General features: G+C 41.0%; 53 protein-coding genes and 3 tRNA genes (2 of these 56 cut by a window edge). 25 read left to right on the top strand and 31 right to left on the bottom strand.

The window, feature by feature from the left end:
* The 3 genes from V7L01_RS14545 to V7L01_RS14535 all read left to right on the top strand — a co-directional run.
* Positions 1 to 141, top strand: the 3' end of a protein-coding gene (locus V7L01_RS14545; RefSeq protein WP_335035829.1) for a ribonuclease Z. 819 nt of this gene lie to the left of the window's left edge; the window shows 141 of its 960 coding nt (coding positions 820-960); its start codon lies beyond the left edge, outside the window; it ends in the stop codon at positions 139 to 141.
* A gap of 651 nt (positions 142 to 792) precedes the next feature.
* Positions 793 to 3,006, top strand: a complete 2,214-nt coding sequence (locus tag V7L01_RS14540; protein ID WP_335035827.1) for a GumC family protein — start codon at positions 793 to 795, stop codon at positions 3,004 to 3,006.
* 214 nt (positions 3,007 to 3,220) lie between these two features.
* The gene (locus V7L01_RS14535) at positions 3,221 to 4,366 is read left to right on the top strand and encodes a SpoIID/LytB domain-containing protein (RefSeq protein WP_335035825.1); all 1,146 of its coding nucleotides are present in this window, start codon (positions 3,221 to 3,223) and stop codon (positions 4,364 to 4,366) included.
* A gap of 58 nt (positions 4,367 to 4,424) precedes the next feature.
* On the opposite strand, the gene V7L01_RS14530 is transcribed toward V7L01_RS14535, so the two are convergent.
* The gene (locus V7L01_RS14530; protein ID WP_335035823.1) at positions 4,425 to 5,723 is read right to left on the bottom strand and encodes a hypothetical protein; all 1,299 of its coding nucleotides are present in this window, start codon (positions 5,721 to 5,723) and stop codon (positions 4,425 to 4,427) included.
* Between the two features lie 35 nt (positions 5,724 to 5,758).
* A complete protein-coding gene (locus V7L01_RS14525; RefSeq protein ID WP_335035821.1) occupies positions 5,759 to 6,106 on the bottom strand; it encodes a hypothetical protein in 348 nt (115 codons plus the stop codon).
* 15 nt (positions 6,107 to 6,121) lie between these two features.
* Between V7L01_RS14525 and V7L01_RS14520 the strand changes: the two genes are divergently transcribed.
* Positions 6,122 to 6,601 (top strand): hypothetical protein, encoded by a 480-nt coding sequence (locus tag V7L01_RS14520; protein WP_335035819.1) that lies wholly within the window; start codon positions 6,122 to 6,124, stop codon positions 6,599 to 6,601.
* Positions 6,602 to 6,690: 89 nt separating this feature from the next.
* On the opposite strand, the gene V7L01_RS14515 is transcribed toward V7L01_RS14520, so the two are convergent.
* From V7L01_RS14515 to murA, 11 genes are all read right to left on the bottom strand, one after another.
* Positions 6,691 to 6,762, bottom strand: a tRNA-Gln gene (locus V7L01_RS14515).
* A gap of 308 nt (positions 6,763 to 7,070) precedes the next feature.
* Entirely contained in the window at positions 7,071 to 8,258 is a 1,188-nt protein-coding gene (locus tag V7L01_RS14510; RefSeq protein ID WP_335035817.1) for a glycosyltransferase family 4 protein, read from the bottom strand.
* Between the two features lie 364 nt (positions 8,259 to 8,622).
* Positions 8,623 to 9,888: a glycosyltransferase family 4 protein gene (locus V7L01_RS14505; protein WP_335035815.1), complete on the bottom strand. Its 1,266-nt coding sequence runs from the start codon at positions 9,886 to 9,888 to the stop codon at positions 8,623 to 8,625.
* A gap of 292 nt (positions 9,889 to 10,180) precedes the next feature.
* Positions 10,181 to 10,978, bottom strand: a complete 798-nt coding sequence (locus V7L01_RS14500) for a WecB/TagA/CpsF family glycosyltransferase (RefSeq protein WP_335035813.1) — start codon at positions 10,976 to 10,978, stop codon at positions 10,181 to 10,183.
* Positions 10,950 to 11,084 carry a hypothetical protein gene (locus V7L01_RS14495; protein WP_335035811.1) on the bottom strand — a complete coding sequence of 45 codons (135 nt, stop codon included), beginning with the start codon at positions 11,082 to 11,084 and terminating at the stop codon, positions 10,950 to 10,952. The genes V7L01_RS14500 and V7L01_RS14495 overlap by 29 nt, the downstream gene beginning before the upstream one ends.
* Positions 11,085 to 11,467: 383 nt before the next feature.
* The gene (locus V7L01_RS14490) at positions 11,468 to 11,728 is read right to left on the bottom strand and encodes a hypothetical protein (RefSeq protein ID WP_335035809.1); all 261 of its coding nucleotides are present in this window, start codon (positions 11,726 to 11,728) and stop codon (positions 11,468 to 11,470) included.
* Positions 11,729 to 11,758: 30 nt separating this feature from the next.
* Positions 11,759 to 11,842: transfer RNA gene (locus V7L01_RS14485), tRNA-Leu, on the bottom strand.
* A gap of 106 nt (positions 11,843 to 11,948) precedes the next feature.
* Positions 11,949 to 13,070, bottom strand: coding sequence for an alpha-hydroxy acid oxidase (locus tag V7L01_RS14480; RefSeq protein WP_335035808.1), 1,122 nt, complete (start codon positions 13,068 to 13,070; stop codon positions 11,949 to 11,951).
* Positions 13,071 to 13,162: 92 nt separating this feature from the next.
* The gene (locus V7L01_RS14475; RefSeq protein ID WP_335035806.1) at positions 13,163 to 14,095 is read right to left on the bottom strand and encodes a hypothetical protein; all 933 of its coding nucleotides are present in this window, start codon (positions 14,093 to 14,095) and stop codon (positions 13,163 to 13,165) included.
* Positions 14,096 to 14,273: 178 nt separating this feature from the next.
* Entirely contained in the window at positions 14,274 to 15,152 is an 879-nt protein-coding gene (locus V7L01_RS14470; RefSeq protein ID WP_335035804.1) for a M48 family metallopeptidase, read from the bottom strand.
* A gap of 180 nt (positions 15,153 to 15,332) precedes the next feature.
* Positions 15,333 to 16,697 (bottom strand): UDP-N-acetylglucosamine 1-carboxyvinyltransferase, encoded by a 1,365-nt coding sequence (murA, locus tag V7L01_RS14465; RefSeq protein WP_335035913.1) that lies wholly within the window; start codon positions 16,695 to 16,697, stop codon positions 15,333 to 15,335.
* 407 nt (positions 16,698 to 17,104) lie between these two features.
* Here murA and V7L01_RS14460 point away from each other — a divergent pair.
* Positions 17,105 to 17,186: transfer RNA gene (locus V7L01_RS14460), tRNA-Leu, on the top strand.
* Between the two features lie 93 nt (positions 17,187 to 17,279).
* Complete coding sequence (locus tag V7L01_RS14455; RefSeq protein ID WP_335035802.1) at positions 17,280 to 18,056, top strand: TrmH family RNA methyltransferase; 777 nt, start codon at positions 17,280 to 17,282, stop codon at positions 18,054 to 18,056.
* A gap of 40 nt (positions 18,057 to 18,096) precedes the next feature.
* Here the strand turns inward: V7L01_RS14455 and V7L01_RS14450 are convergent, their stop codons facing one another.
* The 3 genes from V7L01_RS14450 to V7L01_RS14440 form a co-directional block, all read right to left on the bottom strand.
* The gene (locus V7L01_RS14450; RefSeq protein ID WP_335035800.1) at positions 18,097 to 18,336 is read right to left on the bottom strand and encodes a hypothetical protein; all 240 of its coding nucleotides are present in this window, start codon (positions 18,334 to 18,336) and stop codon (positions 18,097 to 18,099) included.
* A 149-nt stretch (positions 18,337 to 18,485) separates the two neighbouring features.
* The gene (locus V7L01_RS14445) at positions 18,486 to 18,911 is read right to left on the bottom strand and encodes an acyl-CoA thioesterase (RefSeq protein ID WP_335035798.1); all 426 of its coding nucleotides are present in this window, start codon (positions 18,909 to 18,911) and stop codon (positions 18,486 to 18,488) included.
* Positions 18,912 to 19,428: 517 nt separating this feature from the next.
* Positions 19,429 to 19,668, bottom strand: a complete 240-nt coding sequence (locus tag V7L01_RS14440) for a hypothetical protein (RefSeq protein ID WP_335035796.1) — start codon at positions 19,666 to 19,668, stop codon at positions 19,429 to 19,431.
* A gap of 647 nt (positions 19,669 to 20,315) precedes the next feature.
* Between V7L01_RS14440 and V7L01_RS14435 the strand changes: the two genes are divergently transcribed.
* Positions 20,316 to 20,630: an S-layer protein gene (locus V7L01_RS14435; protein ID WP_335035794.1), complete on the top strand. Its 315-nt coding sequence runs from the start codon at positions 20,316 to 20,318 to the stop codon at positions 20,628 to 20,630.
* A gap of 104 nt (positions 20,631 to 20,734) precedes the next feature.
* Here V7L01_RS14435 and V7L01_RS14430 read toward each other — a convergent pair whose 3' ends face one another.
* Both V7L01_RS14430 and aroB read right to left on the bottom strand, forming a co-directional pair.
* The gene (locus V7L01_RS14430; protein ID WP_335035792.1) at positions 20,735 to 21,397 is read right to left on the bottom strand and encodes a Uma2 family endonuclease; all 663 of its coding nucleotides are present in this window, start codon (positions 21,395 to 21,397) and stop codon (positions 20,735 to 20,737) included.
* Between the two features lie 85 nt (positions 21,398 to 21,482).
* On the bottom strand, positions 21,483 to 22,604 hold the full coding sequence (gene aroB, locus V7L01_RS14425; protein ID WP_335035790.1) for a 3-dehydroquinate synthase: 1,122 nt from the start codon (positions 22,602 to 22,604) through the stop codon (positions 21,483 to 21,485).
* A gap of 200 nt (positions 22,605 to 22,804) precedes the next feature.
* Between aroB and petL the strand changes: the two genes are divergently transcribed.
* Complete coding sequence (petL, locus tag V7L01_RS14420; protein ID WP_109007553.1) at positions 22,805 to 22,900, top strand: cytochrome b6-f complex subunit PetL; 96 nt, start codon at positions 22,805 to 22,807, stop codon at positions 22,898 to 22,900.
* An 82-nt stretch (positions 22,901 to 22,982) separates the two neighbouring features.
* Here the strand turns inward: petL and bioB are convergent, their stop codons facing one another.
* On the bottom strand, positions 22,983 to 23,990 hold the full coding sequence (gene bioB / locus V7L01_RS14415; RefSeq protein WP_335035788.1) for a biotin synthase BioB: 1,008 nt from the start codon (positions 23,988 to 23,990) through the stop codon (positions 22,983 to 22,985).
* Between the two features lie 395 nt (positions 23,991 to 24,385).
* Here bioB and V7L01_RS14410 point away from each other — a divergent pair, with 395 nt between their 5' ends.
* Both V7L01_RS14410 and V7L01_RS14405 read left to right on the top strand, forming a co-directional pair.
* Positions 24,386 to 24,961: a GNAT family N-acetyltransferase gene (locus V7L01_RS14410; RefSeq protein WP_335035786.1), complete on the top strand. Its 576-nt coding sequence runs from the start codon at positions 24,386 to 24,388 to the stop codon at positions 24,959 to 24,961.
* 238 nt (positions 24,962 to 25,199) lie between these two features.
* Positions 25,200 to 25,655: a hypothetical protein gene (locus tag V7L01_RS14405; protein WP_335035784.1), complete on the top strand. Its 456-nt coding sequence runs from the start codon at positions 25,200 to 25,202 to the stop codon at positions 25,653 to 25,655.
* 25 nt (positions 25,656 to 25,680) lie between these two features.
* On the opposite strand, the gene V7L01_RS14400 is transcribed toward V7L01_RS14405, so the two are convergent.
* On the bottom strand, positions 25,681 to 26,358 hold the full coding sequence (locus V7L01_RS14400) for an SMI1/KNR4 family protein (protein ID WP_335035782.1): 678 nt from the start codon (positions 26,356 to 26,358) through the stop codon (positions 25,681 to 25,683).
* A 128-nt stretch (positions 26,359 to 26,486) separates the two neighbouring features.
* Here V7L01_RS14400 and V7L01_RS14395 point away from each other — a divergent pair, with 128 nt between their 5' ends.
* Entirely contained in the window at positions 26,487 to 27,944 is a 1,458-nt protein-coding gene (locus tag V7L01_RS14395; RefSeq protein ID WP_335035781.1) for a protein adenylyltransferase SelO, read from the top strand.
* A 206-nt stretch (positions 27,945 to 28,150) separates the two neighbouring features.
* Here the strand turns inward: V7L01_RS14395 and V7L01_RS14390 are convergent, their stop codons facing one another.
* Entirely contained in the window at positions 28,151 to 29,875 is a 1,725-nt protein-coding gene (locus tag V7L01_RS14390; protein ID WP_335035780.1) for an ABC transporter ATP-binding protein, read from the bottom strand.
* A 289-nt stretch (positions 29,876 to 30,164) separates the two neighbouring features.
* Here V7L01_RS14390 and V7L01_RS14385 point away from each other — a divergent pair, with 289 nt between their 5' ends.
* Together V7L01_RS14385 and V7L01_RS14380 are read left to right on the top strand one after the other, a co-directional pair.
* Positions 30,165 to 30,401 (top strand): type II toxin-antitoxin system Phd/YefM family antitoxin, encoded by a 237-nt coding sequence (locus V7L01_RS14385; protein WP_334809626.1) that lies wholly within the window; start codon positions 30,165 to 30,167, stop codon positions 30,399 to 30,401.
* Positions 30,398 to 30,808 carry a type II toxin-antitoxin system VapC family toxin gene (locus tag V7L01_RS14380; protein ID WP_335035779.1) on the top strand — a complete coding sequence of 137 codons (411 nt, stop codon included), beginning with the start codon at positions 30,398 to 30,400 and terminating at the stop codon, positions 30,806 to 30,808. The genes V7L01_RS14385 and V7L01_RS14380 overlap by 4 nt, the downstream gene beginning before the upstream one ends.
* A gap of 92 nt (positions 30,809 to 30,900) precedes the next feature.
* Here V7L01_RS14380 and V7L01_RS14375 read toward each other — a convergent pair whose 3' ends face one another.
* Together V7L01_RS14375 and smc are read right to left on the bottom strand one after the other, a co-directional pair.
* Positions 30,901 to 31,899, bottom strand: coding sequence for a PRC-barrel domain-containing protein (locus V7L01_RS14375; RefSeq protein ID WP_335035777.1), 999 nt, complete (start codon positions 31,897 to 31,899; stop codon positions 30,901 to 30,903).
* 199 nt (positions 31,900 to 32,098) lie between these two features.
* Complete coding sequence (gene smc / locus V7L01_RS14370; protein WP_335035775.1) at positions 32,099 to 35,743, bottom strand: chromosome segregation protein SMC; 3,645 nt, start codon at positions 35,741 to 35,743, stop codon at positions 32,099 to 32,101.
* Between the two features lie 241 nt (positions 35,744 to 35,984).
* Here smc and V7L01_RS14365 point away from each other — a divergent pair, with 241 nt between their 5' ends.
* On the top strand, positions 35,985 to 37,004 hold the full coding sequence (locus V7L01_RS14365; RefSeq protein ID WP_335035773.1) for an Npun_R2821/Npun_R2822 family protein: 1,020 nt from the start codon (positions 35,985 to 35,987) through the stop codon (positions 37,002 to 37,004).
* Between the two features lie 94 nt (positions 37,005 to 37,098).
* Here the strand turns inward: V7L01_RS14365 and V7L01_RS14360 are convergent, their stop codons facing one another.
* The gene (locus tag V7L01_RS14360; protein ID WP_335035771.1) at positions 37,099 to 37,572 is read right to left on the bottom strand and encodes a BON domain-containing protein; all 474 of its coding nucleotides are present in this window, start codon (positions 37,570 to 37,572) and stop codon (positions 37,099 to 37,101) included.
* Positions 37,573 to 38,039: 467 nt separating this feature from the next.
* Between V7L01_RS14360 and V7L01_RS14355 the strand changes: the two genes are divergently transcribed.
* Both V7L01_RS14355 and V7L01_RS14350 read left to right on the top strand, forming a co-directional pair.
* The gene (locus V7L01_RS14355) at positions 38,040 to 38,960 is read left to right on the top strand and encodes a ribonuclease D (RefSeq protein ID WP_335035769.1); all 921 of its coding nucleotides are present in this window, start codon (positions 38,040 to 38,042) and stop codon (positions 38,958 to 38,960) included.
* 367 nt (positions 38,961 to 39,327) lie between these two features.
* Positions 39,328 to 40,170: a tetratricopeptide repeat protein gene (locus V7L01_RS14350; protein WP_335035768.1), complete on the top strand. Its 843-nt coding sequence runs from the start codon at positions 39,328 to 39,330 to the stop codon at positions 40,168 to 40,170.
* A 177-nt stretch (positions 40,171 to 40,347) separates the two neighbouring features.
* Here V7L01_RS14350 and V7L01_RS14345 read toward each other — a convergent pair whose 3' ends face one another.
* Entirely contained in the window at positions 40,348 to 41,919 is a 1,572-nt protein-coding gene (locus V7L01_RS14345; protein WP_335035766.1) for a sodium:solute symporter family transporter, read from the bottom strand.
* 54 nt (positions 41,920 to 41,973) lie between these two features.
* Positions 41,974 to 42,249 (bottom strand): DUF485 domain-containing protein, encoded by a 276-nt coding sequence (locus V7L01_RS14340; RefSeq protein ID WP_322673478.1) that lies wholly within the window; start codon positions 42,247 to 42,249, stop codon positions 41,974 to 41,976.
* A gap of 529 nt (positions 42,250 to 42,778) precedes the next feature.
* On the opposite strand from V7L01_RS14340, the gene V7L01_RS14335 reads away from it, so the two are divergent.
* Positions 42,779 to 43,402: a site-2 protease family protein gene (locus tag V7L01_RS14335; protein ID WP_335035764.1), complete on the top strand. Its 624-nt coding sequence runs from the start codon at positions 42,779 to 42,781 to the stop codon at positions 43,400 to 43,402.
* A gap of 96 nt (positions 43,403 to 43,498) precedes the next feature.
* Here the strand turns inward: V7L01_RS14335 and V7L01_RS14330 are convergent, their stop codons facing one another.
* The 4 genes from V7L01_RS14330 to V7L01_RS14315 form a co-directional block, all read right to left on the bottom strand.
* Positions 43,499 to 44,890, bottom strand: coding sequence for a hypothetical protein (locus V7L01_RS14330; protein ID WP_335035763.1), 1,392 nt, complete (start codon positions 44,888 to 44,890; stop codon positions 43,499 to 43,501).
* A 473-nt stretch (positions 44,891 to 45,363) separates the two neighbouring features.
* Positions 45,364 to 47,034, bottom strand: coding sequence for a phosphatidylglycerol lysyltransferase domain-containing protein (locus V7L01_RS14325; RefSeq protein WP_335035761.1), 1,671 nt, complete (start codon positions 47,032 to 47,034; stop codon positions 45,364 to 45,366).
* 223 nt (positions 47,035 to 47,257) lie between these two features.
* On the bottom strand, positions 47,258 to 48,166 hold the full coding sequence (locus V7L01_RS14320; RefSeq protein ID WP_335035759.1) for an alpha/beta hydrolase: 909 nt from the start codon (positions 48,164 to 48,166) through the stop codon (positions 47,258 to 47,260).
* A gap of 137 nt (positions 48,167 to 48,303) precedes the next feature.
* Positions 48,304 to 49,281, bottom strand: coding sequence for an alpha/beta hydrolase (locus tag V7L01_RS14315; protein ID WP_335035758.1), 978 nt, complete (start codon positions 49,279 to 49,281; stop codon positions 48,304 to 48,306).
* Between the two features lie 142 nt (positions 49,282 to 49,423).
* Between V7L01_RS14315 and V7L01_RS14310 the strand changes: the two genes are divergently transcribed.
* The 4 genes from V7L01_RS14310 (at position 49,424) to V7L01_RS14295 (ending at position 52,446) form a co-directional block, all read left to right on the top strand.
* Positions 49,424 to 50,377, top strand: coding sequence for a lysylphosphatidylglycerol synthase domain-containing protein (locus V7L01_RS14310; RefSeq protein WP_335035757.1), 954 nt, complete (start codon positions 49,424 to 49,426; stop codon positions 50,375 to 50,377).
* A 265-nt stretch (positions 50,378 to 50,642) separates the two neighbouring features.
* The gene (locus V7L01_RS14305; RefSeq protein ID WP_335035755.1) at positions 50,643 to 51,032 is read left to right on the top strand and encodes an agenet domain-containing protein; all 390 of its coding nucleotides are present in this window, start codon (positions 50,643 to 50,645) and stop codon (positions 51,030 to 51,032) included.
* A 282-nt stretch (positions 51,033 to 51,314) separates the two neighbouring features.
* Positions 51,315 to 51,470 carry a hypothetical protein gene (locus tag V7L01_RS14300; protein ID WP_335035753.1) on the top strand — a complete coding sequence of 52 codons (156 nt, stop codon included), beginning with the start codon at positions 51,315 to 51,317 and terminating at the stop codon, positions 51,468 to 51,470.
* A gap of 508 nt (positions 51,471 to 51,978) precedes the next feature.
* Positions 51,979 to 52,446 (top strand): tellurite resistance TerB family protein, encoded by a 468-nt coding sequence (locus V7L01_RS14295; RefSeq protein WP_335035752.1) that lies wholly within the window; start codon positions 51,979 to 51,981, stop codon positions 52,444 to 52,446.
* Positions 52,447 to 52,603: 157 nt separating this feature from the next.
* On the opposite strand, the gene V7L01_RS14290 is transcribed toward V7L01_RS14295, so the two are convergent.
* Complete coding sequence (locus tag V7L01_RS14290; RefSeq protein ID WP_335035911.1) at positions 52,604 to 53,203, bottom strand: hypothetical protein; 600 nt, start codon at positions 53,201 to 53,203, stop codon at positions 52,604 to 52,606.
* 234 nt (positions 53,204 to 53,437) lie between these two features.
* Here V7L01_RS14290 and dacB point away from each other — a divergent pair, with 234 nt between their 5' ends.
* The 4 genes from dacB to V7L01_RS14270 all read left to right on the top strand — a co-directional run.
* A complete protein-coding gene (dacB, locus tag V7L01_RS14285) occupies positions 53,438 to 54,907 on the top strand; it encodes a D-alanyl-D-alanine carboxypeptidase/D-alanyl-D-alanine endopeptidase (RefSeq protein WP_335035750.1) in 1,470 nt (489 codons plus the stop codon).
* A 599-nt stretch (positions 54,908 to 55,506) separates the two neighbouring features.
* Positions 55,507 to 56,109 (top strand): TerD family protein, encoded by a 603-nt coding sequence (locus V7L01_RS14280; RefSeq protein WP_335035749.1) that lies wholly within the window; start codon positions 55,507 to 55,509, stop codon positions 56,107 to 56,109.
* A gap of 69 nt (positions 56,110 to 56,178) precedes the next feature.
* Positions 56,179 to 56,751: a TerD family protein gene (locus tag V7L01_RS14275; protein WP_335035747.1), complete on the top strand. Its 573-nt coding sequence runs from the start codon at positions 56,179 to 56,181 to the stop codon at positions 56,749 to 56,751.
* 92 nt (positions 56,752 to 56,843) lie between these two features.
* On the top strand, positions 56,844 to 57,671 hold the 5' portion of the coding sequence (locus V7L01_RS14270; protein WP_335035746.1) for a TerD family protein. Its footprint extends 522 nt past the window's final position; the window shows 828 of its 1,350 coding nt (coding positions 1-828); its start codon is at positions 56,844 to 56,846; its stop codon lies beyond the right edge, outside the window.

Raw genomic sequence — 57,671 nt, 5'->3', positions numbered from 1 at the left:
GCTCCTGGCAATACCTTGGAATTGAAGGATCTCCTTCAGGAAGCCCGTGCTATTTTTCCCCGTACTGATATGGCTTACGATTTTATGATTCATGAAGTACCCAGACGACGGGAAGTAGAGTTAACCAAGGTAGGCGTTTAAATTTTGGATTTTGGGGAAAGTCTGAAGGTCGGTTTCCGACGCTCCCAGACTCGTTGGCGCAGCCCGCCGCAGGCATCAGAACTTTCCAAGCCAGATTTTAGATTTCCTATTGAACTCTTCTAATCTAAAATCTAAAATTAATCAGTCTCTATTTTGGAGTTTAGTGGTCCAACTCATAACGTCGAGCAAATAGACAGCAGTTTAGTTTTACCAGTAAGTCAATTAGTTAACCAATAGTTTACGGTTGACTGAGTGTATCAAAAATATACAAATAGTACGGTTTAAATATTTTTTTGAATGTGTATTTTAAATTACAAGTTATCAAAAGAACTTTAACATATAGTAATGTTGTGGATCGGAAAATTTTTTTACTTAAATACTTAGGAAAAATAATTAATTTTTCGTCAAGATTTTTCTTCCTTAAATAAAATATTTATTAAAAATTTATTCTTCCAACACTGATTAAGAATTTATATGCATGAATTGATGAACATGAAAGCGCCAGTTGGCATAATATTGTGCCAATTAAGCTTGTCGTTGTTGGAAGAATATTTAAGTATGCTATTGCGGCTATAGGTGTAAAAAAACATTTCCCATTTCTCAGAAATCTTCCAAATAAATATAGTGTTTCGATATTAGAGGAGTTTGATAGTGGTTAAGACTAGTCTGAATCAAGAGCAACAAGTTACTACTTCAGCACAAGGCGCAGTTGACATCAGACAACTATCTACTATTTTGCTTCGCCGACGCTTTTTGATCTTGGGGGTTTCCTGTGTAGTTATGTCGGCTGCTAGCCTGTTGGCTGTCATTGCCAAACCCACTTACCAGAGCAATATGCAGATATTGGTGAGTTCCAATTTATCTGAAGGGGCACAGTCAAATAATATCCCAGTAGAGGCAGGTACTCAGGTTACTGATTCCAATTCTCAAGTAGTTGATTCCACTACTCAGATGAAACTAATGCTGAGTTCTAAACTGCTTCAGAAAGCTGTAGATTCACTTCATTCTGATTATCCTGATATTACCTTACAAGATATCAATGGTCAAAGAGAACAGAACAAAAAAGCATCTCTAAAAGTGACTCCAGAAGAGGGAGGCATAGGAGCTAACAAAGTTTTTAGTCAAGTATTTAAAGTTTCTTTCAATGATGACGATCCAGTCAAAGCACAAAGAGTACTTCAATCTCTACAGAAAGTCTATCAAAACTACAACAAAGACCAACAAAAAGAACGTCTTAATCATGGACTGGCTTTTGTAAATGCTCGCTTACCTGAGATAAAAAAAGAGGTGAGTAAAGCTGAGAAAAATTTGGAACAGTTTCGCAAGAAACATAAATTACTCGATCCCGAAGTCCAAAGTAAAATCCTGCTCGAATCTCTAGCCGATATTCAACAACAGTTACAAACCTCTCGTGCCAACCTTCAAGATGTAAATGCTCGCTACGATAACTTAGAGCAACAAATAGCGTCTTCATCCCAGCAGAATGAACTAATTTCTTCTCGTTTAAATCAGTCAAGCCGCTACCAAGCACTATTGAGTGAAATTCAAAAGACTGAACTAGCGTTGGCTAAAGAACGGCTCCGCTATACAGATGATTACCCATCGGTACAAAAACTAAAGCAGCAACGCCAAAGTCAACTGTCGCTATTACGACAAGAAGTGAAAGCGATTACTACTAGCAGTAAGGGAGAACCACTCTTAAAAGGGCAAATGGTAGGGATCGATCCAACGCTAGTAGACGAGTTTATTCTGGTGCAGACAACTGTCTTAGGACTAACTGCCAATGAAAAGAATCTAGCCGAGTCAGAACAGCGACTGCGCTCTGAGCTAAACAAATACCCAAGCTTAATAGCAGAGTATAACCATCTGCTGCCAAAGGTAGAAACTAGTCGCAAAACCCTTGAACAACTTCTCCAGACGCAACAGTCCTTGGGACTGAAAATTTCTCAGGAAGGATATAACTGGCAAGTTTTGGCAGAACCTTCTCCGGGTACTTATATGGGGAACGACAGATTATTACTTTTGGTTGGAGGAGCGGTAATTGGCCCGATTTTAGGTATCTTAGCAGCCCTGATTTTGGAAAAGTTTAATGACGCTATTTATTGTGCGGGAGATTTAAAGAAACTGACGAACCTACGCGTACTGGGGTCAGTACCAAAACTACCATCGGGTGGTGTCAAAAAGTGGCGGTTGGGACTGCCTTGGAATACCCGACGAAACTCAGATTCCTCTGTAATAGAATCCAGTAGTAGATTGCCCGTTCATGAAACGCTGGACATGATCTACCAAAATATTCAAATATTAAAATATCCCTTACCCTTTAAGTCGCTGATGTTTACTTCAGCACTACCAGGAGAAGGGAAGACAACCTTGGTATTAGGGCTTGTGGCTAGCGCTACCCGGATGCATCGACGGGTATTAGTTATTGATGCTAACCTGCATAATCCTAGCCTGCACAAAATCCTAGAATTATCTAATGACTGGGGACTATCTCTGTTATTAGTTGATGAGACAACTACTCATTTTCAAGATTACATCCAACCCATTCACCCCGCCATTGATATTTTGACTGCTGGGCCGGAACCGGAAGACACGGTGAAGTTGCTCAGTTCTCAACGGATGAAAGAACTAATAGAGTTGTTTGAGCAAAGTTATGACCTAGTACTGATAGATGCTCCGCCTATTTTGGGCACAGTTGATGCCAGGATTGTGGCATCTTTTTGCAATGGGATCGTAATGGTAGAGCGTATGGGTAAAGTGACCCGAACTGAACTGACTCAAGCTATAGAAATTTTGAGTAAGTTGAATTTAATTGGAATTATCGCTAATGAAGCGAGCAATTCTCAAAAGGTATTAGCATCGTAGGCTGATAGAAGTAGGGGAGCATTGGGCATTGGAAAAGGCAAAGTAGGAGATTCTCCCCCTACCTCCTTCAGCTGATTTCTACCTTATAGCTTAAGCAAAATGCATAATTAGTAGGAGGTGGCAACCTTCTGCGTTAGAGAAGTGTCTCATCTGAAAGTAGTAGACGCCATAATGCAGAGCGTCAATTAGATAGTAGTGTGATTAAACGATCGGTATGAAATTCCAACTTTATTTAGGCTCTTTATTTTCCCAGATTAAAGTACGTCATTGGTGGGTAAGTATCTTTTTGTGGATAGCTTTAGTTGCCCCAGCCCAAGCGTCTGTAATCCTGCGCGTGGCAATTGAGAGGGGAGTTAATCAGGTAAGAGTCGGCAGTTCCACCACTGGGGTCGTTAAGGATAGTACTGGCCGGACTCTTGGACAATTACCAGCGATGAGTGCATATTATGCCCAAGCCGTTCCTGGTGGAGTTGCTTTAGATAAGTGGCAGTCTGGTTTGTTTTGGATTGAGCCAACTGGTAAAGGATTCGTTTATATTGGCGATCGCTGGTATCGGGGCAGAACTCTGGTTGTTCCCACAGAAAAAGGCTTAACCGCAATTAATTGGGTTGATGACCAAGAATATCTCTACAGCGTTCTTGGTGGCGAAATGGATGCTAGCTGGCCCCAAGAAGCACTAAAAGCCCAGGCGATCGCAGCCCGCACTTATGCCCTCTACGAACGAGAAAAACAACGGAATAATCCCGTTTACGATTTAGGCAATACCCCAGATCGCTGGCAAATTTACAAAGGTGTCATCAGTGAATCTCCTGCTACTTACGCGGCAGTGGATTCCACATTAGGGCAGGTACTAACTTACAAAAACCGGATTATTCTCTCAGTTTTCCACGCTTGTTCTGGGGGACACACCGAAAACGTCGAAGATGTTTGGGGAAATACCCTCCCTTACCTGCGTGCTGTCCAAGACTACGATCAAAATGTCCGCGAGTGTAATTGGGTGAAAACCTTCTCGCCCAGTGAAATTAGCGCTAAATTTCCTGAAGTGGGCAGTGTGACGGCGATGATTCCAGAGACATACTCACCTTTCCGCAGTGTTAAAGTCTTGAAAATTGTCGGTAACAGAGGCACGAAGGTGCTACAGGGCGAGGAAGTGCGAACAGCCCTGAAGTTAAAAAGTACTAAATTTAGCGTCACCAAGGGGGCTGATGGTAGTTTTATACTGCAAGGGCTTGGCTATGGTCATGCTTTAGGTATGAGTCAGTGGGGAGCGTACAATCTTGCTCGGCAAGGAGTGAACCACTTACAAATTTTGGGACATTATTATCAAGGTGTAGCCCTAACACCAATTCAGGCGAAGTAATTGGGGATTGGGGCATTGATTATTTCCCTTGCCCCCTTCTCCCCTTGTCCTCTGCTTCCTATTCTCCACTCCCCCGTTCCAAGCGTTTTTTCCATTCAGCGTCAATTTTTGCGGAACGCTCAACTTCTTGGTCGAGTAAATCAGTTTCGCTAGAATACACTAAATCTTCATTGCCTATGACTTTTTCTGCTGCAAATTGTTGGGCATAGTCGATTTTTTGTTGCAAAGGTGCATCAGGACTTGCCACTAGCCTCGATCTGGAAAGGCGATCGCGGTTGCGATCGGCAATTTTGCGATTACGCCAGCGAATCCAAAAATAACGCAATAACGGGATGCCTAAGAAACCTGCTCCGTAAAGCAATAGCAACCAATAAATTCCTTGCACAAAGGCTACTAGTCCACCTAATTGGGCGGCAGCTGTGCCATCTCTCAACAAACTTCCCAGTACTAAAGCACCAACAAAATTTAGTACACCCAACCCAGCACTTAGCATAATTTGCCCGGAACTTGCGGCACTAAAACGCCAGGGAAATTCCTCTAAGCGATCTGATATTGCATGACGACGCTTTTTAGTTGCACTCACCTGCAACTCTGGGAAGTAATAAACAATTTGCCCTTCTGGACTTACCTCCGGTTGCCCATTAAATCGCGTCAGAACGGGCAGCATATAATCTTCGTACTCTCTTGTGTATCCCTCGCCAATGTCATCCAAATATGGAGCAATTTGTTCTGCTACCACTGCGCCACGGTTAATCTGAATCACCGTAGCAATTTCTTGCCAGCGACGTTCTTCTAAGTTGGCGTTAGGATTACCATCGCCAAACAAAAACGAAAACACAGCTTCAAAGAAATTCAGATTGCTTTCTTCTCCGCTTTCACGTCGCCGTTCCTGGTAGTGGGTGTCATAATTTGGGCTAAGATACCAAAATAAATTTGGAAAATAGAAGAACCCTCCACCTCCAGAGTTACTGCCTCGATTATCGCCGTCACGGTCTGAATTGAGAGAGGTAATGATAATGAAGATGGTAACAGTTATCAGGGCGATGGAAACAGTTAAGAAAATTCCAAAAGAAATGCGAATCAGGTAAAACAGAACACTCCAGACCTTTTTCCACCATTCCTGCAATCGTAGCCGAAAGTATTTATTACGTAAATTTGCTCGAAAGTTTTGTGGAAAAAGGAAAACTATATCACCTGAATCCGCTACTTGCAAATGTCCCCCAGCATCAGATGCCAGGGCTAACAAGCTTTGATTAGCTTCAGCGACGTTCAATCCTGCCTGAGTTGCCACATCACCAACGGTGACACGGTAACCCAGTTGTTCCACAGCTTGCATGATGGTGGGACTGGGAGCCATTGCTCTCCCCTCCTGTTGAAACTTATTCCCTTTTCTTAAGTATAAAGTTTTATTTTGAGCAACATTGGCAAGGGCAGGATTAAAAAAGGGGCAAGGGAGCAGGGAGCAAGGGGGATACAGAAAGAGGATTCGACCCCGCCTGCGCCACCTTCCCGCAGGGTAAGAGAACCACGCTTTTGAAGTGGACGAAAACCCATGTTCCCCTTCATTCCACGGTGGAGGAATGGGTCATTTTCCCCCTGCTCCCTGCCTCTTCGTTGAAGCATGAAATCATTAAATATATAAATCACATCAATTTGGCAAACTGACACAGTTGATAAATCAACAAATTGCCTGACACACAACGTGTTATAATCATTTGCCTCAGTTTGGTTAACCAGCAAATTTTCTGCTCAAATATGGTTCAGTACACTCTCGCTCAAAGCCCAGAAATTATCCTTACTGTTTCTGGAAAAGATTCAACCAAAGCCCGTGACAAAGCAATGGATCAGCTGATGGAACTGATGGATGCAGGTAAGCTACCCACGGAACTGGAAGAAGGATTTGGCCCTCAACAATTAATTGAGGTTAAAGAGTCAACTATTGATAGTGCTAGCGGTGAGGATACGATTACACAAGCTGTCCAGGTGCTGAGTAACCTGGCCACGCTCAAGCTGAAAGTTCAGGAGTCGCGATCTGAAGCGTTAGAAATTCGCAAAGCGGTTGATGTTTTGTTCACCGACGAGTCAGTGACAGAAGAGGAAATTACTCGACTCAAGGAAGGTTTTAAAGTTCTCAAGAATTTTGCCCAAGCTAATGTGCGTTACCAGGAAGCGCGATCTAAAGCAGAACAGGCTCGGCAGACTCTGGATCAAGCTCTTAAATCGCCTGACAAGTAAGATTTACACAATTAGATGCATTGAGACACATTTTAAAAATGTAATTAAATACCTAAAAGACAGGCTGCAATTGCCTGTCTTTTGATTTACTGGGGCGCTAGGATTCGAACCTAGGGATGGCGGGACCAAAACCCGCTGCCTTACCACTTGGCTACGCCCCAACGACTTTACTCTAGTTAATATAGCAGTTAATCCTGGGTTAATGTCAAGTACTTTAATATTGATTTCAGATAATCGGTTTTTACACCAGGACATTGATTGCTTGAAACCCTTGCACTTAGCCTTTTTCATCACTTTGGGGTGAATCCTTGAATCAACGTTTGGCTGTATCGTCGAACTCGCGTTAATTTATCCGATAGTGATGAAAGAGGGTTAAGGGACAAAATTTTGCGATCGCAATTCCTTTGCATCTAAAATCTGCTTCACTCGATCGTGAACGCCTTGTCTGTTCCTCCTCACTAAGGACACACTATTTCTTCTTATTGATGACTTGTTGGTAAATCGCCATCAACTGCTGATAATTAGCTTCAGGAGCATACTTAGTCTCATAAACCTGGCGAGCATTTTTGCCCATAGTTCTCATAGTTTCAGGATGAGTGGTTGCCCATTCTATTTTGGCCGCCATATCCGTATGGTTGCCTGGTTCAAAATGTAAACCAGTTACTCCATCCTCTACAATTTCTACCATGCTACCTAATTTGGACACCAGTACAGGTAGACCGCAGGCAAAAGCTTCAGCAATAGTTAAGGGAAAACCTTCGTACCAAATAGAAGGAAATATTAAAAACCGTGCATTCTGCATTAGTGCTAACACTGTTGGCTTATCCTGAAACCCTAAAAATTCGATGAAATTTTCGCAACTTGTATTTTTAATCTGTTGCTGCAACTGTTGACGCCAAGGGCCATCACCCACAATTTTTAGGGGAGTGCATAAATTTTTCTGTAAATAGGCATCAATTAAAACAGAAACTCCCTTTTCTTCAGACAATCTACCAACAAAAAGTAAGTAGTCTTTGTGTTCACCATTTTGCTTTCGAGAGTCTGGAGCAAAAACAAAATTAGGTTTGATGTAAAACTTTTCTGCTGGCAGTCCAGCCTGTAACATTTTGTCTTTTTGAAATTGGGTAAAGACAATATAAGCATCTACCTGTTGGTGCCAAGTACCTCGCAACCGATGCCAGCTGTTCATTGCTGCTATAACCGAGCTTTGTATGCGGGAGTTGCGGTAGCAGCCATGTACAACACTAGACCACGGTACCCTCTGTCCAAAGCAATCTACACAAACCTTTGCATCTCGAAAAGGTATTGCTTTGGGACAAGCAAGCCGATAGTTATGAAGAGTTTGGACAATACTTAGACCATGCTCTCGACAAGCATCATATATGGAAGGAGAGAGTAGGGGAAAGAAGTTATGTACATGGACGACATCAGGGCGGAGTTGGGAAATTTTGATGCGAACTTGTTGTTTTGCTGAATATGAGTAAATTGCACTCATCGCAGTTGCAACTTTATCCCAGGTATTTTTAATTTCATGATTACTAACTTCTAGTAAAGATACCTGATGACCATTTGCTTTCAATAAGGATTGTTCAGCTTTTACTACTCCATCCTCTCCGCCTGCAAGTCGATAACGGTTATGTATCAACAGCACTTTCATGCAGTTAACTCTCTGAATCGTGAAAGTAAACAACCAACTAGTAGATCGTGCAAAGTAATTACATCCTGATTTACAGTAGTTTTACCGTTCTATAACCAGCTTTTCTAAAATCTCTAATCCGACAAATTTTTGAACGTCTGCTACCACTTCTAAAGGAAGCTCCTAGTAGTATCGCTAAAGGAGCTACTGAGAAGATATATACCAAGTAAGTTGGTGCAAAAATTGACCTACGTCACCAAATACCAAGCTAACGAATACCTAAAAAATAGGTTACTCCACAGTTTTTACAAAACTAAACATACCTCGGTTTTCTGGTGCCGGCTTACTTATTACGTTATCACTAATTATCGCTAGAGCCATAGCTCTAACTCAACTTCAAGCAAGATTTATTCAAAGTTGAAATTTCTTCGTAGAGTTGAATTAACTGCTTCCCCTTACTTTCCCAACTGAAAGTCTCTCTCACCCTCTTTTGCCCGGCTTGACCCATCAATAATCTTAGCTCTGGGTTACTAGCCAAATACGTCATAGCCTTAGCAATATCACTTACTACTTGATCGGGTGTATTTGCCTTGATTTTCAAACCAGTTTCCTCTGTAACCTGAACACCTGGGCCTCCTAAATCTAGACAAATCACTGGTCGCCCTGCTGCCATTGCCTCTAAACACACGAATCCTCCAGATTCATGCAAGCTGGGATGAACTAACACATGGCAGTTCTGTATTTTACTCCATGTATATTCGCGAGATAGATGGCCTAAAAACTTGACTTGTTTAGTAATATTCAGATATTGAGTTAATATTTCTAACTGTTTGCGTTCAGTACCTTCTCCTACAATCCAATACTCAGCATTAGGTAAGTTTGCTTGGGCAAATGCTGCTAATCCCAAATGAAACCCTTTCCAGTGCAAAAGTCTACCTACGCTAATAAATCGAATTGCAGAATTATCGAGAATTACAGAATCTGAAAGATTTGCTATTTCATTTTCAGATAAGCCTAATGGAGAATAAATTTGAACATTTTTTGTGCCCACTTGGCGCAAGCGTTTAGCTGTATCTTCTGTGGTAGCGCGGGCTAAGACACTTTGTTGTGCAGTGAGGCGAACTAAGGGATCGCATTCTCCTATCCAGCGAACCAAATTTCGCAAAACCTCATATATCTTGCCACGGAAACTAAAATCTTTCCAAAAACTTTTGGGAGATGATTCCCCGCCACCAACTGGCCCCCAGATGAAAGGAACTGGTAGCAGTGAAATTAAACTAGGGCTTGAATACTTCACATAAGTTACATGATGTAGGATATCAAAGCCAATCTGCTTGTGGAGCGAGCGACTGATAAAATATGCCCAAATTTGCCAAAGGTAATAATGGACATAAACCCCCCATTGTTTTCCCATCCTCTGATGGCTCCAGTCTATAATCCAGCCTAGAGGATCTAAGTAAACAACGTGCAGGTTGGGCAGAGGGTTATGTGCTAGTTCAGTTTCAAGACCTTGACGGTGACAGTTTGATGTGAGTACCCAGATTTGATGATACTTGCTTACCTCCCTAACAACATTCCAGCCTACTCCTGGTTCAGAACCCTTTTCGGGTTCACAAGCATATGCACAGATGAGAATTTTTAACTGTTTCATTCCCGACATTTCCTTAATGCTGTATACAGGCTATGTCTACGACGGGTTACGCCTACGCATAAAATAATATCAACTGCTGGTCTATGGTTCTAATGATTAGAAGCGATCGCTAAAATTCCTAAAAACTTGTTAACTTTTAAACATGAGGAAGCTTATACTTTCTTCTGATTTTGATACTGTGTACCAAGTTAAGTAGCCGCCTGAAAAGCTTTGGCGATATTACTGAGAAAGTAAAAATATAAATTTAATATTCAAAGTTAGGGGTAGCTAGATTATTTCTTTTCCTTTTTCCTTAATCCCCAGTCTCGTGAATGAAAACCGCTGCAATCCGACTTGATGAGAGTAGTTGCTTCATAGCCAGCCATATAAATAGTGGAATGGTCTTAGCATAGCGACCACAAAGTCGGCGCGGTTCTTGAACCCATCGATACAGCCATTCAAGTCCTAAGTCTCGAACTATACGGGGTGCCCGCTTGTGAATTCCTGCATAAACTGGGAAAACTCCACCCAGCCCAATCATTACAGCTTGTACCTTACCCTTATGTTGAGCAATCCAATTTTCTTGCTTAGGACATCCCAGAGAAACTAAGACGGCGCTAGCACCACTAGAGTTAATCTTTTGAACCAAAGCTTCGTCTTCAGTTTCAGTCAGAGGACGAAAAGGTAGAGGTTCCATCGCCGCAATCTTCATCTGCGGAAATTCCTGCTCTAACCTTTTTTGCATTTTAGAAAGAATTTCTGTTTGAGAACCTACAAAGAAAATACTAAGATTTTGTGTTTGAGTTAGCTGACACAATGCTAGGAAAATATCCATCCCTGCCACACGGTCTTGGTAAAGCGCTCCCATTTTTCGCATCATCCATACAAGAGGCATACCATCAGGAGTAACTATATCTGCATTTTGTAATATGGTGGCAAACTCTGGATTTGAATGAGCTTCAATGAGCATGTGTACATTGGCTACATATACAGTTTTACTCTCACGCCTACTCGCCCACTTACATATTGTTTGTACCTGCTCGTCAAACCGTAAAGCAGTAATAGGAAAATCAAGCACTTTTTTAGTAGGTAGAAGCACTCTCGCCACCATCAATAACTCCTGTGTCCAAGAAAAAAATCCATAGATTACCTAGACCGTTCCGAATATTGAAGAATTCAGATTGGATGACTCCTGACTTTTTGTAGGTTTGTGTCATCGTTGGAAGTTAACACATGGAGGTGCAATTGCCTTCTTAGTATATTTTTAGCTTAATCGGTAATACTAGAATTATTTGTTGTTGTGTCCTAGCTTACTGTTTTAAGCTAGGGCTTTTAGACGCTATTTGGTAAAATTCATACTTCCTTCATAATTAATTTTTGATTTGTTCATGCAAGCATTACAATTGCGATAAATTCCTATGGATATAGATTTATTTAAGTAATATTTGCTACATTAAATTGGACAGAAAAGTAGTATACCAGATACTCAATATGCTGATTTTGATACGTAAATATGCGCTTAAGAGCTTCAATTCAAATTAGTATATTTTAAAGAATGGCTAATAAATTTTTCTTATAAATTTCCAACTTTATTACAGATTTAATTTAGTCGATCTATTGATACTATTGATAAATCCCTAAAATTTATTTTGTTCTGAAATAAAAGCCCAAAAAATAAGGGGAAGATAAACTTATCTTCCCCTGCTTTAGTGTTTTTGTTATTGTCTGGTTTGTTACTTTCCTTGAGTCTTTGGCGTAACATTTGCCTTTGCTTTTTGAGTTGCCGTTTCCTCGCAGAACCGCCTCTACCTTTGTCATTCCTGCCTTCTTTACGGGGAGATTCCCATCTTTTCAGGCGCATAATTTAACCTCTCTAACACTTGTTTGGTAGTGGGCAGGAGGAGAATCGAACTCCTATGACCGCAAGGCCGCCACATTTTGAGTGTGGTGCGTCTACCAATTTCGCCACCCGCCCTTATGTCCAATCTTAACTATTATACTCTAATTAAGTGATTTTGTAACAAGTCTGAAAATTAATTCTCAAAGTTTTGCTGGAATAATAGCTCTAAGAACCATTCGGCTTAAAGGCGTGGCAGGGTCAATAAACTAGAGTCAATATCCTGTAGTTTAGCGCAGCCGCTAAGTGCCATTCCCAAATTTAACTCATCTTGTAGGAGTGAGATGACATGAGATACACCAGCTTGTCCTGCTACTGCTAGTCCCCATAGAATGGGTCGTCCGATCAGTACCGCTTTTGCTCCTAATGCCAGAGCTTTGAGAATGTCTGTGCCCCTACGAATGCCTCCATCTAACAGTACTTCTACTTTACCATCCACTGCTGTTACTATTTCAACTAGGGCGTCTAAAGAAGCGATCGCCCCATCGAGTTGTCTGCCACCATGATTGGAAACAACAATTGCTTTGGCTCCATATTCTACAGCCCGTATAGCATCATCTGGGCGTAAAATGCCTTTGATGACTAAAGGTAGTGGAGATAAAGACTGCAACCATTCCAAATCATCCCAAGTGACTGCTGGGTTTAGCTGTTGGGCAAAATAGGTAAATAATCCAGATTCGCCTATTTCATGGGAAATATCTAGCCCTGAGATGGTGGCGAGATTAGCCAGATGTAAGTCTAAGGGTAAGGAAAACTCGTTACGTCTATCTCTCTCTCGCTGTCCGAGAACAGGTGCATCTACAGTTAGACAAAGTGCTTTATAGCCTGCTTTATAGGCTTTTTCTACCAAGGCACGAGTTAATCCCCGATCTTTATGGATGTAAAGCTGGAACCATCGCAAAGAATCTGGAAATCGATCGCACGCAGTTGCCACTTCTTCAATGCTCTTTGTGGCCATTGTACTTAACACCATGCCCACACCAGCTGATGCCGCAGCTAGGGCTGTGGCAACTTCTCCATCTGGATGGGCTAGACATTGAAAAGCCATCGGTGCAATTAACAAAGGTAGTTGCAGGGGTTGTCCTAAAATGGAGGTAGTTAGATTGCGATCGCTTACATCGACTAATACACGAGGTCGCAGCTTGACTCGCTCAAAGGCAGCACAATTATCCCGTAATGTTATTTCATCCCAAGCACCACTGCTATAGTAATCAAGCGTCATTTGAGAGAGATGCTCTTTTGCTAGCTTTTCGTACTCAAACAGATTTATGGGTTGAAAGCGATGGTCGTTGGGTACAACTGTCATGGTAGAGGCTGTGGGTTAAGCAATGGGATATTTTTTAATCCGATTGTTCGGGTAATTATCGATTTATTAGTAGTATCTCAGACTGAGTTCTTCTAAAGGAACCTATTTAATAATTCTTCTCTGGATAGTTGCAGTAATAAAGGAGTAAATTCCTCTGGAGATAATGCCAATAAAGCTTCAGTGATTCCTCTTAGCTCTGCATCTAAAGAACCAAAGCGAACTCGCAATAAATTCTCTATAACATTACGACGTTCGGCTTGAATTCCGGCTTGAATTCCTTCTTGAATTCCTTCTTGGATTCCTTCTTGGATTCCTTCTTGTTTAACTTCTGCTAATTTTTGTTCGTAAATAGGTGATAAACGCATAATTAAATCTCTATCCTCCTCGTCTATATTCTGATTGAATTCTAAGGTAGTCTTTAAATTTAAAAATAAATCAATTGCTTTGGAACGTAAGGGATTATTTTGGGGAAGCGCTTCTAGTTCGTCTATCGCTTGTTGCTGAACTCTTCCCTTACCTAAAATTCTCAACCATAGCGTTTCTTCTGTACGCGGTAATTGATGAATTACCACAATTGCTGTTCTAAACAAATCGCCTAAAAAATGTACTCCTATTCCCCAATACTCTTCATCTAAATTAGTTCTAAAACCATCCAATATAGATTCAGAAGCCGTGGGTGACAAAATCCACAAACGTGGTAATTCTGATTCTGCAAGCCGAGTTTTATCACCTTTAGCTTGACGTTTTAGTTCAGCAAAGATATCAAACAACTTATTTAGAAAACTGCGGATCTCCGCAATTGTAGCTGCATTTCTAAATGGTTCAACTAATGCAGGTTCAGCCGCAAATTTTCCTAACAGCCCTAATTCTATTGTATTCCTTGTGGATTGGGGTGGAGGTACAAAATAAACATCAATCTCTCGGATTTGAGACGGAACTTTCCGACTTGTTTCCACTTCTCCCAATGGTTGTAACAATTCTTTAAGATAGTCTTTAGCGAACTGGTCGTGAGGAAACCTGGTCATTAGCTGATTTTTGGGCTGTACCAGTATTTTACATCACAGTGAATCGCCCACAGCTTACCCGAAAAACTCTAGCAAATGCGATGTCTACGACGGGCTGCGCCAACGCATGGGCGAATCATCTGAATTATTCTGAGCTAAAACACATCTAAATTTACATAACCTAATTTAATTAGTAGCTCTACCAGTTTCGCCATCCGCCTTTGGGTGCAACTTCACTACTTGTAGACTTCAATCCATGAGTTTGGATTAGAGATTGATATTCTGTGCTGCTTGCCCAGCGGTCAATTTCTCGCGCCCGCAGCACTGGCACTGGATGGGTTAATTGGGCTGTGCGGGCAGCTTTAACCATTTCACCTAGTTCGGTCTTGCTAATATCATCGTAAGCGCGGGCTTGGGCAACAAAGGCATCAAGATTCAGTTGTGGCGCTAAGGTGGGTGAACCACCCGCCAGCTTCATCAATACTGACATGACAACTTTGGGGTCTTGGGTTGCTAGTAATGCGGCGCGATCGCAGGTAAACTCAGCACAGCGTACCCATTCTAAAAGCTGTGCTTGTATCGCTTGAGCAACGAAGGTTCCGACATTGGGCACAATCGCCGCAGCTAATATTAATAAATTTACAGGCGTCAAGTAAACACTATGGTCACACTTGAGATGCCCCAACTCGTGGGCAATTACTGCCTGTATTTCTTCTGGTGTAAGGATATCAATTAAGGATGTGTGTAACACAACAAAGGGCTGCTTACCCCGCACAGCAAAAGTATAGGCGTTGGGAGCCGGATGTTGCCGGACGTATAACTGGGGAGGCTCTATATCCAGGATTTTACAGGCATCTAACAACAGCTTGTATAAATCAGGCAGTTGCTTTTCACCCACCAGAACGCTGGAGGCAATATTTTCCACATAGAAAACCTGCTCTGCCATTGGCCCAAGCCAATTTCGCACCAACATATCTATGCCAGGTATTTGCTTGAGCGTTTTGGTAGCTTCCAGGTCTAATGGATGACGAAATGAGTCAGCTTTTAAACCAATCAGCGGGGTTTTTAAGAAGGACATAGTGCAGCAAGCTATAAAAAAATACAACTATGGAATTTGGCTGATTAAATAAACAGCCTCCCACAGTTAGTATAACGATTTAAGTAGAGTGGGCAGTGGGAGCAGGGGGAGATGGGGGAGAAAATTTTACCTTGTCTCCCTTGCCTCCTTTATCCCCGCCTCAGTCTCAACCTTTCAATTTCAACTTGACAGGCTACCGATGGCGGAAGCGATTTCTGCATCTGATGTTTCGCCCACGCGGAGGATTTTAGCTCCCAATTGCTGCAACTTTACATCAAGTCGATCGTAGCCGCGATCGAGGTGCTGTAATCCCTGAATTGTGGTTTGCCCTTCAGCTGCCAATCCTGCTATGACTAGCGCTGCCGATGCTCGTAAGTCTGTGCCTAATACTGGTGCGCCAGATAATTTCGGTACTCCCCGAACGAAAGCAGCGTTGCCTTTGACACGAATGTCTGCCCCCAAGCGATTCAACTCTGAGGCATGACGCAAGCGATTTTCAAAGACAGATTCGTTAATCACGCTGTCGCCTTCCGCCAATGTCAGCAAAGCCATGAACGGCGCTTGCATATCTGTGGGAAAACCTGGATGGTATTGAGTTTCAATATCCGTTGCCTTGAGGCTTTCCGCTGGCAGAATACGTAAGTGTTCGGGCTTTTCCTCAATTATTGTCACCCCAATATCCCGCAGCTTGGCAATCACTGGTATAAGATGTTCTGGAGCTACTGGCGAGAGAAGAAGTTCAGAACGGGTAATTGCTGCTGCTAGCAAAAACGTCCCGGCCTCAATGCGATCGGGAATAATGCTGTAGTCAACAGAATGCAACTTGGGGACTCCTTCGATAATAATCCTGCTAGTCCCGGCGCCCTGAATCTTTGCTCCCATCGCGTTACAGAAGTTAGCCAAATCGACTACCTCCGGTTCTCTGGCAGCATTTTCGATGATCGTTTCGCCCTCTGCGAGGGTAGCCGCCATCATCAAGTTTTCCGTCGCTCCGACGCTGGCGATGTCTAAGTAAATCTTCGCACCTTTTAATCTTTTGCTGCTGCCAGGGACGTAGGCATTACAAATGCCATGCTCAATTTGCACCTCAGCCCCCATTGCTTGCAGTCCTCGAACATGCAAGTCAACTGGTCTTGCCCCAATAGCACAACCGCCTGGTAAGGGCATCTGTGCTACTCCTAATCTTGCCAGAATGGCACCAATGGCGAAAAAACTCGCCCTCAACTGCGTAACTAGTTCATAGGGAGCTTTTGATGTTTTAATCTCGCTGGCGTTGATGTCTAAAATGTCACCTTGCCGTGTTAAGCGTACACCCAAAGCTAATAACACCTGCCCCATCCGATCTACGTCCGCTAATAAAGGGACATTGCGGATACGACAATCGCCCGGACACAGCAAGGCTCCAGCCATGATTACCAATGCTGCATTTTTTGCCCCGCTAATTTTCACATGACCTCGCAAAGGATGCCCACCCCAAATTTGCAAGACTGAGGAGTCTGCTTCTGGAGCAATTTTGGCATCTGGTAAGCTGGTAGAAGGATTAATAAGCCTACCTCCAAAAGTAATACGTATTTTATATGTTTGAAGTTGGTTTCGATTCTACAGTAAAGTTTCAAATTGTCCACATTTTAAGACAACTTCTTGGATAAAAAAATTGTTTTTTATGGAAAAATACGGGCTAAAAATCAGCAATAGCAGGCTTTTTAAGCTTTTAAAAAATTTAATAAAAAAGAACGAATAAGTAGTAAGCTTCAGCAAAATTAAATACTCAGTAAAATAACTTAAGTGTTCTCTAAAAATCAATGCTGTACTGTTGAGTTAATATTTTGATTCCATCTATCCCTTGAAAAACTCGTTTCCAGTTTGACATTTTTAACGAGGCATTATCTTCTCACTTGACAAAGGTAAAAAATTACGCAATAATAGGAAATTGTCGATAAAGATAATAGCCAGCGGAACTGGCGGAATTGGCAGACGCGCTAGATTCAGGTTCTAGTGCCGCAAGGCTTCCGGGTTCAAGTCCCGGGTTCCGCATATTATTAAGTTAGGAGTTAAAAGTGAAGAGTTATGAGTTGTAAAGAAAACTAAATAACTCCTAACTCGTAGCTCTTAACTCCTAAATTTTTGATGTTGACCAGTTTACAAAATTCCCTAGTCAAGCAAATCCGCAAACTCCACTCCACCAAGGAGCGGCACAAGCAGCAATTATTTTTACTGGAAGGGACGCACCTGTTAGAGGAAGCCTGTGCGGTGAATTACCCACTAGAAACAGTGTGTTGTACCCCAGAATGGCAAGTAGCCCACCCTACGCTGTGGGAGCAAGCTTGTAGCCAATGCGATCGCGCCGAAATTGTCAGTAGAGAAGTCTTGGATGCGATCGCTACCACAGTCCAACCGGATGGTGTAGTTGCAACGGCAAAACGAAGGGTTGGCCAAACTCAACTACCATTTACTGGTTTAGTGCTAGCTTTAGAAACTGTGCAAGATCCGGGCAACCTGGGTACGATGATCCGCACCGCTGCTGCCGCTGGAGCATCAGGGTTATGGGTAAGTGGAGATAGTGTAGATTTAGACAGTCCTAAAGTCCTCCGGGCTTCAGCAGGGCAATGGTTTCGCCTAGCAACAGCCGTAACAGAAGATTTAAAAGCGACAGTTCAACAAAGTCAGCAAGCAGGAATGCAGGTAGTGGCAACCTTACCCAGTGCGACTTTAACTTATTGGGAGGTGGACTGGCGCAAACCCAGTCTGATTTTACTAGGAAATGAAGGCGCTGGATTGTCGGTAGATTTAGCAGCGATCGCAGACAAGCAAGTCAGAATTCCTTTGAGTCCTGGGGTGGAATCATTGAATGTGGCGATCGCAGCTGCTTTAATGTTGTACGAAGCTCGGCGGCAAATGAGTTAGGAGTTAGGAGTTAAAACTTAGAACTCATAACTCATAACTTTTATTTGGTTTTTGTTCTTTCTTCGAGATATTGTTCAATATCAGCAACTGCGTCCTCAAGAGCTGCTAAATCAATATCTATCAATTCTTGATCGAGTTCGACTTCACTAACACTACTAGTATCTAGTTGGGGGATTTCTTCCTCAGTTGAACTTTCTTGTAAGATATCCTCCAACTGATCGAGGGATTGTTGAAACACTCGATCGGCGGCGCGGCGCTCTTGTGGCTGACTTTGCTCCATAATATTTACTTGAAATCCTGATTTACCGATCTAATTTTGATTGCAGTTTTTACAGATTTAAATTTTGTACTTATAACATCATAGTTGTGGATTCTCAATCGTCAGCATTACCTGGAGAAAAGAAATCAATTGTTTTTCATAAACCATTTTTAGGTTGTAACACCTGGGTTTTGGATTTGCAAAAATTTGTCTAACATGACACTGGGAATTGGTCGTGGACGCATTGTCTGGGCATCTACCCAAACCCATAGCGCTTCTGCCGTTACTAACAAATTATCTTGGTTTTGTTTACGAATTTCGTAGCATCGGAAGGCACGAGTCCCACGCATTTCCTTTAACCAGGTAGTCACTTCTAGGGTATCGCCTGCCACTGCTGGACGTAAATAGTCAATTTCTACCCGCCGCATGACAAATACACCACCCACTTGCCGATATACATCCAAAGTTAAGCCCAGGTATTCTGAGTGCTCAATGGCTGCTTGTTCTAAATAATTTTGGTAGACAGCGTTATTTACATGCCCAAGGGCGTCCATCTCATAGTGTCGGACGCGTAGCAGAGTTTTGAACGGTAACATAGTTTAGTTGGTAGTGCAGCGCTGTTTTTTAGACTTCTCTATATTAATTTTTCGATTTCAGTGTTTTTACTGCCTCTAAAACAATTCAAATCTTGCTTGAAAAAAGCGAAGATACTTCAGATCGTAAATCATGTTGAGTCCGCGTTAAATGGGAACGCACAATATTAGGTATTAAGAGATATAAAGCTGCTACAGCAGTATATAGAAATCGCATTCGTGATTTGAACGATCGCTTTATGCTGACTGCTGTGGGACTCTGGAATTTCTACTTGATAGCTGCATAAATTGATGAGTGAAAGGGAAAATTCCATTTCATCATTTTTTTGCTCTTAATTCAACGACAATTCTAATCTAAACATCTTCACGACGCAGCAGAAAAGGATTGTAACCCGCTTGTGCGTAAGCGTAGCCCGTAGTAGACAATTCAGCGCAAGTAATTGCTTAACCCAAGAGCGACTGCGGCGCAAAGAAGTATACTTGGCATCGCTTGCTATTGCCAAGACCGTCATAAGTAGTTTTAGCGGTCTTTAGGGGCACACCACTGAGCTATCGGTTCAATTCGTGCTTGCTGCATCAATTCCAAAACTTGTGATTGATTACAACCATAGGTAGATGCTAATAATTCCTCGCCTTGTTTTTTTGCATCGTTAGCTGATACACCAAAGGTTATGATTTCTTCGTCTTTGTTAGCAGTAATTCCATCAACTGGAATGATACAGATATATTGCGGTTCATTATGTCTTATTTGTTGCACCATTATTTACCTGCTATTTCACTGTTAATTGTGTCTATTTTCAAGTCTAGATAAATCACGCGTCAAAGTGAAACAGAATCAATATTTACGTAGTTTGTGATTTTAAAAACACAAACTTTTATACAAGGTTAAAACTACATTAAGAATTCTCTCAAAATTGCCAAATTTTTGAGTGTAAACAGTTACGTATGGGAAAATAAAGTTAAGCATCAACAAATATCTTTTTGTAAACTTTTGTTTGTTTTGTAGATCGGTAATGAGTTGAAATACACGCATTTACGATTGCTACATAGATTGATTTAAATCTCTGTTGGTTAATATCTGGGAGTCAGCAAATGAAGGCTGATACCCCACAGACGAACTTTTTTTATTCAATGCAGCCTTAATGCATTAAGTAAGTACAAGTATCATAAAAATTGGAGGTTATAAAATGGCAATTCGGAATAACTTAGTCAGCAATTTCTGGCAAAGAGTACAAAAAGATTCAGTTAGTTGGGGATCGTTAGCCCTTTGGATCGGTGCATTAGTTGTTATGTTAGTAATGCTTACCATGTTTTCTAACGCTTAATGTCAGCAAGGTTATTCTAGTTCCTAGGCAGTAGCCTGGGAACTAACATAGGGTAGACTTTCATCCCTAGAAAACTCAAATTATGAACTATAAAATTCTGGCAACAGTCGTAGTGCTAGCTAGTACTAGCTTTGTTACTCCTGTTAAATCTCAAGAACCCACTACCGACACTCCAGCAAAATCGAATCAAGTTTTGAATGCTTGTGTCCAAAATCAAGCAGAAACTTTACCAAATCCCTTTAGTGATGTGCCAGCAGAGCATTGGGCTTTCAAAGCAGTTATGACTATGCACTACTGCGGCGCTTTCCGTAAAGCTACCCCACCAGCTTTATTTCAAAAATTGCAACCAACAAATAACCAGCAGCAACCGCAGAAAGAACCGCAGTTTCAAAAATAGAGCGTTGCTAATTAAAGATATGAAAGTTTGAGTAGCAACCGCCGATTGAAATTCTGATGGACGTTGAGATGAAAAGAATTATCCTAGATGTAAAAAGTGTACTATTAGGTATCTAATGGTATTTTTGTCTTTTGAAACAGCTGCTCAACAGAAAATTCCAGCCCCTCAAATAAAGAATCTTTGAGTAATTCTTCTCCCATATAAGTTTGTGGTGCTGCATCTGGATAAAAAACAGTAATGCTTCTGGCTTTACTATCTAATACCCACACCCGCAGCACCTTAGCATCTAAATAGTCTTTTGCTTTAGCTGCCATTTGTCCAAAGGTTTGTCCTGGTGAGAGAGTCGCAGTCTTGGCGGTTTCCGTCGATTGCGATAGCGTAGCGTTAGCGAGTCTTCGAGCGTCACTCTCGAACCCGAAGGGGGAAATAATTTCAATCACCAAATCAGGAGGGACAGAACATGCTCCTTCTTGATCCCAATCAGGCGGTAAACGTTCATTAGAAATATATAAAATATCCGGTATTGGCATCCAGTCCCGCCCTCGACGGGTTAGTGCGACAGCTAATTCTGGGCAAACTTCTCCTTGACCCTCACAGCATTGCTCAATCAAATTCAGAAGGGCACGGGTAAGTTTAGAGTGAAATTTCTTTGGTGACATTTTAGGAATTGCTTGACCATCAACAAGCTCATAAGTTATATCTCCCTCACCGGTTGGAAGATTTAAGAACTCTTGCAAGGTTAATTGATTCTTGGCTTGGAGTATCATGGCTCATTAATTCGTAATTCGTAATTGAAGGACAGAGCAACTAATTTTTATTCTGACTCTTAAATTCTGAATCCTGAATTTTTCTTCAAATTGTTTGCATTCCCCGCAACACTTGCCGAATAATATCTGATGGCACTTCATCGGTAACTGTCACTACACCAATTTCTGTTGGTAAAACAAACCGCACTTTTCCTGCTTTGACTTTCTTATCTAACTGCAACGCCTCAATAATTGCTTCAATATCCACCCCAGATGGTAACTGAGTCGGTAAACCTGCTTTTTGAATTAAAGCATTTTGACGTTCCGTATCTTCCTTTTGCCACATTCCCAATTCCACAGCAATTTCACCGGCTGCTACCATACCAATGGCCACCGCTTCACCGTGATTTACTAGACGATAACCAGTCAAACTTTCCACTGCATGACCGATGGTATGTCCATAGTTGAGAATCGCCCGCAATCCGCCTTCTTTCTCATCTTTGCTAACAACATCAGCTTTAGCTTGACAAGAGCGCATTAATATGAGCTGTATCAGGTCTGGTTTTACATAGCGGAGTTGGTCGAGGCGTTTACTTGCTTCCAACTGGGCAAACAATTCAGCATCCCAAATCACACCGTACTTAATAACTTCTGCCATTCCTGCCCGAAACTCGCGCATAGGAAGAGTTTTTAACACATCTGGGTCAATCAAAACCAAGCGCGGTTGATGGAATGCCCCAATCAAGTTTTTGCCGTGGGGATGATTCACGCCAGTTTTGCCACCAATTGCCGAATCCACCATCGCTAAGAGAGTGGTAGGTACTTGGACAACATTAATGCCTCGCAGCCAAGTTGCGGCGGCAAAGCCAGTCATATCCCCAATCACACCTCCGCCCAAAGCCACCATAGTAGAAGAACGTTCTAGGCGGTTTTGCAAGGCGATATCGTAGAGTTTTTGGATGGAATTGAGGGTTTTGTAGCGTTCACCAGGTGGTAGGGTGCAGCTAGCAACTTCAAATCCAGCAGATGTCAGAGATGCGATCGCTCTTTCCCCATAATGCTTAAAAATAGTAGGATTAGAAACCAGCAGTACTTTCTTGCCTAGCTTCAGATTGGCCATCTGTTGACCCAGTTTATCTACATTCGATGGTGCGTTAGCGTAGCTCACCGAAGGTATCGCAATCTCATAAGACTGGTCTGGTAAATTCACATTAATTACAGAAGTCATTGCCCAACCCCTAAACAAGCGCCCGTGGGCTGTATTCTATCGCAATCTGGGAGTGGGGAGTGAGGGGCAGGAGGCTGGAGGCAGGGGGAGCGCAGAAAAGACAAATGACAAATGACAAATGACAAATGACCAATGACCAATGACCAATGACCAATGACTAATGATTCAATAGATTTAGGAAGTATTGTGGAGAAAAACAAATGTTTGCAATTGCAGCTTACATCGGCTTTTTAGCTTTGTTCTTTGGTTTGGCTGTCGGTCTGCTGTTCGGTCTGCGGACTGCCAAGATAATTTAACCAAGACTCTTGTGGGGCGGGCATCTTGCCTGCCCTCAGTTTTTCCAGGGACGGGTGAGACACCCATCCCACAAGAAGATATTTATCCTACAACTGCTGGACTTGCTACCTTCTCCTGTCTTTGGGAAGGCGGACGCATTCCCAAACCGAGTAAATTGAGCATTTCTCGGTCAGTATCGTAATCTGGACAGGGAGTAGTCACCGTCAACATCTTGTTGTCGTCGCTAGAAAAGATAGAATTGGCTCCTGCCATAAAGCAGAAAGCTTGTTCAACTTGAGAAAGTCTAGCCCTACCGGCACTAAGACGTACATCGGAAGCTGGCATTAAAATTCTGGCTGTGGCAATCATCCGCACAATATCCCAAATGGGGACATCAGGCTGATTTTCTAAGGGTGTACCCGGTACTTGGGAGAGAATATTAATTGGCACAGACTCTGGATGCGGATGTAAGTTTGCCAGAGTGTGTAACATCCCAACCCGGTCATCGTCAGTTTCGCCCAAACCCAGGATACCGCCGGAACAGACAGTAACATTTGTCTGTCGGACATTTTCAATTGTGTTCAAGCGATCGCTATATGTCCTCGTGGTAATAATTGTGCTGTAATATTCCTGCGAGGTATCTAAGTTATGGTTGTAGGCGTAAAGTCCCGCTTCTTCCAATTTCTTGGCCTGATTTGCTGTCAGCATCCCCAGAGTGCAGCACACTTCTAAACCCATTGCGGTTACATCTTTGACCATTTCCAGGACTTCCTCAAATTGTGAGTTATCCCGGACTTCCCGCCAAGCAGCACCCATGCAGATGCGGCTAACACCAGTTTCTTTAGCTTTCTGGGCGATGCTAACTACCGTTTCCTTTTCTAGGAGTGCTTGCGCCTTTACCTCTGTTTTATAGCGGGAAGATTGGGCACAGTAACTGCAATCTTCTGGACAACCTCCCGTTTTAATAGATATGAGCTTACAAACTTGTATTTTTGTTGGGTCATGATATTGGCGATGCACGCTAGCAGCTTGATAAATCAGCTCTAGCAATGGCGTATTGTATATCGCCCGAATCTCTAATTCCTGCCAATCGTAGCGTATTCCCACCACATCACTATCCTTCTTTTAGACTGGGTTAATCAAGAGCTGTCTTTTGGTTGAATCTCCTGCGGTACAGCGTTTGGGCAAAGCGATTTTATCGAAGTTATGCCGCGCACTGTGCTTTATCACCCATTGGCTCTCAATCCTTCCGCTCTAGATATTAGACATCAGCTTATCAAGATTTTGGGTGAATGGCAGATTCACAGCAAAAATACTCAGCCTATCTGTTGGAAGTAAAGCGAAAGCATGGTGTTTTTGGCAAAACACCCATACTTACACCACTGATTATCTAAATTGGCACATAATAATACAGCGAATCTCACTGCTGCTAAACCGCAGGTATGAGAGAATTTATAAAATAAGAGAGAATGTTCCGGGAAAAGATCCCGTCGATTAAGTAATTTATGATATCAGAACTGCCACTAATTACAAGCGATCGCCTATTATTACGAGCAGCGATCCATGAAGATATACCCCAAATTCTCAAATATTTTATTGATAATAAAACTTATCTCACACCATTCTACCCTCTTTGGGCTGATGGCTTTTTCACTGACGAATATTGGCAGTATCAGATAGAGAATAGTTTTCTGGAGTTTATCAATGGGCAATCGTTAAAACTATTTATGTTTACTAAAAAAAATCCAACTGTAATTATTGGAACGGTCAATTTTAGTAATTTTGTCCGAGGAGCCGCTCATTTTTGCTATGTGGGATATAGCCTTGCTGAAAATAAACAAGGTAAAGGATATATGACAGAAGGGCTAAAAGTCGCAATTCAATATCTCTTTCAAGAGTTAAATTTTCACCGGGTCATGGCTAATTATATGCCTCACAATCGGCGCAGTGGCAATGTACTCAAAAGGCTTGGTTTTGTTGTTGAAGGATATGCTAGAGACTATTTGTTAATTAATGGACAATGGGAAGATCATATTCTGACAAGTCTGATCAATCCTGATTGGCAAGCACCTAAGTTTTAAAAGTGGCTGAGGATAATTTTAATAATATTATTTATTGGCAATAGTACAACAGCTTAGTTTTGATGAATTTAAAATATTCAGTTAAAAACATCTACAAATACATAGCAAATTCATAATAAATACACAATAACTCCACAGGCAAATGCAATAGTAATATTTGTTTGCCACCCGGCTCAGTTATCAAGGTTTACTTGAGCCGATGTGTCCAATTGTATTAATGATTGAGGAGTTTTCCAAAATGTCCATTAATTCTATAAAGCGTTTATCTGTCTTTTCTACTATCTTCGCTTTTGCTACCATCTTACACGGAGTTGTCTTGGCAACACCACTTCCAAATTCCGCCACTACACCAGCTTTAAAAACTCAGACTAGTCCTGGATCGCATCAGGCAATCAAACTCACAAATCAACAGCGCCTACAAATTCAAGTAGCTCGCCAGCAAAGAGATAAGGATATTGAGGCTCTATTAAACCCGTCCCAAGATACTAAGTTTAAGGCGGCACTGCAATCTCGTCAGAGAATCAGAACAGTGTTAACATCTTTGGATCTGAATCAAGCTCAACAGAAACAGATTCAATCGATTTTGCAAGCTTATAACCTACAAGTGAAAAAAATTCTATCTTCACAGGCATTACAACCAACATCAAACTCAGTAGGAATTACTCCATCAACATCACAACCAATTACAAAATAAAAAACTCAGTTTTATTTAATTAAGATTAAGTTTCGGAAGACTGGCGGATTTGATCCAAACTTCGATTGAGCCAGTCTTCATACCAATCATAAAAACTCAAAGCTTTCTCCTCATGACTATCTAGATGAAAATCATCAGAGTTAGTGTCATGGAAAGCATGACAAAAAGTCAAAGAAGCAGGATATATTCCATTTTCATTAGTACGGTCATCTATCCAGATTTTTCCTGACTGCTCCCCAGTAATGACTAACATCGCATAAATTCCACAACCATAATTTGTAATGGTGAGAGTGCCCTGAATAAATTTATCATCAAAGTAAGCATCACCGTTGTTAACAAAAGCTGTATTATTCTTGGCAATCAAATCTAAATCATTCCATGCTTTTATTAAAGAAAATGGTTTGGAGAGAATTTCGTAGTTCTCTTGGTATAATTTTTCTGGGATGACCTCTTCATATTCAATTCCCGACAGTCCGCATAAGCCGTATCCTGGCCCTGCACCACCATTACCAACTTCTAAAAGAAAGTTTCGATATTCACTTGGTAGCGTAATATTGTATCTGGATTCAAACACTTGAATATCTTGGTTACTCAAGCAAGGTTTGAATTGATATTGGTGTGATTCTGAGCCAAAAACCTCAAATGTAGCGTCTAAAATAGCTAATTGAGTTAATTTTTTCTTTAATTGCAAAACTTTATTCATTATGCGCTCTAGATTTTAATGGTGGCGCTGCCATATTTTAGATATGGGTCGCTTTTTCCGTCTATGCTGATGCTGATGCTGAAGCCAGAGGTAGTATTAAGGGAAGAATGAATTAAGCTTTGCTCGTAATGACTCTGGCTGAAACTCCAAACTACAAAAATTCTAACAATCCTTTTCTCTCCCTCAACTACGAAAGCGCCTTGGAATCTCTAGGCGACGACTACTACGATGAGGTTGCAGCGGCAGAATTTCCTCAACACCTCCTGCGTTGGCGTAACGATGAACTATTACCCCGTTTTGGTCTAGACCCCCAACTAGTCAAAGACGAAGATTTTATCACAGCCTTTGGCAAATTTCAGGGGCGCAAACCCTTGTTAGCTCTGCGTTACCACGGCTACCAATTTGGTGAATATAACGGGCAGTTGGGTGATGGTAGAGGCTTTCTCTACGGGCAAGTACGCGCCAATGATGGCGAATTGTACGATTTTGGTACGAAAGGTTCTGGGAGAACGCCCTACTCCCGTGGTGGCGATGGTATGCTGACACTCAAAGGTGGCGTGCGAGAAGTTCTGGCTGCGGAAGCATTACACTACTTGGGTGTACGTACCTCGCGCTGTCTGAGCATGATTGAAACAGGTTTACCACTCTGGCGGGGCGATGAACCTTCGCCTACCCGTTCATCTGTGATGATTAGGATGAGCAGTTCTCATATTCGGTTTGGCACTTTTGAGCGACTGCACTATTTCCAGCGTCCAGATTTAACTCAGAAGTTATTAGACCATGTAATTGAGCAGTATTATCGACACTTAAATGCTGAACAAGATAAATATGGCTTGTTTTACGCCGAATTAGTTAAACGGGTTGCACAACTAGTAGCGCAGTGGATGGCGGCTGGCTTTTGTCATGCAGTGTTGAATACTGACAATATGTCGATTACAGGAGAAAGCTTTGATTATGGGCCTTATGCATTTATCCCTACTTATGACCCATACTTTATAGCTGCATACTTTGACTATTCTGGACGCTACTGTTACAGTAATCAACCAATTATTTGCAAGCTGAATTTAGAAATGCTCCAGGAACCTTTAAAGGCAATTATTGATAAAGGCGATATGGAGACTAGTTTAGCTAGGTTTGATGAATATTATCAAGCTGAATACAGTTCTTTGATGTTGAAAAAGTTGGGTTTTGTGGAGTTGCAACATCCACAAGCTGAAGAACTCTTAAATCTCACGATTGAATTCTTGAAAGCGAGCCAAGTTGGCTATCACCAATTCTTTTATGAGATGGCTCGCACTTTTTCATCTAAATGGCGAGATGAGCCAGGTTTTGTAATGAATAGTTCAGATATTGTACCAGTACCGGGCGCATCAGCAATTTTTGATGATTGGTGCATAGCATACCACAAAATCTTGAATGATTTTGATAGCGATCGCATTGATGTAATTGCCCAAACTCTAGCTGTTCATAATCCCAAAACGGTATTATTAAGACCAGTAATTGAATCGATTTGGGAAGCAATTGCTCAGGAAGATAATTGGCAACCTTTTTATGACTTAATCAAGGCAATTCAGTCTAGGGGGTAGTCAAAGTTAAATAGTCGTGTTTACAGACATCCCGCCCGGAACTGAAGTTCCAGGCTGATAGCTTAAGTCCACTCAAGTGGACTAGAATCATCTACTCAGTCCGCTTTAGAGGACTTTAGCTATTAGCCTTGGAATTCTATTCCGAGGCGGGATAGCAACGAAGCGGGGATTGTCGGATGTGGGTAATAAATTATTGAGCATTTTGCCTAACTAAATTGCTGGGCATAAAACCGCGCATAGCGACGCTCTAGGGCTAATAATTCTTCATGGGTTCCCGATTCGACAATTTGACCCTGTTCGAGAACTAAAATACGATCGCACCGTCTAACTGTCGATAAACGGTGAGCAATAATAAACACTGTCCGTTTTTTCATCAGTCTTTCCAGCGCTTCCTGTACCAGTGCTTCTGACTCGGAATCTAAGGCTGATGTCGCCTCATCGAGAATCAAGATTTGGGGATTGAGCAGAACAGCACGAGCGATCGCAATTCTTTGTCTTTGTCCACCTGATAAGTTTACCCCACGTTCGCCTACCCAAGTTTTATAAGCCTCTGGTAGTTGGCTAATAAACTCATGGGCATTAGCAATTTTTGCCGCCTCTTTAACTGCTTTTATGTCAAAAATATCTTGTCCAAAGGCGATATTTTGGGCAATTGTCCCGGAAAACATGATGGTTTCTTGAGGAACAATCCCAATTTGTCGCCGCAGACTATGCAACTTCACATCTCGAATATCAACCCCGTCAATGAAGATTTGCCCAACTTCTGGGTCGTAAAAACGGGGTAAAAGATTCACAAATGTGGTTTTACCAGCGCCAGATGCACCCACAAGGGCGATCGCTTCACCTGGTGATACTAATAAACTGATATCTTTTAAGACAGGTTCACCTGGTTTATAGGCGAAGGAAATATGACGATATTCTACTTTGCCATTGACTGGAGGAAGAGCGATCGCATTTGCTTTTTCGATCGTCGTCGGCTGAATTGCCATCAATTCAAAAACGCGGTCAACAGATGCTTCACCCTGCTTAAATTCGTTGTAGTTGTTAGTAGTGTGACCAATGGGATCGATTAACAGCGCCGCCGCCGCCAGATAACTGAAAAAATTCGCCACTGTCAAGTTATTTTGGGAAATTTGCCACGCTCCCACAATCAGTAACGATAACGCACTTAAGGCTTCCAAAAATCCGATGATGGGAATCTGAATCGCTTTCAGGCGTTCGGCTGAGTATTTTGCTTTGAGACTGCGTTCTGCTTTATGGCCAAAGCGGGCAATTTCGTAATTTTCGGCAGCAAAAGCCTGTACCAAACGAATCCCGTTGAAAACTTCTGCGAGGATGGCTGATAAACCCGACACGCGATTTTGACTTTTTAAGGAATACTTGCGTAAGCGTTCGCCAACCCAGCCGACTAAAATACCCATCAGCGGCGCAACTATCACCGTTGCTAGTGTCAGTTGCCAATTCAGGTAAATCATGTAAATCGGAATTGCTAGCAACTGCAAAATGCAGGGGATAAAGTCGTGAAATACTTTATTTACCACTTCCCCAACCCGGTCAACATCTTCCGTGAGGCGGTAAGCTAAATCACCTGCTTTTGCCGTTTCAAAATAGCTGAGATTTAGCTTTTGAAGATGGGTATAGACTTGCTGGCGGAGATGAAAAGCGACTCTTAAAGCAGCTTTCGCCATGTACATATCTTGTATAGACTGAAACAAGCCTCTAACAATAAATACTAAGGCACAGCTACCAGTTATTTGAGCGATCGCTACTACATTACCTTGGGCAAAGGGAGTTGCCAATCTACCCGCAAGATTTATCAACACTAATGTCGCCAGTACGTATCCCAAGATCCCAATAAGTCCCTTGGTGATGGTTTTCCACTGGAGTCGGATATAAGGCAGCAGTTGCCAGTAATTAGAACGCGTTTTCAAGCTCGAAAGTCCACAACGATATTTTACTTTGTTTGACGCTATCAGTTTTTGATGAGTTTCTGAGCAGTTAACTCATTAGTTACAAACTGTTTTAGCAACTATGGCCAGTCATTAATGAAGCGATCGCCAAATATTTAGACCAAAAAAAAAGCCAAATTGACCAACAAAAAGCCAAAATTCAAGAAGCAATTGAACTGTTAAAAGAATATCGCACTGCCCTCATCACCAACGCCGTCACAGGTAAAATAGATGTGCGCTAAGTCCCCATACGCTAACCCCAGAACCCACTATGACACAAATCACCCTTTCCGACCTCCCTGCAACCATCCAAACCCTACTCAACCAAGCCCAAAAAACAGGCGAACCCCTCACTATTACCCAAAACGGTATCCCCTTCGCCATCATTTCCCCCATCAAGAAAAAATCCCTCCTGGAAACCCTTTCCACCCTTGAACCACTGGACGAAGACTTTGCCGACGTGGACGAAGGATTATTACCCTTAGATGATATTGAGTTTTCAAAATGAGTTATTTATACTTATTAGATACAAACATCATTTCCGAACTAATTAAAAACCCCAGAGGAGTGATATTTTCAAAAATTAAAGATGTCGGAGAAGACAAAATTTGTACAAGTATTATCGTAGCTTGTGAATCAAGATTTGGGGCTAGAAAAAAGAACTCCCAAAAGCTCATAGAAAAACTTGAAATAATTTTGGATAGTATTGAAATACTACCCCTAACTCATCCTGTAGAGCAATATTACGCAGAAATCCGCACTGATTTAGAACAACTTGGTAAACCGATTGGAGGCAATGACTTATTAATTGCTGCCCATTCTTTAACCCTTGGTCTAACTCTTGTTACCGCCAATACTCGTGAATTTTCCCGTGTTCCTAATTTAAAAGTAGAAAACTGGCTCGAACCTCGTTAAAAAATTAGCCCTCTCCTTGTAAGTAAGGAAAAGGCTGAATTAATCTTAAAATAGTTCCTAATTTTCCGGTTGAATTACGAATTACGAATTACTTAATATCCGCCTTCTTCTTCGTATTCTGGTTGTCTTTCCTTGACTTTCTTGGGAATATTCACGGGTTTCGGCGCATCTTCCCAAGCATCGCCGTCTACGTCGTCATAATCATCGTATTCGTCAACGTATGGCTTGTTATAGGGCTGGGCTTCATACTTTAGCGGCTGGGGTTGTTGATACCTGTCGCTGCCTGTTGCCTCGCTCCAGTTATCTTCTTCCTCATCTTCTTCGTATTGAATAGATTCATACTGCCGCGCCTTCATTACCTGACGCTGTGGCCTTTCGTCTTCTACATAGTCTTCTGTCCATTCCTCTTCCCGCGCTACGGGTTCGGGGGTGCGAACTCTCTGCTTGGGTGGCTGTAATGGCGTTCCAGCAGGCAGTTGATTGCCAGGTGCAATTGTACGTGGTGGAGCATAGCCGCCGTATTCTGTGTCTATATCTCGCTCCCAAGGTGCTTTGCCGATGCCCAGGCGCTCTAGTAAACCAACTGTCAACTGGTTTACCCGTTCTTCGGCTCCCTCAAACACAATTAACCTATTAGGGCCAGTGCTGACAATTTCATCCACTGAGAACTCGTAAGTACTCAGAAATTGATCGGGAATTTGGGGCAATCCTAAAGAAGCAATGACTATGGAGTTAAGCTTCCCGGTTTCGCCGTTGAACTTGAAACCTCGAACTTTGCCTAATACTTCACCTGTTTCTGTAATTACTTCCCAGCTAATCAGATTACTGAGAGATTCAACTTCGATATCTTCTATTACATCTTCGTTATCAACCAGAATGACATCACCAATCTGGCTGATGTTGTTGAGGTACATATAGCGCGGTATGCCCGAAATAGAGATCAGGCTATCTCGCAAACCAAGAGCCACAACCTCTCGTTGATCGATATCAACCCAGACTTGACTGATGATGCCTAACCGCTTGCCGTTGTCGCGGGTAATCACCTGGGTATTTAATATGTCGGAACGCCTAATTATCTGTTCGGAGGTCATTCTATACCGAGTCCTGATCTCGAATCCGGTTTAACGCGACGTGCAACTTGTTCTTAGAACCCCTCTCCAAACTTCTCCCGCAAAGGAAGAAAGACTTTGATTTTTGCTCTCTTTCCCTGGTAGGGAAGGGTTTGGGGGTTAGGTTTGAGAGAAACTCGCACATTACGTGGTTTATCTATACACTATTATTAACAAAAACTCAAGCAGATGTATTGGATGATTGTAACTTAATCCCCAAAACTTGAGTGTAAGCTCCTCGTGCTTGAGTAACGCCAATTGTGCGTTCGGCTGATTCTATCATCGGACGACGCAAACTCACAACTATAAATTGCGCTTGTTGTGACTGTTGTTTAATCATTCTAGCTAATCGCTCTACGTTTGCCCCATCTAGGAACATATCTACTTCGTCAAAGGCGTAAAATGGCGACGGACGGTAGCGTTGCAGGGCAAAGATAAAGCTCAAGGCTGTAAGTGATTTTTCTCCCCCAGACATGGAAGCTAGGCGCTGTACGGGTTTACCTTTGGGATGTGCGACTAAATTCAGCCCACTACTAAAGGGATCTTCAGGATTTTCTAGTTGTAAGAAGCCGTCGCCGTCGGAAAGAATGGCAAAAATTGATTGAAAGTTTTCGTTGACAGCATCGAAAGCTTCTTTAAAGGCAAGTTGCCGCAATGTGGTAAAGTTTTCAATCCGTAAAAGTAGTTCGGTGCGTTCTCCTTCTAGTGTCTCTAATTTTTGTGTGAGTTCTTGGAGACGGTTTTGAGTGCGTTCGTATTCTTCCAACGCCAGCATATTGACAGGTTCCATTGCCTGTAAGCGTTTGGTAAGCGATCGCAATTCTTTCTGCAATTCTTCCAAATCTACTTTATCTGGAACTTCTGGCAAGGGATTTGGTAATTCTGCTCCCACATCCCGCAACTGGCTTTGCAGTGCAATTAGTTCTTCGCGGCGCTTCTCTTGGGTTTCTTTGAGTTTTTCGATTTCCCATTGCAATTGTTGTTGGCGCAAAAGATGCGATCGCACTTCCAGTTCTGTGGCGTCGCGTTTTTGTTTTTCTTCTCCTAAATTTTGTTCCATTTGATTTAACGATAAACGGGTTTGGGTGATTTGGTCGTTTATCGTTGTGGTTTGTGCAAAGACGCGATGAATCGCGTCTCTACAAGAGGTTTGTTGGGTTTCGTATTCGGTGATTCGCGTTTCTGCTTCTTGGATTTTTTCTTGCAAACGTTGTTGCTGATTTTCTAAATTTTTTAATCTTTGTTCAGCTTCGCGTAATGCCGTCTCCCGTTGTTGCAATTGTTGCTCTTGGATTTTAATTGTCGCCTGGATTTGTTGCCATTCGCTGGGGGTTTGAGATGCTTCCAACTCTGCTAAAGCGTGTCGCAATTGTTGCAACTGAGTTTCTTGTCCCGGTAATTCCCGCTCTAAAATTTCTAATCGGGATTGAGCAGTGGCTAACTTTTCGCTGTTTTGGGCGAGTTGCGATCGCGTCCCCTCTAATTGCGCTGTTAAATTCTTAATATCTTTCTGCAACTGTTCTAATTGCAACTGCTGTTCGCGTCGCGCCTGACGCGCTTCTGTGAGTTCTTGCGTGAGTTTTTTGGTTCTGGCTGACAAAGTAGCGATCGCTTCTGTACAACGCTCTAAAACCCGCTCAATGTCTACCAAGCGACTTTTTAAAGCGATCGCTTCATCAGATTCCGTCGCTTCCGCATTGCCAAAACGTAACGCTGAACGTTGGGTGTTACTACCGCCAGTCATTGCACCGCTAGTTTCCAGCAATTCCCCGTCTAAGGTGACGATGCGATATAATCCTAAATTTTTCCGCGCCGCCTCAAGACTGGCAAAAACTACCGTGTTACCGAAAACATAGCTAAATACATCTTTGTAACGGCGATCGCAATCGACTAAGTTCACAGCATAATTAACAAAGCCACTGGCAAAACGCAGCGTTGCATCTTGAGTAAATTTAGGTGCATGAATTTTATTCAGCGGTAAAAAAGTCGCCCTCCCGGCACGTTTTTGTTTGAGGAGTTCAATACCCGCTGCGGCTACACCATCATCTTCCACCACAATATGTCCCAAACGTCCACCGGCAGCCATTTCTAAAGCTAGCTGATGGCGGGGTTCCACCTTTCCTAACTGCACAACTAAACCACAAAGTCCAGGCATTCCCGATTGTAAAATTACTTTACTCGCTTGGGTTCCTTGGACTTCTTGCTGTGCTTGCGTTTGCGCCTCGATTTTATCCAACTGGCGTTGTTTTTCTCGTTGCTCAAAAAGTAAGCGTTTTTGGGTTTCCTGTTGGATTTGCAATTCTTGTTCTGTGGCTGAGAGATTTTGGGCTAAATTTTGGATGGGTTCGCTAGAGGCGTTAAATTCCGTTTCAACTTGATTACACTCAGTTTGTTTTTGGGCTAAAAGGGGTTCGTCGCGTTCAATTAACTGGGTTTGCTCTGAAATTAATTGCTGTAACTGATTATTGCGTTCTGTGAGTTGTGCTTTTTCTGTGCGTTGCGGTTCTAGAGTTTGCAGCAAAGTTTCAATTTGACGGTTGAATGCTGTTTGTTGCTGCACCCACGCTTCCGAAGCCGAGGCGATTTCTGCGGCTGCTTCGCGGGAGGTTTCTAGAGATTGGTGCGCTTCGTTTCTTTGGTGTTGGGAAGACGCGATGAATCGCGTCTCTACAATGTGGGTTTCGGCAATTTCTTCTAGGGAATGTCGGTGTTTTTGAATTTCTTGCTGAGTTTGAGCGAGACGTTTAGCGGTTTCTTGGGAAGCTGTTTCTAATTCGGTTAGCTGACGCTGGAGTTGTTTTCGTTCTGCTTCTTGGGTGGCGAGGGTTGATTGTACCGCCAAAAGTTCATCTTCTCCCAATGCTTTGACATGGGCATTGAGTTGTTCGAGTTCAGCAGTTTTTTGGACGATTTCAGAATTTAGGTTTGTGAGTTGGGTTGAGAGTTCAGTAGAATTGCGATCGCCTGTTTGAATTTCGTAAACTAACTTTTCTTGTTGTGCTTGTAGCGATCGCCATGATAAAACAGCTTCCCAGGATTGTTTCGCTAGAAATTCTGTGCGGAGTTTTTGATATTTCTCAGCTTTAGCCCGATCTTGGGCAAGGCGATCGCGTTGTGCAGTTAATTCTGTCTCAATAATCCGACAGCTATCTTCCTTTTCCTTCACCTCATCTAAAGTTGATTTGGCTTGGATGATTTTGCGATCGAACGCCGCCACCCCTGCCAATTCATCAATAATTTCCCGCCGTTCCCGCGCATTCATTGAGATAATGCTGGTGACATCCCCTTGCAGCACCACGTTGTAGCCTTCAGGATAAACCCGCAGGTTACTTAGTTCCTCATGCAACTCCGTCAACGTGCAAGCTACACCATTGATATAATAATTCGACGTGTAACTTCCTTGGTGGGTGACTCGCAGCCTTCTGGTAACACTCCACTCTCCCGATTTTGGATTTTGGACTTTGGATTTTGGATTTTCTTCCCCTGCTTCCTCTACTTCCTCAACTTCCTCTGCTTCCTCACTCTGCGCCTTTGCAGTTTTGGGTAAGACATCCTCCCCCGACAAATCAAACGTCACTGTCACGCTAGCTTCAATAGAAGCGCGTCCTTTAGACGTTTGGGTGTTATTTACCAAATCTGGGAGGCGATCGGCTCGCATTCCCTTAGAACTAGAAAGTCCCAGGCAAAATAGCAGTGCATCTAAAATATTCGATTTACCCGAACCATTTGGCCCAGATATGACAGTACACCCCGGTAGCAAAGGGACTGAAGTAGTGCCACCGAAGGATTTGAAGTTCGTAAGTTCCACGCGCTTGATATGCACCATAGGCGCTGGTTCGCTGGGCTAATGAAGAACAAGTGTATCAACTAATTAAAAATTCGCAAGAGGGTAGGGGGAAAATTAGGGCGTGCTGCTGAACCCAAAGGGCTTGCCGCAGGCGATCGCATGAGGTAGGAGAGACGCAGAGGGTGTAAGGAGAATCGTGTTTCCGAGAAAACCACAATACAAGAGTTAACACGAAAACGAAATTATTTTTTATAAAGTTCAATTATTCGAGGCTTGGAAAATGGAAAATTTCGGCATTTATACCCTTGCTAATGACGCAGTATTCGATCAGCTTGTTGCTTTAATAAATAGCATTGAAGCTAATATTAGTCCAGATATTCCTATTTGCGTAATTCCCTATAACAAAAAAATGGATTTGGTGAAGCAGGAAATTAAATCCAGAAAGAATGTCACCTTATTTGAAGATTGGAACGCCATTAAAATTTGGGATGATTTTGTAAATCAAGTTTGGGATGCTCATCCCAGACAACAAGAATCAAAATTAAATCGTCCTGGTTGGTATAAAGGTTTTGTACATAGAAAATTCGCGGCTTTTCATGGTGATTTTGAACGTTTTGTTTTTTTGGATGCTGATACTTTAGCCATGAAACCAATTGATGATATTTTTAATAAACTCAATAGTTACGATTTAGTCTTTAATGATTGGGAACATGCAAAGCCTAAAGCCGTAACGGAAGTTAATTTAGACATAGTTAAAAAAGCAACTCACTTAACAGAAATTAATTTGCGTTATAAGCTTCATTGTGATAGTTTCTTTGCTTCTAAACGATTATATTTCGACCTTGAAGATTTAAATGTTTTAAAAGAAAGATGGATTGAAAAACAAGAATTTAATTGGCTTCGTCCGGGTTCTTGGTGGTCTAGCTCTGGGTTATTTAACTATATGACCATACATGGCGATCGCTCGATATTTAACTTTACTCTCAGCCCTGATGGTAACGACAGAACCGGTAACTGTGCCAATGCAGATGCTTTTGTTAATATAAATAATATTCTTTACAATCAAGATGGTTTGAAACCAATCCATCGCATTCATTATATGAGCTATCCCTCTGCTGATTTTGCACGTTTGTGTAAAGGAGAAGATGTCAATATTTGCTATAAAAATGAGTTTTTATACTATCGTTTTATTAAACAACCCGAGCAAAAACCCAAAGTTCTAAAACCAGCCAATCAATTTGTCAAGATAAATCGTTTATCTCAAAAAATTATCCAGAAAATTAAGAAGGCGATCGCGTAATTTTTAAAATGGAACATAAAAACAGGGACTTACATAGATGTAAGCCCCTATTTACTTTTCATGCTGATGTTAACTGAGAGCTTCAGTTATTCTTTTATGGCTTTTTCACAGCTTCAACTTTTGCTTCTACCTTCACCGTTTTTACACCTTGAACTTCTTTAGCCAAGGTTTCAGCTTTCTGGAGTTCTTCAGCAGAAGTTGCTGTGCCTTTGAGGATAATTTCACCCTCTTTGTTTTGAACTTGTAACTTGTTACCTGGTAAGCCTTTATTCAACTTTTCGCTAACTTCAGTTTTCAAGTTGCTTTTAGCTTTTGTTGCTGCCGTTTTTTCAGAATCGGTTTTAACTTTAGTATCTGTACTAGATGCTAAAGGAGCCGTTTCTTTGCCTGGAAGTTTGGCGGTAGTTTTATCCGCAGTTTGATTTATCTGAGAAGCGGGTGTTGCTGGTGCTTGAGCGGCTTCATTAGTGGTACTAGGAGTTTCCGAACCAGTTTTAGGAGCCTCTTGACAACCAAAAGTACCAACTACCAAAATGCTACTAACTAGTAATAGAATTAGCTTTTTCATTATCTTCTCCGAATTGAATACTGGAAGCGATTAATTGAGGTGTGTGATGGTGAGGAGCAGATGTTAAAAAGCAATTAAATGTGAAGTAGCAAAAGTTCCCAAGCAATTGCTCAGGTTACTGGAAATTGAAACTTAGACGATTTCTTGAGGCTAAGATTTTGCAGCCATTTCTGAGAAGCGCCAATTCAATTTTCCTGATGGTTGCCAACCAGGATGCCTCTGCATACAGTCAGTAGCTTTCTATGAATTTAATGTAGATGCCCAGTAGCTCTTTCAATGGTAGACTGTGCAGCCTTATCATAGTGACTCGATATTATCAGATTTGAGTCAGTTTGGCGATGTCTACGCCTATGAACTCAAAACTTCAGGGTTTTTGCAATCCTGTGCCAGCAAAATTACCAACAAAATGCTACTTTAGAAACTTATGGCTTACTTACAATGCCCTAAATATCAGGAAATATTAGCCAATGCCCTACCTTACTTCCAACCGCGAAATTAGTGCCATTGTTGCTGAATATACCGAGGCTAAAACGCTGTGGATAGATACAGAAGTTGCTGACTTTAAAAGTCGTAATCCCCGACTATCGCTGATTCAGGTATTAGATAATCCCCAAGATATGAGTGGCGATCGCGTCTACCTTTTAGATGTCTTAGATAAGCCTAATATTATAGCTGAATTTATTGAACAAATTATGATAAATTCTACCATTGAAAAAGTTTTTCACAACGCCAGCTACGATCTAAAGCTTCTCGGTAACAAGAAAGCCAAAAATATTACTTGTACTTTGGATATGGCAAAAAAAATTCCCTACTATCTTTTACCATTACCCAACTACCAACTCAAAACCATAGCTACTGCCCTTTGTAGCTTTAACAATATCGATAAACAAGAACAAACAAGCGATTGGGGAAAACGTCCCCTGACTGAAGAACAGATAGAGTATGCTTACTTAGATTGTATTTATCTGGCTCAAATCCACTCAAATTTATTAGATTTACAAGCCCAAGCAAGCCCCGAACCCGCAACAGAAGATTTAATATCACTAAGTAGTAGATACTCGCAACTTGAGCAGCAATGTAAATTGTTGAATTCAGAATGCGAGCATTTACAAGAACGGATGAAAAAAGCCATGCAAGCTCAAAATATATCTGAAACTTCTTATCATAAACTGACTAGTTATGAGCGTACTACAGTTAAAGCTACATTTACAGAATTAGCAAGGCTAGCACAAAGTGAAGGTATTAATTTAGATTTTCCAATTACACTAACTCAAAAACTCCAAAAAGATTTAGGGCAAAATCTGGAACAACTTTCTGTAGATATTGAAAAAACTACCTCTTGGCGGCTAACTCCCAAAACTCAAGAGAGTGAAACTGAAGATGAGTAAATTGTCCATATAGCTACAAATACCAGAATTCATGGAGTTCTTCTTTAGAAGAAATCTTAATATTTAAAATATATTTTTTTCAAAAAGTATCTTAAAAAACACGATTAATAGTAGTTTACTCCTCATAAACCTATTGTCAATAAGCACATAGATGACAATAGGAAAGAGTCAAATTGACAATTTTTATACTTTCTGAGTCAGATTTTTTCCTTAATATAAATATTAAATGAATTTACTTAATGTCAGGTAAATTTGTCAATTGACTTTAAATGGCTATCAAAAGTTAGAATAACTATTGAGTTAAAGAATTAAAATCTAGATTTTGGTATTAATTACGTTCAGGTGTTGTGGCAGTTTATATTAAATTATGAGACGGCGTTTATTTAAGCAAAAACGAACAAGGGTAAATCAAGTATTTACCATAGCTATTTTTACTACATTGACAGCAATTAGCAGTGTTTCTTGTAGTAAGAATGACAATGTTTTAGTAACAGAAATAGGAGTCAGCCAACCTAGCCGTCGTTCAGCTACAGCTTCCAAAGGTGGGGAATTCTATCTTCAGGGAAAGAATCAGCATTTAAACGGCGATTTACAAGCTGCGATCGCTTCATATACTAAGGCAATAGATCAAAATTCTCAATATGGCGCTGCCTACAACGGCCGGGGATTAGCCTACTTTGATTTGGGAGACAAGGAAAAAGCAATCGCAGATTACAATCAAGCACTTGGCATCAACCCTAACGACGCCGAAGCCTACAATAACCTGGGGAATGCCCGCGCCTCACTAGGAGGTAACAGAGAAGCAGTTAAAGATTACAGTGAAGCGATTCGTCTGAATCCCAACTATGCCGAAGCCTACAATAACCGAGGGAATGCCCGCGCCGCCAATGGAGACAAAAAAGGGGCAATAGACGATCTCGATCAAGCGATTCTCCTCAACCCCAAATATGCGATCGCTTATAATAACCGAGGAAATGCCCGTGCTGCCAATGGAGATCCGCAGGGGGCAATCAAAGATTACAATCAAGCCATTCGCTTCAACCCTAACTTTGCCCCTGCTTACAATAACCGGGGAAATGCCCGCGCCACCAATGGAGACAAGCAGGGAGCGCTGAAGGATTTACAACAAGCAGCAAGCATTTTTCAAAGTCAGGGCAACAACGACTTATACGAACAAGTGATGAAAAACATCAAAGAACTTGGACAGTAGGCAAAAGCTACAGTCAATATGAAAAGGGCGGTTAGAAACCGCGTCTACACAGGCAAAACCCACCTCCGTGGGTTAAAAAAACCTCATTTTTCATTAGTCCGCGCAGGCGGACTTTGTTTGTGTAGCCGCGAATTCCATTCGCTAAGGCTTAAATTTACTTGTTTATACGTTCGACATTCATCCCATTCCAGAACCAAGGTGGATGCGATCCTCAACTTCCGCAAATTTTTCCTGTGCCTGTTGTTCAGTACTCAATAGTGAAACAACAATCGCCACAATAAACGCCAGTGGGATACTGATTAATCCAGGATTCTTCAACGGAAAGGGTGCAGAAGCGTGCTTGAGAATCGTTACCTGAATAGTAGGTGATAAATAAATCAGCACTAAAGAGGAGACAGTACCTACTAACATACTCGCAACCGCACCGTTAGTAGTGAAGCGTCGCCAAAGCATAGATAAGAGCAATGCTGGGAAGTTTGCACTAGCTGCGATCGCAAATGCTAAACCTACCATATAAGCCACGTTTTGCCCTTTAAACAAGATGCCCAAGAATATTGCCACTAATCCCAAAAGCATTGTCGCACCGCGAGCCACCTTCAGCTGTTCTGACTCGTCAGCATGACCCGATCGCACCACATTCACCCATAAATCGTGGGACAATGCAGCTGCACCTGAGAGTGTCAACCCAGCGACAACCGCCAAAATAGTTGCAAAGGAAACAGCGGCAATAAAACCTAAGAAAGCATCACCACCGAGAAATTCTGCCAACATCGGCGCAGCCATGTTACCACCAGTACCAATTTTCTCAATGGCATCTTTACCTACCAGCACCATTGCTCCAAAGCCCAGGATGAAGGTAAGGAGATAAAAAACACCAATAATAGCTGTGGCGTAAGTAACAGAGAGCCGTGCTGCTTTGGCATCGGGTACTGTATAGAAACGCATCAGGATGTGGGGTAGTCCAGCAGTGCCGAACATCAACGACATCCCTAAAGAGATAGCATCCAAGGGGTTAGAAACCAGTTTGCCTGGAGCTAATACACCTGTATATTTCTCAGATGCAGCGGCGAAAAGAGCGAGCGGATTAAAGCCAAATCGTGCCAGTACCAAGACAGCTAGTAAGATAGTTCCACCGAGCAACAGAACTGCTTTGATAATTTGTACCCAAGTGGTAGCAATCATCCCGCCAAAAATCACATAAGCCATCATCACACAACCGACGATGACCACAGCTAATTCATAATCAAAGCCAAACAATAGTTTGATTAGCTCACCAGCACCTACCATTTGGGCAATTAAGTAAAAGCTAATCACTACCAGCGTTCCAATCGCAGAGGCAATACGTACAGGTTTTTGCTGCAAGCGATAAGCTACTACATCGGCAAAGGTGTATTTACCTAAGTTGCGTAATGGCTCGGCAATCAAAAACATGACAATCGGCCAGCCTACCAAGAAGCCGATAGAATAAATTAAGCCATCAAAGCCGTTGAGTGCCACCAGCCCAGCGATACCTAAAAAGCTGGCTGCACTCATAAAGTCTCCTGCTAGGGCCAGCCCATTTTGGAAACCACTGATTTTACCGCCAGCTGTATAGAACTGTGCCGTATTTTTGGTGAGCTTTGCCGCCCAATAGGTAATGCCTAAAGAACTTACAACAAACAGAAAAAAGAAAGCGATCGCCAACGGGTTAAACTTACCAAGACTGGTAATATCCGCCGCCAGTGGCAGATCGAACCACACACTATTCATGCTTTTTTTGGTTTAGTATTTTGGATTTGGGACTAGAAATTGCTAATAGCTAATTTACTTGCGTGTCAGCCTGGCGATTTGGTCGTCGTAACTGCTATTTGCCCAACGCACGTAGATAAAAATTAATACCCATGCTGAGACAATTACCAACGCCCCTAGTAAAATTCCCAGGCTGAGACCAGGAAATACTAATGACCCCAACAGGGGCTTATTGAACGCGATTAATAGGATAAAGCCAAAGTAAATAAACATCATGGCTCCAGTGAGAATCAGCGATACTCGCCAACGTTCAGCCGCGAGAGCCTGGAGAGCCTTTGTGCGATCGTTCATGTCTTCCTTTAGGTTGAGAAGATTAGGTCAGATTGTCTCATTGAAGCTGATTTCTGCGTAATTTTCTTAAAGATTATTAGTAAATCTATTGTTATTTAAAGTAATAAAATTAACTCGGCAAAGTGATATACCAAAATAACAAGGCAACAGCGGCTCTGTTTTGAATCAGATAAACATAAAACTATAGATGCAGTTAGACACAAATAGAGCCGATCTATTCAGTGACTTGTGATTTCACTGAGATTTAAAACTTTTTTATACTACTTCAATTAAGTGAGGGTTCAAGAATTAAATTTTTATATACTAAAAAACAAAATAAATACGTACTTGCTACCAGGTTTTAAAATCCTTCAGGTGTTATGAAATGTTTTTTTAAGTTATCAAATCAACTGAGATTAATAAAAATAATCAATTTTGATTTATAAAATATACCAAAAATTACCCTAGCAGGTTAAAGAAATATTTTAATAACATTTATATTAAGAGCTTGTTATTACACAAATGGGGCATTACCAAAATTTAGCAAAGTATGTTTATTCAAACACTCATCACAGAGCCGATTCAATTTTTCAGAATCGTTGTAATTGTCATATTTTCCATTACTTTACATGAACTTGCTCACGGCTGGGCTGCTATGAGTCAAGGAGATAACACTCCACAAAAAACTGGTCATCTGACGCTTAATCCTCTAGTTCACATGGGCAAAGAATCGATCATTTTTCTGTGCCTCATGGGTATAGCTTGGGGACAAATGCCCGTAAACCCCTCTAAATTTCGCTCTCCCAAGCTAGGCAATATTTTGGTATCCGCAGCCGGGCCATTATCAAATCTGGCTTTAGGCATTCTATTTATTTTAATGCTGAAATTTCTCTCTAATCAGAGTCTTTCAGGACTTTTAAGTGGGGAGTTTTTTTACTTAGCAGCTCGGATTAATTTGACCTTATTTATGTTTAATCTGCTGCCAATTCCGCCACTAGATGGGTTTCATGTTTTCAGTGAGATTTTTCCTCAGCTAAAACCACTACAATATAGTCAATTTGGAGTTTTTGCAATGATGCTTCTATTTATAATTCCAGAATTTGGGGCGGGACTTAGCGAAATTACTGATTTAGTTATTGAGTCAGTGCTTGGCGGAGAATCAGCAGCTTTTTAAGCAAAAATAGATTATTTATATAGTAATCTTATGTGATTTGTGAGAATTGAAACCGCAAGATCCCAGATTTATCAAAGAAGTCTGGGATCTTGTTGTTTATGAAGGTTCTAAGATAGCCACCTTTTTACTGAAATATTCAGTTTTGCCATAGATGCTGATAATACTATCACCAACTGCAAAAAAAGTACCTTCTTGCTCATCTTTAGAGAATTGTAAATTTGGGTATTTAGCAGCAGCTTCTTCAGCAGTCATGGGTTTGGCTTCCATTTCTTCTGGTAATACTCCAGTACAACCAATGTAAAATACCAAAGGATAAATCTTCTCTTGGTAGATATTTTCTACATATTGTTCTAGCTTGTTATTTGCCGTCGTTAAAGCCCCAACCATTTCGTCCTTCTTAATCTGCTTACCAGCTTGTTTATCCTGCAATAACTGCGCCAAACTATCAGCACCAACTTTCTTAAGAATATCTCCGACTATGCCATTTTGCTCAAGCCCAAGAAAATCATCAAAAATTGGTTTCATTAACTCGTCAACTTTCGTAATCTTGGTACGTGATGATAGTAGCCTGTGCCTAAAAGCGAGATTTTCATTCAATGCCATCTCAAAACTAGGCTTGATGAAAATTTCTCCAGTGAATTTATCATAAAGACGATACATTCTATTCAAAAATTTGTTGGCAGAAGGAAACTTACTCAGGTTCAGAATATCTTGACTACCGATATCAATTTTATAGCTCAATTTTGAGTCAAGAGTACCATTAATTAGAGCTTCATGGATGTCTGTGTATTCATTAGTTGTAGGGAAGTTGATGTAAACATTTTTAGACAAATAGTGTTTTTTAAATTCATCTAACTGTCCTGCTACAAATACATCTGACTCCTTTCTTAAGTGAGCAGAAATAATACTAGTAAGTACTTTAATTCCTGCGAGTTCATTAAATAGTCCATCAATGCTGCTGTAACGACTATTTGCAGCTACAAGCGGCAAGTTATCTAACTGAATGGTATATTCAGCACGGAAGTCAAATTCTTCTGCATCCAACACACCTTTTTCTTTGAGTAAGTCAAAGGCTTTTTTACTGCTGATTTTGACTTGTAAGGACTTGACATTTATTTTGCCGTCACTGACAATCGTGTAATTCTTAAAGTTATTGAGGTCATTTACTAGCAAACCTGCTACCTCAATAGCGGGGGTTTGGTCTTCAAATTTGGCAAGCTTGACTTTACGTTTGATAAGCATATTGATAGTAGCAGTATTGCGATTAAACTGAAAATCGCCCATACCAACATACTCAGCATTATCTATATTTTCTGTTCGCAACCAAGGCTGAAGCAGTTCTCCATTTTCGTTTCTCACACCTTTAACGCGCTTGATACCTGTTCTTTGATAATGTTCTTGCAGGTGCTTGATATTGACGATAATATTGTTGCGATATTGTGCAAAAATTTGGATTAGCTCTACTAGAGAAATTTTATTATTCGTCATATTGCTACCTTCCATATAAAGGTCAAGAATCTTTTAAAGCCTGTTAAACCGTGGAAAATTGAAAGGCAAACACACAATAAATTGATGCCAAAATACTAAATTTTGCATATACCACACAACTATTGTGCGTTCGCGATCGCATTCACGAACTAGCTAATCTCGCGGTTCTCAGTTGAGTGAGGTACAAGAACCTCACCCCCAACCCCCTCCCCACAAGCGATGAGGGGACTATGATGTACCTCATGTGATTAGGAAAAGCTATATCGCGTTCATTTACTACAAACTTTGGGCATCGCCTGGTAAACTTTGCGTTGCATACTCACCAGATATTCTTTTATAGTACAATTGTATCATATAAAGGCTAAGTTGTGTAGGCGTAGCCTGTGATAGACATCGCCCTGCAATGAGGTGTTATAGTATTGCTGGCCAGAATAGATTTTCTAACCTTTACGCCCATTATTTTTTTCCCACATTTAGGCTCCGGGTTTGAAATAATCGAAGAGGCGATCGCCTGAATCTGCGCGAATCAATGCTACAACTACATCTGGTAAGGCAGTTAAACTGGGGTAAACCAAATAACGTGGTTCCCAACTGGGGCGGAACTTCTCTCTGTAGGCGTGCAGTCCCTTGAAATTGTAGAAGCGATTCAAATGCCCGTATAGATAGTGCAATACTTTCTCCAAGCGGCGCGATTCTGGGTTTTCTCCAACTCCCGCAAGGGCAGAAAGACCGAAATTAAAGCTATCGTAGCCACCCTCTTTAAAATGTTGAAGCAGGGAAATAAATAGAAAGTCCATTGTGCCATTTTCGAGGGACGCGCGATGTCGCATCATGTCAATAGTGGCTTCGTTGAGTTGGTACTCCCGGAGAATGTTGGCAAAGGCGCTGATGTTACCTTCAGGATTATGCACCACAGCAATCTCACACTCTCGCAGATAAGCTTCGTCAAACCAACCTAAAGAAAAGTGTTTTTCCGAACCTTGTACCATTTTCAGCCATTCATCACTTACAGATTTAAGCTGGTGCAATAAATCATTGCTGATGGGTGGTTGGTAAAACTCGATTTGGTATCCTAGCTTGGTTAAACGACTGATGGATGGTCTAAAGTTTTTCCCGGCTTTACCTTGTAACGTAAAACTCTTCAGGTCAACGATCGCTTCTTCTCCAATCTTGAGTACCTTAAACCCTAAGGACTTGTAAAGCTCAACATCATCGGGCAAAGTTTGGTAAAAACCAGGATACCAGTCGTTGCGCTGACAAAACTGCGAAAAAGCAACAATTGTCTCTTTGCGGTCTTCAATGGGGCCGATGGGATCTCCTAAGGCGATCGCACCCCGTCCCTTGGGAACATAAGCAATTAAACTATTACCCGAAGGGCTGAAATAATAACTTTTATCATTTAATAGTGTGAACGCTGCTAAAGAAGAACATCCATATTGCTCGACAATTTCTTTAGCTTTTTGTCGCTCATTTGTAGTTGCTAGATTCCGCCAAAACACAGGTTGCAATAGCATTACCATTGCATATGTAATAGTAACTGCGGCAATAATATAGATAGAATTAGCAAAGAATTCTCCAAATCGGCTCTTTGGTTGCAGTCCCCAATTATCCTCAGTGAAGAACATCGCCAAAGTCTGAACTATCGCTTCACGCCAATTAAAATTCTCTGAAAACTTGCCGTCTAACAAGTAAAATCCAATAGTTCCGTATGCCAGGGTAAATAATAAAGCGCCTATCAGCGCTCGAACTCCCCGTGCCATCGAAGGACGGTCTGATTGCGCCGTGAAATAATGGCGCATCAAGATTAATTGCAGCAGCAAAACTCCAGAAAGTAGACTTTCTTCATAGTCCAGTCCCTTGAGCAAGTGGCTGAAAATGGAAATTACAAGTAAACCAATGGTAAGTAACCAGGCTATTCTTTTTCGACGTAATAAATTAGTCGCAAGTGCTAGTAAGACAAACCCAGTAATGGCTGCAAAGATATGACCAGTGGCGCGAATTTCAAATGGTAAAAATTCCTTCAACCAGTGATTTCGCCCATATAGGTTAGGCGTCACTGCTGATAATAAATTTACTACTCCGACTAAACCTGTAAGGAAGGCTGCACTCCAAAGTCCAATCTGAGTTTTTAAATTATTGCTCATTAGCCTAAAAGTATTAATTAGGAATTACTAGTTAGTAGTTAGGGGTTTTGGCTTTCTCACTCTCTCGATTGACTCAAATATTTAACAAAGCGGTTTTATCGGCTGTGTTACTTATACGGATTAAGTTTTGATGTTTTGAATTTTATCCATAACACCTTCATTTTAATGCCGCAGCACAAGGGGAGCAGTAGAACCTAATTTTTAAAATTTTAACTCCTAACTCCTAATTTTTAACTCCGAATTTTTTAAACTGTTCCCCTACATAAGAGAGGGAACCTTTAAGATGCTTGTGGAAGTAGTTCCAGCCTACATCAGCACCAGACAAACCATGACCTCCAGGAAACGCATAAAATACGTGAGCAATGCCTAATTTATTTAAGATTTCGTTGAAGGCTTTGGTAGAAGCCAGCAAACTAGTATCATTCATACCTGCATCTAGGTAAACACGCAATTGCTTCCTATCTTCAATTGATAGCTGTTGTACGATTTGTTGGGGACTATTTTGTGAACCGCTATTATCGGTAAAATAACCGCTATGACTAAAGAGAATGTGGAAGTTGTTGAGATGGCGCAACCCGATATTAAAAGCGCCCCATCCTCCAGAAGACAGACCTCCTAGCGCCCAAAACTGGGGTTCTTCTAAAGTGCGGTAGCGTGACTTGACAACTTGCACTAGTTCTGAACCAATTAAAGTCCCCACTTTGCCATTTGGGCCATCAAAATAATCGGGGTCGTATAAAGGACTGGAACCCCGATTATCATTGCCATCAGGTGTAATCACAATTGATGGCGGTAATTTTCCACTTTGATAAAGTTCATGCAATACATCTAAGACTGCATATTTATCAGCGTAAGCACGAGCATCATCATGACCTCCGTGTAGTAGGAATATCACCGGATAGCGCTTTTGCTGATTTTTATTATAAGCAGGCGGCAAAATCACGCCGTAGTTGCGGGCTGCACCCATTGCTTGGGAGTTGAAGGTTGCCAATTGAAACTTTAGCCCAGTATTTGCCTCTTCTTGGGGCGGGTCTAATTGTGGCGCACCTAAGATGAATACATAATAATAACCAGCGGTAGCAAGGAGTGCGATCGCTCCTACCAAAGTAATTAAAAGTTTAGTAATCTTCATATTATTTTTATGTTTAAAAAATCACCTCCATTAGAACTAACTATAGTTAATCTACTGAAAAATTGCAGCCGAGTTTTCCGCATTGACGTTTAAATATCAAAATTTTTGCAAAATAGTCTTATTTCTAGAGTTAATTGCTAATTATTTTGAGTATTTTTATTTTGGTTAATACCTAACTTCTCAGTCCTATGTGCTATTTCAGCAACTCGAAATTGTTCGCCCACGAATGTCAAAGAATCGGATAAATGTTCCCGCCAGTATTGCCAAGTGTGGCTGCCAGGAAACTGACGAAATAAATTATAAACTTTTAGCTTATTTAGTACTTTACTAAAATTTCGAGCCTCGTCGATTTCTTCAACATCTGATATACCAGAGTCTAGATAAATTCGTAACTTTTTGTGAGCTTGTAATGGAATAGTTTTGATATAACTTATTGGGCTATTCATTGGCCCGCTTTTATCATGAAAATAACCGCTATGACTAAATAAAATTGAGAAACGATCTAGGTTGTGTAATCCCACATTGATTGCTCCCCAACCACCAGAAGATAAACCACCTATCGCCCAAAAATCTGGATTGTTTAGTGTCCGATAACGGCTTTGTACAACTTTTACCAACTCATCCCCTACGGCTGTGGAGACTTTACCGTTAGGGCCATCAATATATTCAGGATCTCGGTAGGGGCTAGAGCCACGTTTGTCGTTGCCGTCTGGTGTGATAATGATGCTGGGTGGCAACTTACCTTTAGTATAAAGTTTTTCCACAGTTTTGAGAGCTTGTCCCTTATTCTGATTAAACCAATCAGTGGGATTACCATGTCCACCGTGGAGGAGAAATATTACAGGATAGCTTTGTTTTGGGTTTTGCTCATAACCAGGGGGTAAAGAAACGCCGTAGGTACGACTTGCACCCATTACATGACTATCGTAGGTTTCAATTTTGTAGGTTAGGAGAGTAGCTGAGTTGCTAGTATTGGGCTGGCTTGCAAGAACGGAAGAAGTTTTTTGTAAATCCTGCTGTTGCGGTGGTTTTGCTACGACATTTTGGGATAAATTACAGCTAACTAGGGTTAATACTGAAAATAGCAAGAGAATTTTAGATTGTTTGTAGTTCATCTTTGAAAGACATTGGGCATGGGGTAATTGGTGCTTGTCTTCAAAAGCTTATGCAAATGATATGTCAATGCTGTGTCAACAGAATGGAAACTTTACGACTGGTTGTAAATTAAAAGTCAAGGTTAGGATAAGTTTCTTCACTATGCTTAAAAAGCTGCAACTCAATTTCAGTTCTTTGTTTGGCTTGTTGCTGCTGGTGCTTTCCCTGTGGGCGATCGCTAACGAATTGCATGAGTATAATTATCGTGATATCCTCAACTCTCTAGCTGCTATTCCCAAAAGTCGCTTAAGCTGGGCAATTTGGCTGACAGTCTTGGGTTATCTCGTGATGATTGGGTACGATATTTTAGGTTTTAGCTACATTAATCGTTCCCTAAACTGGAACAAGATTGCTCTAACCAACTTTATTAGCTCTGCGTTTAGTAATACCATAGGTTTTGCCTTGCTAACTGGCAGTGCTATCCGTTATCGATTTTATGCTAATTGGGGAGTTTCAGCAGTTGCGATCGCTCAAGTAATTGCTTTTGCCAATTTTACTTTTTGGTTGGGGATGTTTGCCGTTGCAGGTTTTTTATTTATCATCAACCCACTCAAAATTCCGACTCAATTACATTTACCTTTTGCTACCGTGCGTCCCATCGGCGTAATTTTTCTGTTATTGGTTGCTATCTATTTACTTGGAAGTATTTTTATTAAACAACCGTTAACAATTCGCGGACAAGAATTTCGATTTCCTTCTTTTAAAATATCCCTGGCTCAAATAGCAATTTCTAGTTTTGATTGGATTTTGGCAGCGGCAGTTCTTTATGCTGTACTACCTAGCAATATATCTTTATCCTATCTAGACTTTTTGGGCATCTATTTACTAGCAATGTTTGGCGGTGTTGTTAGTAATGTCCCCGGTGGTTTGGGAGTATTTGAAACTATAATTTTGCTGATTCTCTCATCTAAAGTTTCGGCGGCGGCAATTTTGGGGTCAATGTTAGCTTATCGGGGAGTCTATTATTTCTTACCTTTGCTAATAGCAGCAGGTTTGCTAGGACTTTATGAAATTATATTTAGAAAAGGGAATTTAAAAAATATCGATAAACTGTAAAGTCTGGTTTCAGTATGAATACGAATAGATAGATCCCTAACTTATTAAATAAGTAGGGGATCTGAGACTTTTAAGTAAGGAAAAGCGATAACTTATGTTAATTTTAATTGAAATATATTCACAACTAGTGGTTAAAGTTCCTGATTTTTGCTGAGGCGATCGCTAATCTAATTCCATAAAAATAGTAACAGTTAGTTGCAAATTTTGAAGTAGATTTCCAGAAATCATCAAAATTCAGTTTTACTGTTTGAGGATAGAAAGAATCATGAAAAATAAAGTATTGTTTGGTGCCATCTTTATGGCAACTTGGGTAGGAACATTAATTCCCAGTGCTTTTGCTGCTTCACCCTGTTCTGTGGGACAAAAGGCTGAGGTTCTTTGGAAGGAAGCATGGTATCCGGCAACGGTACTTAAGGTTAATGATGAGAAGTGCTATATTACCTACGATGGTTATGATAGTTCCTGGAATGAATGGGTTGGCACTGCACGTTTTCGGGTATCATTTCAAGCTGGAGATGCAGTGAGAATTTTGTGGAAGCGGAAATGGTATAAAGGGAAGGTTTTAGAAGTTAGTAACAATCGTTATAAAATTACTTATGATGGCTACAATAGTTCTTGGGATGAGTGGGTTGAACCTGCCAGAGTAAGCAGATAGAGAATATTTCACTCTTATAAGTTTAAAGGGACGATTTCACCTGTTGGAGTCGTCCCTTTAAATTTCTAAAAGGGCGGTTATAAACCGCAGCTACACAGACAAAACCCACCTTCGTGGGTTTCAAACCCTCAATTTTTCCTTAGTCCGCGGAGGCGGACTTTGTTTGTGTAGCCGCGAATTCCATTCGCCTTGACTCTAAGTTGAGTATTTGCTCTCCATTAGGTGTTTAGAGGCTGTTAAACTGAGAGCCATAAGTAAAATATCGTGTATTTTGGCAAACTTATGGAGCCAGTATCACTGACAGCAGCTGCGATCGCCTCCCCCCAAATCCAGAATAAGCTAGTTTTGTGCAAAGCGTACCGTGAGAAAACTGAAAAGTGCGTTAGCGAAGCTCACCGTTCGCGTAGCGTTCCGAAGGAAAGGTATCGCCTGAACTAAAATTCATATTGAACTAAGTAAAAATGCCCTTAAACTTACTCAAAATGAGCTTTTACTTACTCAAAAGGAGCTTTTACTTTCTCAAACCCTAGTTTGCTTTCTCATTTTGGTGTTTTCCGCAAGCAAAATCAGCTTTTACTTTCTCAAACTCCAGTTTGCTTTCTCATTTGAGTAATTCACGCATTCATTTTGGTATATCATTGAGCCGAAAGCTAGCGATCCTAGAAAAGAAGTGTAAATCTACAAGCGATCGCTTAAAAAAGAATCCATTCCAACCGATCTATCCATTCTTGGGCTACGGTGTACACAAGCCCTAAAAACCTCAATCGCTTAAGCCAATTTAACCGTTTTTATACGCAGACAATACATTCATCTGCGTATTTTTTATGAAAAAAAGATTCATTCCAATGTATATTTCTGCATTATTTTGGGAATCATAAATCGAGGAAGCATGATAAACCACAAAATATGACTTCCTGAAATATCACGTAACTTTTAGAGGATAATTATGTCTAAACGCAAGTTGCCCAAAGGCCGTAGTGTTAGTTCAGTTGCTCTAGAACCAGAAGTTGCGATCGCAATTCTTGGACTATTTTCCGCTGCGGCTGATGGTGAAGGTATTTCTTCCACAGAAGAATATGCTTTGAGTGAATTTCTCGGTCGGGTTGACTTATTTGAAGATTACTCTGAAGAAGACTTTGAAGAATTGACCGAAAAAGTTGTCAGCTTGATTGAAGAAGAAGAACCAGAAGATTTAATCGCCCAGTCCATCGAATCTTTACCTAATAAAGGTTATCGCGAAGCTGCATATATCACAGCTATCTTAGTGGTAGGGATTGACGAAGAAGTACCCGAAGCTGAACAAGATTATATCTCTGAACTTCAAGAAGCCTTAAATATTTCAGACGAACGCGCACAAGAACTTATTGACGCAGTGTTCGGAGAAGAAGATGAAGACGAAGAGGAAGAGGAGTAATCCGTTTTCAATTACAGCCTCAACCATCTACCATCGTTAATTTGGGGTTGCTAATTTAAAGTAAGAAATAATTTTGTTTGAGTTGAGTTGTTCAGATTCCCGACTTCATAAAGAAGTTGGGAATCTTGCGCTTTATCAAAATTAATCCGATAGAGTACTAATTAGAAATTGGTACATTTTTAAATGCGGCTGTATCTGGCACAAAAATGTCCAAGTTATTAACACCATCGGGAACTCTTAGCCAGATATAAGCATCTGCGGAGGCTTGTGGACGTACTTGAAACAAAGAAACGCTTCCTGTTGAGCGATTGAGAGCAACTCCTTTGTAAGTTACGCTAGTCTCAGGATTGCGGGCTGTTGTACTAGCCACAGATATAATATCACCACCAACAACTCCATCTGTGGCAAGGCGACGAATCCGCATTTGCAGATTTACCACATCACGGTTTCCAGTTTCTGGATCTTTAATTCGCTTTGCTGAAAGTAACTCAACTTCTGCCTTTTTGCCAAAAGCAGGCTGCACAAATTGACCAGCGCTAATTGCTGAAGTTGTAGCACTAACTGGAGATGGTGAAGCCGTTGCTTGTGGAGAAGTTGTAGCTGTAGGACTTGGCACTTGAATGGGAATGGTGGTGCTGACTGTATTGCTAGCATTTAGTGTCTCCCGTAACGTGAAAACTTCATAAGCTACATAGCCGCTACATCCCAAAGCCAAAGTAGAGAGTAATACAGCTACACCAGATAAAAATGTACTCACACCATTGCCTCGATTTCGTATTTCTGTATATGCAGGTTGACTTACGTTTCTATTTTGTAATCCCATAAATTATGTTTGCGCGTAGGCGCAGCCCGTCGTAGACATCGCCCACCTATAAAACATGTGAACATCTTCCCTATACTAGTTAAGTAACTTTACTGAGCCAATTCTTCTCTCTCCGGAAAGAAGTTTTTGGAAAAGTCAAAATATCTATCTTTGGGATAAGGAAAATTGGTGAGACTTAAAACTTTCAATCAATCACTGGGTGTTTTGTTAATATTTTTGACTAGCCAAATAGGATTAAGTTCTATTGCGAAAGCACAAACCCAAGTCGCGCCAAGAACCACTACAAAATCAATTTGCTCTACCCAACTGGGAAAAACTATAGATGCTGTAATCAATCGTCCCTTATTTAGTCGGGCACGTTGGGGAATTTTAGTGCAACCCCTTTCAACGGGGTCAACTCTTTACAGTCGTGATGCTCAGAAATATTTTACTCCCGCATCTAACCTCAAATTGCTGACAACAGCAGCTGCGTTGCAGCAATTGGGTGCTAATTTTCGGATTCGCACCTCAATTTATCAGAATGGCAATGGTGTTTTACGTGTTGTCGGTAGAGGAGATCCCAGCTTAAGCGATACTCAACTGCAAACATTAGCACAGCAGCTAAAACAGAAAGGTATTACTCAAATTCAGCAATTGATAGCTGATGATAGTTATATTCAAGGTGATATTGTTAACCCCACTTGGCAATGGGAAGATGTGCAGTCAAGTGATGGCGTACCAGTCAGCAGCTTTATTTTAAATCAAAATATTTTTAGCTTCAAACTTGTACCACAGGCTGTAGGTAAATCTTTACAATTGGCGTGGCTTGATGCTGGCGAGACGAAACAGTGGCAGATAATTAATCAGTCAGTAACCGTTGCCCAAAATAAACCAAGTTACGTCAATGTTACCCGCGAATTATCAGGAACAGTATTACGAATTCAAGGACAACTGACAACGAATTCTGAACCATCTTTAATAGATTTGCCTGTAGTTGACCCTAATTATTACTTCTTACGACACTTCCGCACTGCTTTAACAACACAAAAAGTTTCCTTGGGACAAACGTTAGTAGTAAGCGGTGGTGTTAATCAACAGGAAATAGCATTTGTAGAGTCGCCGCCTTTATCTGAATTATTAGCAGAGACGAATCTAAATAGTAATAATCTTTATGCTGAAGCACTTCTGAGAGCATTAGCTGTAAAAAAAACCAGAGTGAAAAATCAGACTAGCGCTGATGTAGGTTTAGAAGTTGTCAAAGCGAGTTTAACTCAATTGGGAGTCGATCCGGCGGGTTATATTTTAGTGGATGGTTCGGGTTTATCACGTCGTAACTTAGTGACACCAGAAGCTTTTGTACAAACTTTGCGAGGAATAGCAAGAACACCAACAGCATATATATATCGCGCATCTTTACCCGTGGCAGGTAAAAGTGGAACTTTGAAGGGACGCTTTGAAAACACATCTGCTGAGGGTATTGTGCAAGCAAAAACAGGTACGTTAACGGGTGTAGTTTCTCTATCTGGATATATGAATGCGCCTAAGTATGAGCCATTAGTTTTTAGTATTATCGTCAATCAATCGGAACAACCTGCAACAGTTGTGCGGCAGTCAATTGATGAAATTGTTGTGTTGTTAACGCAGTTGCAGCGTTGTTAACAAATGTTTAGAGATGCAAAATTTTGCGTCTCTACATTCACCTACTCTGATAAGTAATATTGCGATCGCAGTATCGGACGATCGCAATATTGGTTCTGCCATAACTTATTGACAACAAGGCTCTAGACTCGGAGCTATCGCTTGAGCATTAACACAAAGACAATAATGTTTAATAGTTTAGCGCAGTTGCAGTCTGCTTTATAACGACAATCATATCAGTAGTACCAACAAAAAATATGTGGCATAGATGTCAGATTTTTTGATATTACGTATTTTTACTGGTTACACTGCTTTTTAAGGTGACTACGATAGAGCGCATAACAAATATGATGTGCCTTCAATCAATTATGTGGCGTGTTATTACTCAAGTTTAAATCGATAAACTCATTAGTTAACTCTGACAAAAAACCAAGATTACACAATATAAACTACTAGGTTAATTGGGGATTATTTGCTTTAATGCAGATTATTTATACCAACCTGAATGCACAAAAATTAGTGCAAATTAACAAAGCTCAAAATAATTGATGCTGATACAAACAACGACTCAATCAAATAGCTGAGAATATTAGCAATCTGACTATATTCAAGATAATAAAATGGGAATAAACCTACAAAAAGGGCAACATATTTCACTTACTAAAGAAGCTCCTGGGCTAACGAAGCTGATGTGCGGACTCGGCTGGGATGTAGCAAAACGTTCTGGCAGCGGTTTTTTTGGGGCTTTTAGTAATACTCAAGACTGTGACTTGGATGCTTCTGTAATCTGTTTAGATCAAAAGGGTAAAATAACAGATATAAGTAATCTTATTTACTTTGCAAATTTATCCCACAAATCAGGAGCTATTACCCATTTGGGTGATAATCTCACCGGTGCAGGATCGGGTGATGACGAGCAGATTATTGTAGATTTAACTCGGCTACCGAAAGAGATTGTCAAACTAGTTTTTGCAGTTAACATTTACGACTGTATAGCTCGTAAACAAGAATTTACACAGGTACAAAATGCCTTTGTGCGGCTGGTCAATACATCTAACAATCAAGAAGTTGCCAAGTATCATTTATCTGGGTCTGAATACAAAGGAATGACCGGGATGGTCATGGCTGAAATTTACAATCACAATAACGAGTGGAAAATGGCAGCTATTGGTAACGGCATTAATGTAAATGGTTTAGAAGGACTTATGAGAGTCTATGCTTAACGACTTATTGAGTTACTCAACTCAATAAAAACTCTGAATTAAATTCATTTTGAAAAATAGGTAGTCATTATGTCAATTAACCTCAGCAAAGGCGAAAGAATCAATCTTTCAAAAGAAGCACCAAGCTTGAAAAATGCTGGAATTGGTTTAGGATGGGATGTCAACGTTACAGATACAGGTTCGCTTTTTGACCTTGATGCTTCTATATTTATGTTAGGTGCTAACGGAAAAATTCCTCACGAAAAATACTTTGTATTTTATAACAACCCACAATCACCAGACGGTTCTGTAAAACATGAAGGAGATAGCAGAACAGGAGAAGGTCTTGGGGACGATGAAACAATTCAAATCGATTTGAGCAAAGTTGATGCTTCAGTTCAAGAAATAGTTTTTGTCGTCACCATACATGAAGCAGAGCAAAGAAAGCAAAACTTTGGGCAAGTCAGAAACTCGTTTATCAGAATTTATGACAACACTACAGAAAAACAAATTGCTAAGTACGAATTAGAGGAAGATGCTTCCGCAGAAACGGCAATTGAATTTGGTAAGCTTTATCGAAAAGATGGAGAATGGAGATTCCAAGCTGTCGGCGCTGGTTATAAATCGGGGCTGCAAAGTTTTGTAGACCGATATGCTGCTTAGTAGCTATCTCAGAAGGTAATAAAAAGGGAGTATTCATTGGTATACTTCCTTTTTTTTCGTAAAATAATTTTAATCTATAGGATGTATCCATAATGGAAATTGAATTAAACAAAGGTGGCAGGTTTAATCTTTCTAAAGAAGTTCCTAATTTAAAGAAGGTAGCCATTGGCTTAGGTTGGCAAGCAAGTCATAACGGACAAAGCTATGATATTGATGCTTCTGTATTCATGTTAGGTGCAGATGGTAAAGTTCCTGATGATAAATATTTTGTATTTTATAATAACCTTGAATCTTTTGATGGTTCTCTCAGGCACTCAGGAGATAATAGAACCGGAGAAGGTAACGGAGATGATGAGACAATTTATATTGATTTAACAAAAGTTGATTTATCTATTCATGAAATAGTTTTTGTTGTCACTATTCACGACGGACAGGAAAAAAACAAAAATTTTAGCCAAATCAAAAATGCCTTCATCAAAGTTTATAACCAAGAAACAAGAAGGTCTATAGCTCGTTACAATTTGAGAGAGGGCTTTTCTCAAGAGACAGCTTTAGAATTTGGGCGATTATATAAAAATAAGGGTGAATGGAAATTTCAAGCAGTAGGAGAAGGCTATAATACTGGTTTACAAAGTTTTGTAGATAAGTATGTTATCGAAAGTAAACAGGAAGAAAAGAAAGTCGAGCCTAAAGTTAACATTCCTGTAGTAACTTCTTATATTGATATCACAAAAAAAGCTGATATAAACTTGTTAAAAGCCAAAGTTGATATTGTCCTCAAAAAAAGAGGTATTAGTCAAGATGCAGCAAGAGTTGCCTTAGTTCTAGATATTTCTGGTTCTATGAACAATCAATATAATTCTGGTGCAGTACAAGCATTTCTTGAAAGAATAGTTCCTGTAGCTAGTAGATTAGATGAT

The sequence above is a fragment of the Nostoc sp. genome, assembly GCF_036917095.1.
GTDB lineage: Bacteria > Cyanobacteriota > Cyanobacteriia > Cyanobacteriales > Nostocaceae > Nostoc.
This window is presented reverse-complemented; position numbering and strand designations above follow the sequence as displayed.

Coding starts and splice junctions, on each gene's coding strand:
- V7L01_RS14535 (WP_335035825.1), top strand. CDS start 3,221: ATGAAATTCCAACTTTATTTAGGCTCTTTATTTTCCCAGATTAAAGTA.
- V7L01_RS14530 (WP_335035823.1), bottom strand. CDS start 5,723: ATGGCTCCCAGTCCCACCATCATGCAAGCTGTGGAACAACTGGGTTAC.
- V7L01_RS14520 (WP_335035819.1), top strand. CDS start 6,122: ATGGTTCAGTACACTCTCGCTCAAAGCCCAGAAATTATCCTTACTGTT.
- V7L01_RS14510 (WP_335035817.1), bottom strand. CDS start 8,258: ATGAAAGTGCTGTTGATACATAACCGTTATCGACTTGCAGGCGGAGAG.
- V7L01_RS14505 (WP_335035815.1), bottom strand. CDS start 9,888: ATGAAACAGTTAAAAATTCTCATCTGTGCATATGCTTGTGAACCCGAA.
- V7L01_RS14500 (WP_335035813.1), bottom strand. CDS start 10,978: ATGGTGGCGAGAGTGCTTCTACCTACTAAAAAAGTGCTTGATTTTCCT.
- V7L01_RS14495 (WP_335035811.1), bottom strand. CDS start 11,084: ATGACACAAACCTACAAAAAGTCAGGAGTCATCCAATCTGAATTCTTC.
- V7L01_RS14490 (WP_335035809.1), bottom strand. CDS start 11,728: ATGCGCCTGAAAAGATGGGAATCTCCCCGTAAAGAAGGCAGGAATGAC.
- V7L01_RS14480 (WP_335035808.1), bottom strand. CDS start 13,070: ATGACAGTTGTACCCAACGACCATCGCTTTCAACCCATAAATCTGTTT.
- V7L01_RS14475 (WP_335035806.1), bottom strand. CDS start 14,095: ATGACCAGGTTTCCTCACGACCAGTTCGCTAAAGACTATCTTAAAGAA.
- V7L01_RS14470 (WP_335035804.1), bottom strand. CDS start 15,152: ATGTCCTTCTTAAAAACCCCGCTGATTGGTTTAAAAGCTGACTCATTT.
- V7L01_RS14455 (WP_335035802.1), top strand. CDS start 17,280: ATGTTGACCAGTTTACAAAATTCCCTAGTCAAGCAAATCCGCAAACTC.
- V7L01_RS14450 (WP_335035800.1), bottom strand. CDS start 18,336: ATGGAGCAAAGTCAGCCACAAGAGCGCCGCGCCGCCGATCGAGTGTTT.
- V7L01_RS14445 (WP_335035798.1), bottom strand. CDS start 18,911: ATGTTACCGTTCAAAACTCTGCTACGCGTCCGACACTATGAGATGGAC.
- V7L01_RS14440 (WP_335035796.1), bottom strand. CDS start 19,668: ATGGTGCAACAAATAAGACATAATGAACCGCAATATATCTGTATCATT.
- V7L01_RS14435 (WP_335035794.1), top strand. CDS start 20,316: ATGAACTATAAAATTCTGGCAACAGTCGTAGTGCTAGCTAGTACTAGC.
- V7L01_RS14430 (WP_335035792.1), bottom strand. CDS start 21,397: ATGATACTCCAAGCCAAGAATCAATTAACCTTGCAAGAGTTCTTAAAT.
- aroB (WP_335035790.1), bottom strand. CDS start 22,604: ATGACTTCTGTAATTAATGTGAATTTACCAGACCAGTCTTATGAGATT.
- petL (WP_109007553.1), top strand. CDS start 22,805: ATGTTTGCAATTGCAGCTTACATCGGCTTTTTAGCTTTGTTCTTTGGT.
- V7L01_RS14410 (WP_335035786.1), top strand. CDS start 24,386: ATGATATCAGAACTGCCACTAATTACAAGCGATCGCCTATTATTACGA.
- V7L01_RS14405 (WP_335035784.1), top strand. CDS start 25,200: ATGTCCATTAATTCTATAAAGCGTTTATCTGTCTTTTCTACTATCTTC.
- V7L01_RS14400 (WP_335035782.1), bottom strand. CDS start 26,358: ATGAATAAAGTTTTGCAATTAAAGAAAAAATTAACTCAATTAGCTATT.
- V7L01_RS14395 (WP_335035781.1), top strand. CDS start 26,487: ATGACTCTGGCTGAAACTCCAAACTACAAAAATTCTAACAATCCTTTT.
- V7L01_RS14385 (WP_334809626.1), top strand. CDS start 30,165: ATGACACAAATCACCCTTTCCGACCTCCCTGCAACCATCCAAACCCTA.
- V7L01_RS14380 (WP_335035779.1), top strand. CDS start 30,398: ATGAGTTATTTATACTTATTAGATACAAACATCATTTCCGAACTAATT.
- V7L01_RS14375 (WP_335035777.1), bottom strand. CDS start 31,899: ATGACCTCCGAACAGATAATTAGGCGTTCCGACATATTAAATACCCAG.
- smc (WP_335035775.1), bottom strand. CDS start 35,743: ATGGTGCATATCAAGCGCGTGGAACTTACGAACTTCAAATCCTTCGGT.
- V7L01_RS14365 (WP_335035773.1), top strand. CDS start 35,985: ATGGAAAATTTCGGCATTTATACCCTTGCTAATGACGCAGTATTCGAT.
- V7L01_RS14360 (WP_335035771.1), bottom strand. CDS start 37,572: ATGAAAAAGCTAATTCTATTACTAGTTAGTAGCATTTTGGTAGTTGGT.
- V7L01_RS14355 (WP_335035769.1), top strand. CDS start 38,040: ATGCCCTACCTTACTTCCAACCGCGAAATTAGTGCCATTGTTGCTGAA.
- V7L01_RS14350 (WP_335035768.1), top strand. CDS start 39,328: ATGAGACGGCGTTTATTTAAGCAAAAACGAACAAGGGTAAATCAAGTA.
- V7L01_RS14345 (WP_335035766.1), bottom strand. CDS start 41,919: ATGAATAGTGTGTGGTTCGATCTGCCACTGGCGGCGGATATTACCAGT.
- V7L01_RS14340 (WP_322673478.1), bottom strand. CDS start 42,249: ATGAACGATCGCACAAAGGCTCTCCAGGCTCTCGCGGCTGAACGTTGG.
- V7L01_RS14335 (WP_335035764.1), top strand. CDS start 42,779: ATGTTTATTCAAACACTCATCACAGAGCCGATTCAATTTTTCAGAATC.
- V7L01_RS14330 (WP_335035763.1), bottom strand. CDS start 44,890: ATGACGAATAATAAAATTTCTCTAGTAGAGCTAATCCAAATTTTTGCA.
- V7L01_RS14325 (WP_335035761.1), bottom strand. CDS start 47,034: ATGAGCAATAATTTAAAAACTCAGATTGGACTTTGGAGTGCAGCCTTC.
- V7L01_RS14320 (WP_335035759.1), bottom strand. CDS start 48,166: ATGAAGATTACTAAACTTTTAATTACTTTGGTAGGAGCGATCGCACTC.
- V7L01_RS14315 (WP_335035758.1), bottom strand. CDS start 49,281: ATGAACTACAAACAATCTAAAATTCTCTTGCTATTTTCAGTATTAACC.
- V7L01_RS14310 (WP_335035757.1), top strand. CDS start 49,424: ATGCTTAAAAAGCTGCAACTCAATTTCAGTTCTTTGTTTGGCTTGTTG.
- V7L01_RS14305 (WP_335035755.1), top strand. CDS start 50,643: ATGAAAAATAAAGTATTGTTTGGTGCCATCTTTATGGCAACTTGGGTA.
- V7L01_RS14300 (WP_335035753.1), top strand. CDS start 51,315: ATGGAGCCAGTATCACTGACAGCAGCTGCGATCGCCTCCCCCCAAATC.
- V7L01_RS14295 (WP_335035752.1), top strand. CDS start 51,979: ATGTCTAAACGCAAGTTGCCCAAAGGCCGTAGTGTTAGTTCAGTTGCT.
- V7L01_RS14280 (WP_335035749.1), top strand. CDS start 55,507: ATGGGAATAAACCTACAAAAAGGGCAACATATTTCACTTACTAAAGAA.
- V7L01_RS14275 (WP_335035747.1), top strand. CDS start 56,179: ATGTCAATTAACCTCAGCAAAGGCGAAAGAATCAATCTTTCAAAAGAA.